Source organism: Sabulibacter ruber (genome assembly GCF_017355955.1).
GTDB lineage: Bacteria > Bacteroidota > Bacteroidia > Cytophagales > Hymenobacteraceae > Nibribacter > Nibribacter ruber_A.
The window spans coordinates 2,245,712-2,303,382 of sequence record NZ_JAFFID010000001.1 but is presented as its reverse complement, the minus strand read 5'-3'; the positions used below and the strand labels follow the sequence as shown (position 1 = coordinate 2,303,382).

The window sequence follows — 57,671 nt, the reverse complement described above, 5'->3', positions numbered from 1 at the left end:
GCTGGGTTTTCTTTGACAACAGCCAAACCCTCACCCCTGAAGAGACCGAACGCATTCTGCAACATGAACAGGTGCACATTGACCAGCGTCACACCCTGGATGTGTTGTTGGTTTCCCTGGCTGGTATTCTCTTCTGGTTTAATCCGCTGCTGGTGCTTTACAAAAGGGCAGTAGAGCAGACCCACGAGTTCATTGCCGATGCCCATGTGGCTAAGGCTTCTGGTACCTCGGCCTATTCCTCACTGCTGGTGAAACAGGTCTTACAAAGGGCAGATTTCCCCTTGGGTAGCTACTTCTTCCTCAATAAATCCCTCACCTTAACCAGAATCAAGATGATGAAAAAACTACACCAATCCCCCAGACTCAGCCGAATGCTCATGGCCATTCCGGTAGCAGGCTTACTGCTGGTTGCCGTTGCGGCCATGCGTCCGGCTCCAGTTCCTGAAAGCAACGGAGAAAAAACCACCAAGGTGCAGGACGGACCGGCCCAGTTTCCCGGCGGCCGCGAAGCCCTGAACGCCTACGTGAAAAATAATCTGGTACTGCCCCAAGTAGCTTTCCAGAAGAGAAAGAACCAGAATGACTTTGTGCAGGTGAAAGGCAGCATTGAGGTGGAAATAGGCCTGGATGGTACTCCAAGTTACGGCAAAAGCCTTGGGTTGGAGGTGCGCCCTAATGACCCAGAAGTGGTAGACGCTATTCATGCGCAATTTGCCCAATTGGTGAACCAGATGCCCAAATGGACCCCGGCCCAGAAAGATGGCAAAGCTGTTGTATCTAAAGAAACCATCTCGGTTTCCAGTGTAAGCGGAAACTTCCTAAGCTACGCTGAGTATCTGGAAGGCCGCCAGCAGAAAATATCCGTTACCACAGAGGCAGCTAAGGCCTTGGGGCCGGAAAACACCAAGTCTGGCAAGACTAATGTGTTGCCAAAAATCGTACTTTATCACTACCCTCCAACGCATAGGGCCGCCACTGCTGATCAAGAGGCCAAAGCTTCCGCCCACATAGTAATGCCGCAAAGAACCACGGCCACCGGCGAGAAAATTTATATGATTGCGGAAAAAATGCCCCAATTCCCGAGAGGAGAGCAGGCGTTGATAAAGTTCATAGCCAATAAGTTCAGGATTCCAGCTGTGGCCCAACGCTCCGAAATCGAAGGAACCATGATAGGCGCCTTTGTGGTGTCTGCCTCTGGTGAGGTGATACGGGTAGACGTGGTGCAAAGCTTATCGCCAAGCCTGGATCAGGAGTTGAAGAGAGTGCTTTCCGCATTGCCCAACTTTACCCCTGGCGAACTAGAGGGTAAGCGTGTGCCAGTACTCTATTTGGTTCCCTTTGAAATTGTGGCCCAGCGTGCAGAAAGTACCTCTTCTAAAGCTTCGGCCAGCAGCGCAGAAGCACCTAAACCTACCGCCGCGCCAGAGAAAGAAGCTGCCCCAGCCAAGGATAAGGATCTTGTGTTCATCGCCGTGGAGCAAATGCCCGAGTTCCCTGGTGGGGCAGTGGCCATGATGAAGTACTTAAAAGAGGATACTGCCTATCCCGAAGATGCCAAACAGGCCAATATCTCCGGCATGATGGTGGCTTCCTTTGTGATTAATCCGGAGGGGAAAGTAACCGATGTACAAGTAATAAAAAAGCTGCACCCCAGCCTGGACCAGGCCTTCGTGCAGTCGCTGCAGAAGATGCCCAATTGGAAACCAGGCATGCAGAACGGGAAAGCGGTATCGGTGAAATACACAATTCCTTACCGGGTGGTAAGCCCATCAAGTAAAAATACTTCGGCCCAAAAAGCCGATGAGGTAACCGTGGAGGGAAAACAAACCTCTGCCAGGCAAGGACACAAGAGTACCGCATCTTTGACTGAGGTAGTAGTAGCCGGAAAGCCAAGCCCGGCAAAACTACAACCCACTACTGCCCATCAAGATGAACGGGTATTCATCGCTGTTCAGGAAATGCCGGAGTTTCCGGGCGGGCAAGCGGCTATGTACAAGTATTTCGCAGAGCAGGTGGGGTATCCTGAGGATGCTAAAAAAGCAAAGATAGATGGTACGGTCATCGCTTCCTTTGTTATCACCGCCGAAGGTGATGTTACCAAGGTGGAGGTGCTACAAAAAGCCCACCCTTCCCTGGATCAGGAATTTGTGAAAGCCCTGCAGAAAATGCCTAAATGGAAGCCCGGCAGGCAGAACGGCAAAGCGGTGAATGTAAAGTACACCGTGCCTTTCCGGTTTATGGTGACAAACTGATCAGAGCCGTATTGCTGCCTGTTACCAAAAGAGCCCAGACCTGTTTCTGGGCTCTTTTGGTGAAAAGTGGTTTAAAATGGATCTAAGCTGCCTTGCAAACCAAGAGGTTAGCCACCTGACAGATGTAATCTCGTAAATCATATGTGCGTTAACTAGCATATAACGTGCTGTTTATGCAAATTGGCAGTAGTTATTAAAGCATTGTTAGATTCTAAAAGATAGATGACTATGAAAACGATTAAGTCTCTGGTTCTTCTTTTAGCACTGGTCCTGGGGTTTGAAGTACAGGCCCAAACCGCTGGCGCTGACCTCACCGAGTTCCTGGCCAAGTTCAAGACGTTTGAAGCGCAGCATTATCCCAAGCAGGAGTATGCAATGCCGGTTTACAAGCCCAAATCAGAAAAATCAGAGGGAATTCCCAATGCCTTGAAAGAAGGGCAGGGCTTCGCGATTGACCCTCAAACCAGGCTCCATTATTACCTGCAATTAGGGAAGGTGTACGATCCCGAGACCGGTTACAGCATTTCCTATGATCCCAAAGCCGAGTACCGGGTAGACGTAAATGCCGGCAAAGTTTTCAAGGGCGAAGTAGAGGTGAAACCAGAAAGACGCAAGCCAGTTTCAGGGAAGGATTCCTAAGCTTACCCTTACTGCCAAATCAATTCAAATACCTTAGGGCCAACCTGCAACGTGGTGTGCGTTTCGCCGGGCAGGCGCTTGACTACAATCTTTTTGGTGCGACTGGAAAGTTTCTGCTGACTCATGACCATGGTTTCAGACGCTTTCCGGAAGAGCACAATTCCGCCGTTCTCGCCAATAGCCGGCACCGACCTGGACCGGAAAGCAAACCGGTTGCCGTGAATCAGGAACGGAACCCTGATGGGAAGTTTCGCCGTGGCCTCCTGCACTAGCTCCAGCGCTTTGCCGGCGTCGGGTACGCCGTAGCCCACGTAATTATTCCCGAAGGGATACAAGTGGCCGCTCTTCCTGATAATCTCGGTGAGTTGTTGAGGCGTGAGCGACGGGTTTTCTTCCAGGAGGCAAGCCGCCAGTCCGGTAATGATGGGTGCCGAGAACGAGGTACCCGAGGCCGCAAAACACGCCACATCGGGTTTAAGGTAGGGCAGGAACTTTGGGCCGATGCTGCTGTAGCCCTGTTTGGTCCAGGTGGCGTAATCGGTGGCTCCTACGGTAAGCACGCCGGGCGCATCGGCGGGGGTATTGATGATTTGCCACTTCCTGGTACCGCCATCGTTCCCGGCAGCAATAATAAACATCATGCCTTTCTGTTCCACGGCCATCTGCACCGCTTTGGCAATAAAACTGCTGCCGTCCATCTGCTCTGGGGTGTAGTTCTCAGCGGGGTTGTCAAAGCCCGTGCCGTAGCCCAAAGACGAATTGATCAGGCGTACGCCCAGGCTGTCCATCCACTCCAGCGCCCGCACGAAGTACTCTTCCTCAATGCGTTCTTCGCGGGCGCCGTGGTCGGTGCGGGCCAGGTAGAACTCGGCTTCGGTGGCTAAGCCGCTCAGCACTTTCTCGTTTGGGTCTGAGCCACCCAGGCAAAGCAGCACATCGGTCCCGTGGGCATCCATGAGGCTTTCGCGCTTGTTGAAGGTTTGGCTCTGGGCAGGGTTCACAAAATCACGGTAGGCTTTCACGCGTCCGCTCTCAAAGATGGGCATCAGGCCGGGCTTCTTAGGGGCCTCAAAGAATCCCGCATCAATCACGCCCACTTTCACCCCTTGCCCGGTAAGGCCCGCCGCAAACAGAGGCTCGGGCTTGAGTTGGTTCAGGGCCTTGCTCATGTAGTGCACCTTGTAGGGAGTAGTACCACCGGTAGGTACCAGAAAGCCGGTAATGGGGCGTAGTTCCTGCACAAAGGAAGCCTGCCAGAGGGAATGCGCCTGGGCAGGGTTTGCGGTGACTGCGGCCGCATTGAGCCATTTGGAAACCGAGGTAACGGGAAGCCCCCGGCTTGTAAGACTATCCAGATAGGCCTGGTGAACGGGTTGGTCTGAGACCTGGGACAGCGGAAGTCTCTGGAGCTGGCGTTGCTGCAGGGTAGCCTCGCTTACCAGGGGGTGGGAGGCCGTGGCGGGTTTGTCTTTGAAGAGCACCCAATAGCGTTGCTGTGCCCTTGCCAGCGGGGAAAAAAGGCAAACTATAGCAAAGACACAGAAAAAAAATACTTTAGTACAAACCCCCACGTTCAATTCATTAAATGAAGGCTATATGCCTGCATATTACCGTTTAATGTCATACATTTAAGCTTCCAAACCCATCATTTTCGGGCTGTTTTAAGAGAAACAGGCCAGAAACACCAAAGCCAGTAGCCAGCAAGGTTACTACAACCTGTACCGCCATGAAATACGAGTCTATCGGGAAAGATCTTTATGTTCACAACCGCCAGAAGTTTATTTCTTACCTCAAGCCCCAGTCATTGGCCATCTTCCACTCCAATGACGTCATGCCCACCAACGCAGACGGTACCATGCCTTTCCGGCAGAACAACGATCTGCTATGGCTTAGCGGTATAGACCAGGAAGAAAGTATCCTTATTCTTTTCCCCGATGCCCGGGAGGAACGCCTCAGAGAGATGCTGTTCGTTCGCGAGACCAACGACCATATCCTTACCTGGGAGGGTTATAAGCTTACGAAAGAACAAGCCCGCGAAGTTTCAGGCATAGAGACCGTTTTCTGGACCCATGAGTTTGACAGCGTGCTCAACTCGCTCATGCCGTACACCGAGAACGTGTACCTCAACTCCAACGAGCACCTGCGCGCCGTGGTGGAGGTGGAAACCCGCGATGCCCGCTTCATCAAGAAGATGAAGGAGAAATACCCGCTGCACAACTACTGCCGCAGCACCCCGCACCTGCATTATTTGCGCTCCATCAAGCACCCGCGCGAGATTGAACTCATGCGCACCGCCTGTAACATCACGGAGAAAGCCTTTCGCCGCGTTCTCAAGTTTGTGAAACCCGGCGTGATGGAGTACGAGATTGAGGCCGAGATCAGCCATGAGTTCCTGCGCAATCGCTCCCGTGGCCCGGCCTATAGTTCTATCATCGCTTCCGGGGCCAATGCCTGCATTTTGCACTACGTAGACAACTTCCGGGAGTGCCAGGACGGCGATGTGCTGTTGCTGGATTTCGGGGCGGAGTACGCCAACTACGCCGCCGATTTAACCCGCTCCATTCCCGTGAACGGGAAATTCACCAAGCGCCAGGCCGATGTCTACAATGCCGTGCTCAACGTGATGAAAACCGCCAAGCAGATGCTGGTGCCCGGCAACACGCTGGACGAATACCACAAGTTTGTGGGCAAGGTGATGGAGAACGAGCTCATCAAGCTGGACCTGCTCTCTGAGGAAGAAGTCAACAACCAGAACCCGGCTCAGCCGCTGTACAAGAAATACTTCCCGCACGGCACCTCGCACTTCCTGGGCCTTGACGTGCACGACGTGGGCGACAAATACCGTCCGTTTGAAGAGGGCATGGTGTTCACCTGCGAGCCCGGCATCTACATCAGGGAAGAAGGATTGGGCATCAGGCTGGAGAACGACATCCTCATCACCCACAACGGTCCGGTTGACCTCATGGAAAACATTCCGCTGGAGCTGGAAGACATAGAGCGCGAAATGCGCGGTTAAGAAATACAGTGAAGTCAATGCGTTTCAGGACTGTTTTTCACGAAATAGCCCCGAAACGGTGTGTGCAGATATCAGAGAGAGTTATAAAGCAGTTTTAAAAGTGAGATTGAGTACAGTGAAACGAGTAGCAGGAATGAGCCGCATAGTGGCCTGTTTATGGGTGTTAGGAGCTTTTCTGCTGACCTCACCTGCCGCCGGGCAGGACACCGAAGCCCCGCTTCCCGTTGAGACGGAAGACCCCAACACCCGCCGGTTAAGCTTAGCCGAGGTCATCAAAATGGCCCGGGAGCAGTCGCCCAGTTATCAGCAGGCGCTCACGCAGTTGGAAAACCGTACGTGGCAATACCAGAACTACAAAAGCAATTACCTGCCGCAGTTAACGCTGAACGCTACCCTCCCGGACTATACCAAAAGTATTAACCCGGTTGTGCAAAATACCGGGAGCATAGAGTTTAGGAAACAGCACATCTCTACTTCTTACGCTGAGCTGGCCCTGAGCCAGAACATTGGGTTAACCGGAGGAGTGATTTCCATCAATACTAACCTGAAACGAATTGATGATTTTCTGCAGCCCGATACCATGGTTGGCCATTCCTATGCCTCAACTCCGGCGGTGATCACTTTAAGTCAACCGCTTTTCAGGCACAATGGCCTAAAATGGGATCGTAAAACGGAGCCGCTTCGGTTTGAGGAAGCCAAACGCAATTTCTGGGAAGAGATGGAGCGAATTGCCATCAGGGCATCGGACCTGTATTTCTCTCAGCTGCATAGCCAGATCAGCTATGACATTGCCCAGAAAAACGTGGCCAACAATGACACGCTTTTTAAAATAGCCCAGACGCGCTTCTACAATGCCAAAATAAGTGTGAATGAGCTTCTGCAGTTAGAGTTGAGTCTGCTCAACTCCAGGCAAAGTCTGGAACAGGCCAAGCTGGACATTGAGACCAGTACCATCCGCCTTAAATCTTACCTTGGTATCACCGATGATAGTCCCATCCGGTTGACTACTCCAGATGCCATTCCGCAGTTTGATGTGGATGAAACCGCTGCCTTGAAGTATGCCCATGACAACCGTTCCCGTATGATAGGGATTAAACGGGAAGAGATTGAGGCAGAACGAGGTTTAGATTGGGCAGAGAAAGACACAGGTTTAAATGCCAACTTGTTTCTTCAGTATGGTTTAGTGCAGCAGTCCACCGCCTTTTCCGAGACCTATCGTGATCCTTCGGAACAGCAGAGGGTAAGCATTGGCTTAAGTGTGCCCATCATGGACTGGGGCAGAACCAAGTCACGGGTTGGAACCGCGCGGGCGCATCTGAAATACGTGAAAGGTAACCTTGAGCAGCAAAGGGCCAGCTTTGACCAGGATGTGTATTTGCAGGTGAAACGCTTTAAGATGCTGCGCGAACAGATGAAAATTGCCCAGCAGGCCAATGGTCTGGCAGAGCGTAGGTACTTAGGAGCGAAAGACCGCTACCTGACCGGAAAGATAAGCTTATTGGAGCTCAACCAGGCCGCTACTGAAAGGGACTCTGCCCGCCGAAGCTACGTAAGCTCCCTCCGCAATTTCTGGGACGCCTACTACAACCTCAGGCTGCAAACCCTCTATGATTTTGAGACAAACCAGCCGCTCATTTTACCAATGCCTTTCTAAAGAATTCTTTAACAGTTTGGATAGACTTTACAGAAAACAGCCCTAAAACAGAAGAGCCCGCTGGTATCACCAGCGGGCTCTTCTGTTTTATTTTTGATAAAGAAATCCTGGTTACAGAGTGTAATATTCTGCGAGCCATTTCTTGGCAGCATCCGGGTTGTCAAAGGCTCTGGCTTCAAAATCTTTGAGCTCCTGCAGGAAAAGAGCGGCAGAAGATCCCCCAAAACTCTCGGGGTTGGCCAGCATGGCAAAGCGCTTCAAGCCTGCCTTGGCGGCGGCGGGAGCCCATTCGTTCAGCACCCAATCCATGGAGTGGTTCCAGGAGCCAATGATGAGGCGGGTATCGTTCAGGACGCAGTTGAAACCGGCATTGGCCAGCGCCTGGGTGTAAGCCTTGGCACCAGACTTTACATTTTCCTCCGTGAGATAGCCCATCCAGTTCACGTAAATAAACCGGTTGCGGGTGTCCTCTTCAATGGTAAGGTAAACTCGGCCAAAAGGGTTTACAAGCTCTTTGGTCATAGGTGGTGTAATGCTCTTTCTTCAACAAAGTGCCACATCATCTGGTGAATGGTGGCACATCTCTGTGGGTTTCAGGCCTGTTTTCTGGAAATCAGGCTGAAAAGGACTTCTGTGGGACTTATCCTTTGCTGGCTAACAGGTACAAGACCGCCATCCTGATGGCCACGCCATTCTCCACCTGGTCCAGGATGATGGAGTGGTGCGAGTCGGCGGCGTCTGAGGTAAGTTCCACCCCGCGGTTAATGGGGCCTGGGTGCATCAAGACGATCTCCTTATCCAGCTCATCCAGCATCTTTTTGTTGATCCCGAAGTAGAGGGCGTACTCGCGCAAAGATGGGAACAGCTTGCCGGTCTGGCGCTCCAGCTGGATGCGCAGCACGTTGGCCACATCGCACCATTGCAGGGCTTCGCGCACGTTCCAGAAAATCTTCACGCCTAAGTCACCAATGTGTTTGGGCAGCAGGGTAGGCGGTCCGCAAACAGCCACCTCGGCACCTTGCATCTGCAGCGCGAAAATGTTGGAAAGCGCCACGCGGGAGTGCGTGATGTCACCAATGATGGCGATTTTCTTGCCGGCCACCTCGCCCAGTTTCTCCCTAATGGAGAAAGAATCCAGCAGGGCCTGGGTGGGGTGCTCATGGGTGCCGTCGCCGGCGTTCACTATGTTGGCGTTGATCTTACGCGACAGGAAGTGCGGCGCGCCGGGGCTGCTGTGGCGCATCACAATCATATCTACCTTCATGGCCAGGATGTTGTTGACGGTGTCCAGCAGGGTTTCGCCCTTCTTCACGGAGCTGCCCGAGGCCGAGAAGTTGATCACATCCGCCGAAAGCCGCTTCTCTGCCAGCTCAAACGAGAGCCGGGTGCGGGTGGAGTTCTCAAAGAACACGTTGGCAATGGTGACATCGCGCAGCGAGGGTACTTTCTTGATAGGCCGGTTCAGCACTTCCTTGAACTGGTCAGCGGTTTCAAAGATAAGCTGGATGTCCTGCGGGGTAATCTCTTTGATACCCAGCAGGTGCCGGACGCTAAGCTGTTGCATGTGGTTGATCTTGGTCTGGAGTAAGAGTATGGAGCCAGATGACGTCTTCCGGAGAGTCATTGCCCTGCCAACGGACTTCTACCCGCTGGGAATGCAGAGAGTCTACGCGCTGGCCGGTGTAGGTGGCTTCAATGGGTAAATCGCGGGTGTACTGACGGTCAATGAGCACCAGCAGCTCTACCTGGGCCGGACGGCCGTAAGAAATCATGGCATCCAGGGCGGCCCGCACGGAGCGGCCGGTGTACAGCACATCGTCTACCAGAATCACGCGCTTGCCTTCCAGGGAGAAATCTACCTTGGTGGCGTTGGGGGCCAGCGGAGTAGCACGGCGGCGGAAGTCATCGCGGTGGAAGGTAATATCCAGGTATCCGGTCTGGACGGTGATGCCCAATATTTCCCGGAGGGTTTGCTGCAGGCGGTCGGCCACAAAGATGCCCCGGGGCTGCAGACCCAGAATAACAGAATCAGAAAAATCGCGGTGCGTCTCGATCAGTTGGTGCGCCAGGCGCCGGATCATGATCTGAAACAGTGCGTGCGGAACAATGAGGCGTTTGTGCATGGCCAGGTTTTGGGCAAATATAAAGACTTACCGGCAGCCGTGGCACTAAAAAAGAGAATTATCTGCTGGAAGCGAGTTGGTAAAACCCACGGGCAGGCGAAACCAGCGCCACTGATTTTACCTTCTTTTCTGCAAAACGCGGTAAAAACGCCCTGAATCCAAGAACAGCGTTTGGCACGCATTAGACGCAGAGCTAATTCTCTGAGAACCGGCCGTTATAGTGTTCTACTCAAACAGCATGTTCTGCAGGTAGAAAACGGTGCGCGCCTGGCCCGAGTTTGGTTTGATGCGCTGAAACCCGAAAGCCACAAAGTTGCTGCCGTAAAAATGGATAATTCCTTCTTCGTTGCTGGCCAGCATCTTTTCAGAGTCTTCCTGCAGTTTTACCTCCACTTTCTCTTCGTTAGACAAAGACACGTTTGGTTTCAGGGTTTTATGCCAGATGTACTCTTCGTCTGGGTACACCAGGGTGATGTTTCCGGATTCGCTCACGCCCGCCTCTACGGTGGGGGCCAGAACCGGGTAGGTGAGATTCTTCAGCTTGTAGGAGTTGTCCCAGAGCAGCTTGCCTTGTTTGTCAAAAACGCAGACAATGGCGTGGGTGAACCGGTAACCGTCAAAATTGGAGCGGGTGTCGCGCAGGTCTGGGTACCGGCCGTTGATGTAAGTGAATTGGTTGAGGGTATTGTTGCGGTACTGCGGATAGTAAATCTCGCCCACAATGGCGTAGCCCTGCGGATGCGGAATAACCGGGTGCAGCAGCATGCGGTAGCGCAGTACCAGCGGTTTGCCTTTGGCTTCCTGGCGGGCAAACTTCGCCTTCATGCGGCGCTCGGCGCGCGGTGACAGGTATTCAAAGAAGTGGCCCAGTTTGCTGAAATCATAGTACTGCAGGTTGCCGGAAAGGTCGCTGGTGAAAAGGCCTTTGGAGAAGATAGAGGTACGGTGGCCGTAGGTGCCAATGACCCTTTTGCTGAGCGTATCGCCGGGGGTGAGGCGGCCGCCCTGCAGGGTGTTGTCATTGCGCCAATCCATCTCGGGCTGGATGAAGTAGGTGCCAATCACATCGCCTTTGGTGTTCATGCGCTTGGTCTGCACCCGTGAACGCCAGCCGTTTGACTCAGCCACTACAAATTCCACGGCTTTGGTCAGCGTGTCTACCCTGAACTCGCCCAGGTCATCTTCCATCCCAAACACCGCGGGCAGAAGCTTGATTTCCTCTTCCCTGGGGTTAAGGTGCAGCATGTTCAGGTTTTGCCGGTCTAGCCCGCTTAGGAACACCTGCCCGTCAACGGCTGCCATTTCTTTGATGTTGATGTAGGAAGAAGGCAGGGTGTGCTCACTGGAGGTGCCTTTGCCGGTGGCGGAGTTCAGTTGGTAAAGCACCAACTTTTTGCTGGAGGCGGTGGAAAACAACAGATAGATATGCTTGCGGTCTGCCGTTATCAGCTCTAAGGTATGGTTTGCCTTGTGCTCATATTTTTCCTGCCAAACCTGTTTCAGCTCCCGGTTATACTTGGTTACAAGGAAATCATCGTTGCCAAACCAGGAGTTGTTTTTAGTGGAAACCACCAGAATAGACGTGTCTGGCAAGGCCTGCACGGTGTGGTCATCGTCAAAGGAGTTGCTTTCAAACTCTGCCCGGTAGGTTTGGGCAGGCGGCGCCGGCTTTTCCTTATCCTTGTTTTTCTGGCGCGCATGGGCAGAAAAAGTCCAGCTCCAGCAAAAAAGAAGGAGCAGGAACAGATAAGAAGTATTTCTGATCAATGTGATCATACGGTGTTTTTAAAAGAATTCAAGGAAACAATAAAAACGCCGGCTACCTACCTCAACGGGTCTGACCTGTTACTGGCCCAGGCTCAATAAGAGGTCAAACTCCTCGGGCTTTAACGGCATCACAGACAAACGGGATTGCCTCAGCAGCGCAATGTTCTGCAACCGCTCGTCTTTCTTGATTTGGTCAAGGGTAACCGGTTTGGCAAAGGCCTGCTCTGGCACCAACGTAACCGCCACCCATCTGGGATCGTCGGCGGTGGGGTCTGGGTAGGCTTCTTTGCTCACTTTTGCCACCCCAATGATGGCTTTTTCAGAGACGCTGTGGTAATACAACACGGGGTCTCCTTCTTTCATTTGCTGTAAATTGTTTCTGGCCTGAAAATTACGGACGCCATCCCAGGTGGTTTGTCCATCGCGCTGTAAATCAGACCAGGCGTACTTCTCAGGTTCAGTTTTAACGAGCCAGTAGTTCATAAGTAAGTAAAAGCAAGGGCGGGTCTAGAAGACGAATCCTTGCTCAGGTTAAAGATTAAAGGTTTCTAGTCAGAGGATGTTTTCCGGCGGATTTTGAGTTTTTCAGGTGAAACCGAAAGTACCTCAAGCTCCTCGGGTTTGTGTTTGGGATTGTCAAAGGTGATGCGCAGGAGATTTTTGCCTTTGCCTTCCCACTTGCCGGGCTGTTCTTCCAGTCCGTCGGTGGGGGCTATGCCGTAGCGCATGAACGAGCCGTCTGGCTGCAGCATGAAACCGGTGCGCCCGCGCGAGGGCGGGAAATCAAAGGTATTGGGCCGGTACGTCCTGACATCGGCAGAGTCTTCTTCGTGCGAATGCAACCAGGTTTGGCCGTACACGGCGGCGGGTAAGTCAGTACCCTCGCCGCATTTGGCGCCCATCAAGACCAGTACCACCAAGCCCAACAAAAAGAATTGTTTCATGTGTGTATTGGCTTGCCCATGCATTCACCCACCAGCAAACCAGCCACAATATACAAAAAAATGCATCCCTTTGCCCGCTGCTCCGGCTACGTTTTATGGCTGTTTTACCTAAAACGATTGAAAAACGCAGACATTGCTTGGGTAAATGTGCAAGGGCCGGCAGAACACAAGCCTCATAACTGAGCCTGAACTTACGTATCTTTGTTCACCACTTTTTGACAAACCCAACCCTGTGGAGAATAAAGAACTCATCCGTATGTTCCGGCTGACGGCTTCCCTGATGGAGCTGCACGACGAGAACCCGTTCAAGATAAAATCATACACCAACGCCGTGATGGTGCTGGAACGCCTGGAGTCGCCCATCCACCAGATGGACCAAAGCCAGTTAGAGAAGCTGGATGGCATTGGCAAGGGCATGGCCGCCAAGATCATGGAAGCCATCCAGACCGGTACCCACGCCGACTTGGCCCGCCTCCTGGAAACCACCCCTGAGGGCGTGGTGCAGATGCTCAACATCAAAGGCATTGGCCCCAAGAAGATCAAAACCATCTGGAAAGACCTGGGCGTGGATACCATTGAAGGGCTGCGCGAGGCCTGCGAGAAAAACGAGGTGTCTAAGCTGAAAGGCTTCGGGGCGAAAACCCAGGAGACCATTTTACAGGGCCTGCAGTACACCGAGGCCAACAAAGGCAAGGTGCTCTGGGCCGAGGCAGAACCCCTGGCGCTGGAATTGCTCTCTTTCCTGAAAAACAGGCCAGAAACCACCGCCGCCGAGATTGTGGGCGAGATCCGCCGCAACATGGAGACCGTGGAAACTTTGCAGTTCCTGCTGAGTTTGAACGATGATGCCATTTGGCCCAACTTCCTGACCGAACTGCCGGGTATCTCGCCGCAGGAATCGGTTTCCGGGCCGTTTGTGTGGCGCGGACTGGTAGACACAACCGGTCTGAAGGTAGAAGTGCGCCTGGTGCCGGAGCGCCGCTTCGCCAACCAGGTGCTGCTGTACTCGGCTAATCCGCACTGGCTCACCCAACCCCTGAACGACAGCGGCGACACGCTCATGGCCGAAGCCTACGGGGAACCTGCCGCGTCTGAGGAAGAGATTTTCCAACGGGTAAAATTGCCGTACATCGCGCCGGAACTGCGCGAAAGCCTGCGCGTGCTGGAACTGGCCCGGGAAAACAAATTGCCCACGCTCCTCACCGATGCAGACCTGAAAGGCACCGTGCACAACCACAGCACCTACTCAGACGGCGCGCATACCCTGGAGCAGATGGCGGTGCACTGCCAGCAACTGGGCTACCAATACCTGGGCATCTGCGACCACTCCAAATCGGCGTACTATGCCAACGGATTGAACGAATTCCGGATCAAGGAACAGCACAAAGAAATTGACCACCTGAACCAACAGCTGGGACCGTTCCGCATCTTCAAAGGCATTGAGTCTGATATCCTTTCCGATGGCTCGCTGGACTATGACAATGACGTGCTGGCTTCCTTTGACTTCATTGTGGCCTCTATCCACAGCAACCTGAAAATGGATATGGTGAAAGCCACTGACCGCTTGCTCACGGCCATCCAGAACCCGTACACCACCATGCTGGGGCACCCTACCGGCCGACTACTGTTGCGCCGCGAAGGCTACCCTATTGACCACAAAGCCGTGATTGACGCCTGCGCCGCAAACCAGGTGATCATAGAAATCAATGCCAACCCGTGGCGCCTGGACCTGGATTGGCGCTGGGTAGAATACGCCCTCAGCCAGAACGTGCTCCTGAGCATCAACCCCGATGCCCACAGCATGCGCGGCTACGAAGACATGCGCTACGGCGTGCTGGTAGGCCGCAAAGGCGGCTTAACCCCAGAAATGACCTTCAACGCGAAGACCCGGGAAGAAGTAGCCACGTATTTTGAGGAACGTAAGCGGGCGAAGGGGATTTAGATTTACCTCAAATACTTTACCTACGGCATGATCTTCTTTGATTACATTCTACGTGTCAATTTCTGGATTTACATACTGTCTTTCTTTGTCTCGTTTCTTTTAGGGGCAGGAATGATAGTGTCAGGAATCAAAAGTGTGGGGGATTTTATTCAGGTATTTAAGGACAAGTTTATTAGAATAAGTTTTTCTGCTACGGTTCTTTCTGGTCTGATTTTGTTTGTAGGAGGTTTTGCATTCGAAAAGTTGGCTCAGGCACAAGTCGCTTCTAAACTAAAGAGGTTTAATGAGCAGAGAGATGCTCTATATGTAGAGGGGCAAAAAATTATTCATCCTATGCCATTGATTCAGGTGCTACAAGATTTTAAATCTATCCCAACAAATCACACCACCGGCATTGATCATAAAAGAGTAGAGGTACTTATCAATAATGAGTTGCTTCAATTAGTAGTAGCTAGAGACAGCAAAGACAGTACTGTGTATTGGGTTGACTATCCTGCGTATAAGCAGTTTGGAGGTAAGATAAGGAGCGAAGGCACTCCTTATCTTTTTGATTTGAAACAAAATCACTGATGTATATCTGGCTTAATGTATATAGCTTATGCCCCAGTCTAATCTATCACCCCGCATCAGGTCTTTCAAGGAGTTCTATCCGTTCTACCTTTCAGAACACCAGAACACCACCAGCCGCGTGCTACATTTCACAGGGACCTGGTTGTTGCTTTTGCTCATGATCGTGGCATTTGCTTTTGGGCAATATGGTTGGTTGTGGTGGCTGCCGGTGATTGGCTACGGTTTTGCGTGGGTGGGGCACTTCTTCTTTGAGAAAAACAAACCCGCCACTTTCAAATACCCGCTCTACAGCCTGGCCTCAGACTTTGTGCTGTTCTTCCAGTTGCTCACTGGCAAGCAGAAGTTTAAAGTGAAGTAACTCAACCTCTCATCTGTCATCTTGGAAAGATCATGTGAACAAACTAGACAGGCTTCGCATAAACGCCAGAACAGTTGGCCCACAAGATCCTTTCAGGATGACATAAGAGGGTAGAGGGCTTTGGGGTGGTTGACCTCTGTAGCCAGTTCCTGTTTTTTTAAAAATCCGTTTCCAGCTTCTTTTCCGGAAAACAAGCCTGAAACGGCAGCAAAGCCTATTATTTGCGTCTTTGCCTTGGAAGGTTGGTTGCTTCTTTTGAACCTGTCACCTGCTTCTTCTCGGGTACTGCGCCGGTAGCGTTTTTCAAAGCAGTTCCGCCTTTCACGTACGTAAACTCCAGTAAGGAACCTTTGTATTGGCTGCCTTTAGGGTCCTCGCCCGATGGCCCGGAAGTCACCGAGGAACTGTCTACCACCGCGTACAGCTTTTTGCCGTCTGGGGAGATAGCCAGGTCACGGTAGCGGGTCTGCTTCTTGTAGAAGTAGGAAAGCGTATCGCCGGTGGTGCCGGTGCCGTTGGCGTTCAGTTTCACCCGTACCAGTTTCCCGGTTTTGAGCATGGGAACAAGCAGGGAGTTCTGCCAGCCCGGTATGGCCGAGGAAGTGTACACGGCAATGCTGCTGGGCGCATCAGAGGTCCACTCAGGCGAGGCTTTTTCATCGTTCCGGGATTGCGTCATGACATTCCGGATAAAGGCGTTGGAATTGGGATAGAAGCTGAGAATAGGGTCCCGGTAGAGTTCTTTCCCGATAGCTTTCGCGTTATCGTTTTCGCTCTGGATGGTGGGGTAAGTTGTGTTCCACTCACCGGGCAGTTGGGTGTGGCTGCTCACGCCCGCCGCCAGGCCATTGTAATTGTTGTCATTGTAGCCAATCACCAACGGGTGTCCGTAATTTTTGCCCCGTTCAATGATGTTGATCTCGTCATCAGAGAAAGGACCGTGCTCGCTGGAGTAGATCCGGCCGGTGCCGCCTATCACGGCATAGGCCAAGCCTTGGGCATTCCGGTGGCCGGTACTCCAGACGGCGCTCTGCCGCTGGGTTGAAGTGAACGGATTATCATTCGGAATCCAGCGGTCAAAGGGACCTTTATCGGCATCTGGCTCCAGGTTGAAGCGCAGCACTTTGCCTTCATAGCTGCTGGTCAGTTGCGCCCGGTTAGGTCGGCCCACGTTGTGGAACTGTCCCGCACCCATGTCGCCCACGGTGTAGAACAGGAAGTCTTTGCCGTTCACCGGGGCAATGAGCAAGCGGCCGGAGTTGTGGTCATTGCTGCCCGGGATGCTGTCACAGAGCACCATAGGATTGGCTAGTTTCTGGGATTTCGGCTCATAATCATAGCGCACCACGCGCATGGTGTAATGGCAGCCGCCAAAGTTGGGATCACAGCCATCGCCCGGTTTGTTTGCCCCGGCAAAGCGGTACGCATACGCCAGGTACACATACGGTTTGCCCGTGAGGAGCTGCGGGTGCAGCGCCATGCCCATGAGCCCGCCCTGCGGCCAGGATTTGCCGCCGTCTATAGAGTCTGAAACCTTGTCATAGCGCGGAAACTGGCGGACATTGTTCAGGTCCAGGACAACCGTTTGGGCTCCGGTGGTGGGATGGATGCGGCTCACGCGGTAGCCTTTCGCCTCGGTAACCCAAAGGTGGTTGTCGGGGCCGTAGGTCACTTCCCACGGATCGCTGAGTTTGTCTTTCACCACCCGCACGGTGAACACCTCGCCATTAGGGCCGGTTAAGTTCTGGGCCGAGGTTGGGGTATGGAAACAGGAAATCAGCAGGGCAACAGAAAGCAGAAGGTAAACGCGTATCATGAGGGAGTAAGCTAAGTCTAACGTATGGTCACAGACTCTTTAAACCCCTGCGGCTGCTAATTGGTTGTTCTTGATTGGGTTACCAGCCGCAAAACCCGTATTTATCCTTTCTGCCGGAATTGCTCCGGGGTGTTTCCGGTGTGTTTTTTGAAAAATCGGCTGAAATAGGAATTGTCCTCAAAGCCCAGGGCATGGGCCACCTGCGCAATGTTGAGGTGCGGCGAGTGGGTAAGCAAACGTCTGGCTTCCAGCACCAGCCGTTCCTGCAGAAGATCAGAAGTGGTCTTGCGCAGGTTCTGTTTGCACAGCTCGTTCAGGTACTTGGCGGAAAGGTGCAGGGCATCGGCGTAGAATTTGACCGATTGATGCTCCAGGTAATGTTTTTCTACCAGGCTCTCCAGCTGGTATAGTTGAAACGGCCAGGTGTTTTCTTCCGGGGCGATGGGTGCTTTGGGGTACAGCCTGGCCAACTGGATCAAAAGCAGTTCCAGGTAGGCACGGAGAGCCTGGGACTGGAAGGCGGCGGCGGTAGTGTATTCCCTTTGCATCTGCTGCAGGAGCTGTTCTACGGGTGGCAGCGTATCTGGGGAGGCGTACAGAACCGGCGGGTGCTGCCACGTCTGAAAATACGGAAACTGCCGCAACGGATCTGTTTCGCGGCCGGCACGGTAAAACTCAGAGGAAAAGAACAGCAGGGTTCCCTGGGTATCATCGGTGAGGTTCCAGGCGTGTACCTGACCGGGCGTGAGAAAGAAGACACTGCCCGGTTGCACTGCGTACTCTGTGAAATCAATGGTATGGGTGCCCTGACCGGCTTTCACGTACAGCAACAAATAGAAATCATGCTTGTGGGGTGCCTGCACAAAGGCGTGGGTTTTCCGGTGCGCCTGCAGGTCGGCCACGTGGATGCCCCGCGAGAGGGGGCGGGCGGTGGTGAAATCGGGGATGGAGTAAACGGGAAGTTTTTCGGGCATAGCCAAGCGCTACTCGCGTGCTGGTTCTGCCCGAAATTGCAAAAAATAGCGTTAAAACGATAAGAAGTTAATGTCCCCTTACGTGCGGGGTAGCAGCGGCCATGGGGTCATAGCTAATGAAGATATTGATCCAGATAGCCCTTGACAGCTTGAAAATGGCTGGCAAGAACAAGACCAGCGCCAATACCAGCGCCCCCACAAACATCCAAGTAGTGATTTCCTCCGAGAAGATCATCATCAAGGCCACAATAGCCAGCGTGGGACCGGTAGTTAAGGCGTAGCTCACAAACATGGCACCGTAGTAATAGCCGGGCTCTGGCTCATATAACTGCTTGCACACGGGGCAACACTCTTTCATTTGGGAGAAATTGCGCCAGCTCAGCAGGCTGTTGTTTTCAAACATGTTTCCCTCATGGCACCGAGGGCATTTGAGTTTGAATATGCTGTATAGTTTAGATCCTTTTCCTAACATCGCTTCCTGCAAATTGTATACTACAAAGGTACGTACATTGCAGAAGCAAGGATAGGACAAAAGGCGGTTGTTCCGGTGATTTTTACCGGTTCAGGTGCTTGGCGCAGATGCTTGCAGGGGCTGTGGACGCTACAAGGGGGTTTTAAGAAATGGCTAACCCGTTTGCCGATTTAGTGTTCTCATCAACAATCTGAATTACGCTTGATCAGCAGACTCCCCCTTTGAAGGGGGATGTTTACATCTACTTCCCTTATTCCTGCCATGGTTCAAGTCTGTGACTTGGACCTACCATGGTCTGAAGTTTGCAACTTCAGTGAGGCGCTAGCTTCAAATTTACTCTTGCCCTTCTATGGCGCGGAAGTTACTTCCGTGCCTTTCTTTTTTTAATGCTGCTTTTCTAGCCATTTGCCGTCTTCGCCGTTGTTGGTGTTCTCACCAACAACCCAATCTGCTCCTCAAGCCGCTACTTCCTACTTCCTTCCTTCTAACTTTTGGGTTGCAGCTGCGCTCTGCGGGCGTTTGTCACTTTTCTCCTTGATGAGAAAAGTAACCAAAAGAATCAAGAAGCCTCAAACTCGCTGACGCTCAAACAGTGAGGCTTCATTTCGGTACCACCCGGCACCGTCCTCTGTTTCATAGGGAGCGTAGGCCATTGCGGCTTCAGACGCCACTGCTTGCCCCAGAGCCCCTGTTGGGTTACGCAGGCGCCCAACAGGGGCTCTGGGGCATTCAAGTATTTACTGATTGTGCCGTTGCAATGCCTTCATCGTCCTGCGGACGGTAGTGAGTTGATTACTTACTAACTCGGTTCTCTTCGTCTGAGGTGCCGGTACGGCGGTTGCGGGCGGTTTTAAGTTTGCTGTTCCCGAACTTATAGTCGAAGGAGAGATTCAGGCGGCGGCTTTCCCATTCGTTTTGCCAGTACATGTTCACGTTGTTGTATTTTAAATAGGCTCTGAAACGGGCGGTGTCAAAGATGTCGTTCAGTTTCACGCTGAGGGTGGCGCGGCCGTCCAGGAAGGTTTTCTTGCCGCCGATGCTCATGAGGTAAGAAGCCTTGTTCCGGAAGAGGCCTGATACTGAGGGAGAGCTGTAGTAGGCGGAGTATTGCAGGCTGAAGTTTTTAGGCAGGGTGAAGTTGTGGTCGGTGCTGAAGTCCCAGGAGAACTGTTCCCGGTTGTACTGCTCGCCTTGCACGGGAGTGCTCACTTTGTTCAGGTTGCCCTGTACCTGCACGTTGGCGCTCCACCATTTCTTAACCGGTAGGGTGCCGCCGCTGCTGAAACTCAGGGAACGGGCCCGGCTCAGGTTCTGCGGGGTGCTGATGCTTTCCTTGGTTTCATCGTTCTGGCTCACCACTTCCATCACAAAATCATTCTGCTGCAGGTAGCTGACGCTCAGCAACTGGAAGTTCTTGAACGTGTAGTTGAACACCAGCGAGTTGGAGAACGACGGCTGCAGAAACGGATTACCCATGATGCCCATGTACGGGTCTGAATAGAACGTAAACGGGTTCAGGCTCCGGTAATTGGGCCTACTGATGCGGCGGCTGTAGGAGGTAGAGAATTGGTGGTCTTCACTAGGCGTATAGCCCACGAACAGGCTGGGGAACAGCTCCCAGTAATTGCGGTTCACTACGTTTTCCATGGTCAAAGAATTGCCTTTGGAGATAGTTTGCTCGGCCCGCAAGCCGCCTTTCAGGTTAAGCTGTTTGCTTACTTTTTTGCTCAGGCTGATGTACCCCGCGTTGATGTTCTCGTCATACAGAAAGTGGTTGGTGCGCCGGGCATCGTTTCGCCACTGGTTTTCCAATAATCGTTCAAATCTGATGTCTGAATCATTCTGTACCCAGCTGCTTTTCCAGCCGGTTTCGGCTTTCCAGTTGTTGCCCAGCGGGTGCAAGTAATCAACTTTGAGGGCGTAGATCTTGATAGCGGCATCTGAGACACTGCGCAGGTTCTCCAGGGCATTTCCTTCGGCCACGGCTGCGCCGAAGAACTGGTTCGTGAAGGCTTCATCGGCGCCGTTGCGGTACCGCACGTAGTCGGCGTCAAAGGTGAGGGAGCGGCCGGTGGTGTCTATGTCAAACTTGTAGTTCAGGTTAAGGCTGTAGTTGTTGGAAACCACATCGCGCGGGTTGTGCATCTGCACATTGCCAATGGGGTTGCCCGGTATGTCATAGTTCACCGAGTTGCTGGTGGTCAGAACATCCTGCGGCGAGGTGTAGCCCTTCAGCATCAAGCCCACGGTGTGCTGTTTATTGATGAAGAGATCGCCGCCGGCTACTACGTTCACGCTCTTGATGATGGGGTGCCAATAGTTCACCGATCGGTAGAGGCTGTCTCTGATGGTGCGCTCCATGGTGAGGCGGTTGTAAGAGTTGCTGTGGCTGGTGTTCACGCGGGTGTAAAAACTCACCTTGCCCAGGTTGTAGTTCAGGTTAAGGCCCACCCAGGCTTTCTCATAGGTGCCGTAACCGGTACCCGCACTCAGGGTGCCGTTCATGCCCTTGGCCAGGTCGCGCTTGATCTGCAGGTTGATGATGCCCGCGGTGCCCGCCGCATCATAAGATGCCGGCGGATTGGCGATCAGCTCTACTTTGCTCAACGCCGAGGCGGGCAGAGATCTGAGGTAATTGCTCAGCTCAGCGCCGCTCATGTAGGTCATCTTGCCGTTGATCATCACGTTCACGCTGCCGCTGCCCCGGTACAGGATGTTGTCGTCTTTGTCAATGCGCACGCCGGGAGCGTTCTTCAGGATCTCCAGCGCGTTCTCGCCGGCGGTGTTCAGTTTCTCCACGTTCATAATGATTCTATCGGCCTGCTGTTCCAGCAAGGGGCGTTGGCCCTGCACCACTACTTCCTTGAGCGCGGTGGCTTTTTCAGAGGCCTGCAGCCTAGGCACCTGCACCGGCTGTCCGTTGACCTCAAAGGGCTGGCTCAGGGCCGTAGTATAGTCAATGCGGGTGGCTTTGATGAGGTATCGGCCGGAGGGCACTTTCTCAAACGAGTAGGCCCCGGCCTCATCGCCCATCTGCGAGTTGACCAGCGCCGAGTCGGGCAGGTGCACCAGCAGAATGGTGGCAAAGCTTACTGGTTTCTGGGTTTTGGAATCTTGCACGGTGCCTTTGACTGAGGCGCTGGTTTGGGCCCAGCAGGCAAGGGTAGACAGCAGAAAGGTGATAGCAAAAGCGAAAGGGTAGTATAGGTTTTTCATGCGGCAGGGGTTTGAATTATGGATGAACCAAAGGTGCCGAGGGTTGCCTGCACTCGAAAAAAAATGATCCCAAGCCTGTGGAATTTTATCCCAATCGCGGTTTAGAGCTTGATTTCAGGAAAATAGGCTTGAAACCGGGGTTGGTATCAGGAAAGCGGGGGTTGGGATAAAAAAATCGGGGGAGTGGGGCCGGTTGGTTAGTTTTGAGGTATGAGGAATAGAAAAATGGTTCTTTACCACGTGCTGGCGTGGTCGCTGTACATCGGCTACAGTTTGTTAGAGGATTACATCATGTCGCCCAAGCCGTTTACGTGGTACCGGTTGCTTTACCTCACGTACTTCATCAGCCTGGCCCTTACCTTTTACTTCTGCTATTCTTTTGTGTACCCGCGGTTCCTGAAGCGCGAAAAAGTGCTCCAATTGGTGCTTTGCCTCCTCTTTGCGCCGTTTCTGTTCACGTTTACCCGCTATTTTCTGGAGGAAATGATGTATCCGTTTCTGTTCGGGTTCAGGAATTATGGCGTGAATACCACCTTCACGTATTACCTCACCGACAACCTTTTCCGGGCTTTTCCCATGATGGCCATCAGTGCAGTGGTCTGGAACGTGCAGGATGCCTTCCAGAAAGAAAAAGAATACAAAACCCTGCGTGCCGAGAAAACCCAGGCCGAACTGGCCTTCCTGAAATCGCAGGTGAATCCGCATTTCCTCTACAACACGCTCAATTACCTGTACGCACAGGCTTATCCCGTGTCTGAGAAACTGGCCGATGCCATTCTCAAGCTTTCTGACATGATGCGCTACATGCTCCACGACAGCCCCGACGGCAAGGTGGAACTGCAGAAAGAGGTGGAGTACCTGCGTAGTTTCATAGACATTTTCCGGCTCCGGTTCGAGGACCGTTTCTTCGTGGATTTCAACCTGGAGGGGCAGGTAAACGGCCAGCGCATCAGCTCCCTGGTCCTGATTCCGTTTGTGGAGAATGCCTTCAAGCACGGCGTGGCCGACGACCCTGCTTCACCCATCAAAATAGACCTGAAAGCCACCGGGCAGGACCTGTTCTTCACGGTCACCAACCGCATCCACCAGAGCCAGAAAGACCAGACCACGGGCATCGGTCTGACTAACATCCGCCGCAGGCTGGAACTTCTGTACCCAGACCGGCACAAACTCACCGTGCAGAACGATGGCTCAGTACACCAGGCATCGCTGAAACTGAGAAATCTCTGATAAGCTGTTTAGAAGCTGCTTTCAGGAAAATGGTCCCAAAACAGCCCAACGTATTCCCCGTTCCCTTATCTTCCATTCCTAATTCCCAATTCTTAATTCCTAAGTAATATGATTCGGTGTATTTGCGTGGATGACGAGGCGTACGCGTCAACGTTGCTGAAGGCTTACATAGAGAAGATTCCGTTCCTGGAGTTTGCTGGCAGTACCACCAGTCCTATTGAGGCCTTGGGTTGGGTAGCCGAAAACCGCGCCGATCTGGTGTTCCTGGACATCCAGATGCCCGAACTTACCGGCCTCCAGGTCCTGAAACTCTGCGGCAACAAATGCAAGGTCATTCTCACCACCGCTTACCCCGAGTATGCCCTGGAAGGCTACGAGCACGACGTGGTGGATTACCTGCTCAAGCCCATCGCGTTTGACCGATTCCTGAAAGCCGTGCAGAAAGCCCAGACCCTCCTGCAACCCACACCGACTGTTGCTTCCATGCCAGCACCATCGGCCGCAGTTCCGTCGGTTCCAGCCCCCCCGGAATATATGTTTGTGAAAGGCGAAAGCAAGAACAAGTTCCTGCGCATCAACTACGCCGATATTCTGTTCATTGAGGGCCTCAAGAACTACGTGTCGCTGTATCTGCCGAAGCAACGGGTAGTCACCTACCAGACCCTGCGAGATCTGGAGGAACAGCTTCCCCAACCACCGTTTTACCGCGTGCACAAGTCCTACATCATCTCCATTGACAAGGTGAACATGGTTGACGGCCACACGCTCTACATCCAGGACAAATCCATTCCCATAGGCGAGACCTACCGCGAAGGCTTCTTCAAACTGATCAGGGAAAAGGAGCAGGGCTGAAAAAAGAATTGGGGCTGTTTTCTGGAAAACAGCCCCGAAATAGATGGTTTTTTAGTGTTTGATTACTGCCCTCTGGATTACCGTGCCCTGGTCTGTTTGCAAGGCAAACAAGTAAAAACCATCGGCCAGGTTCTGAACATCAAGAGCCCAGCCATTCGCCAGCTTCTGAGGACGGAGAGAGGCCACCAGACCACCCACTGCGTTGAACGCCTGTACGGTAGTAAGTTTTCCAGAAGCTGGTAATTGCACCATCAGCACGCCGGAGGCCGGGTTGGGATAAAAGCTGATTTGTTGCCGGATATCTTCAGCGGCGCTGGTCAATTGAGTAACACTCACTTCATTGGAGGCCACGCTTTTCCCGCCTGCGGGCTCATTGAAATCGGCATACATGCGGTAGCTGTATTTCTGGGTGAGGTCAAGTCCCTGCCCGTTGTTATTGTCCACATAAGAAGTGGCGGTAGCAGGCACGTTGCCTACTAGCGTATACCCCGCCGAGGCCGGAATACCTGCATCGCAGGCTTTGGGCGCGAAACCAGAGGGATTTACTTTCCGGTAGATATAGATCCTGCGTGCATTGGTGCAGCCATAACTTTCCCAGGTGAGTTGAATGCTGTTGCCGTTCTGAGGCGTAGCCGAGACTAGTACCGGAGGTGGTCCCAGAACCGTAATGCGCCAAGGCTGCAAGTTGACCAATTTGATTGTTCCTGGCATGGACTGATCTTCCGCGCTGAGCAGCACCTGATACGGCTCACGGCGCACCTCCTGGCAACTGGTCTGCCAATTGAAGATATGGGCATTGTCATTGTGCTTGGAGAAAGTAGCAGCTGGAAACATGTTGCCAAAGGCAGTAATCACGACACGATCCCCGTCTGGATCTATAGCCCTAACGGTATCCCGCAGCAAGGTGCCGGCTACAATACAGGTATCTTTGGGGGCAAGGAGCACCGGAGGTCTGTTAGGGCTTTCCCGTACAAAGATTTGCATGTCACGGGTCACCTGTCCTATGAGGCGGCCATGTCGCCATTCCTCTACCACAAAAGCCATGTTGAACTCCCCTAACACCCCAGGAGTGTTCCAGGTCAATTGGCCGGTGTAACGGTTTAGTGTTAATCCCGCAGGATCAGGAGGAAGATTTACTCCCAGGTAATTCTCCAGCCCACGGTATCCCGGAGCCGTTATGCCAAGCGGATTTCCGCAGGCATCAAAGCCATTTGCCACTTTAGGCCCTACCAATTTATAAGACAGACTATCACCGTCTGCGTCATACGCGGAGGGATTATGCTCAAAGATCTGATTGCGGATAGCAATATCAACCGGGTTGTACTGCAGAACGGGCGAACGATTGATGCCCTGTAAAGGATCTACGGTGAGCGTACTCTGCAGGAAGAACGTCTGCTGCACGGAAGAGGAAATGTTCACCACGCCTCCGTTCCGGTTCTCGCCCGCAAAAGCCACGGTAAAGGTACCCGGCCCGGAGTACGTGTGCTCAAACCGGTAAATATTCACAAAAGTACTGTTCTGGCTATTGGAGAGGAGCGTTCTTGACTCCCGGGCAACCGTTTGGCTGGTGCAGTCTCCAAAAAAGAGCGTTGCCTCCAGGTCTTCAAAGGGAGGTGGAGCCACACTGTACGTCACTAAGGTGAAGAAATATTTCAATGGGTTGCGGGCAGCGGTAGTGTCGCTTTTGTACAGAATCTGCCCTGCTCTTAAGTGAGTGGCCTGCGTGTTGGTACCAGAAAGATAAATAAGGAAAAACAGGGAAAGCAGAAGGAAGGGTTTAGCTTTAATAGGAAGTAAAGGTTTTTGCATAAGGAAGGCACAGGCCCAAGTTGAATATGGTATATAGTAGTAGCAGGATATTTTTCTGTTAATAATAATACAATTTTCTGATACTCTCTTTTGGGCTGGACTATTCTAAGCAAGAATTAGAAGTTGATGCTCAGCACAGGGTGGTTTTAATAAAAAACCGAGGTTAAAAAGCTTCTTTGATTTTCAGAATAAACAGAAAATCAATTCAGGAATTAGATGGTGTTTCCTTAGGTGAGGTAAAAATGCTGGCTAGTAACATCTATTGGCATCTGAACTATTCTGTCTTCCCCAACCAGATATGAATCATAAGTCTTCTTTGAATTACGCTAAAGAGAGAAGAGAATGGTAAAAAGAAACGGGGCTGTTTTCTAGAAAACAGCCCCGTTTCAGGATTTCAACTTTAATGCTTCACCACCACCCTCTGCACCAGCGGGCCTTGGTCGGTCTGCAGGTTGAGCAGGTAGAAGCCGTCGGGTAAATGGCGCACGTCCAGCACCCAGCCCTCCGCGGATTTCTGGGGAAGGAGCGAAGTCACCTGCTTACCCACCGAGTTAAAGGCTTGGGCTGCTCTCACCTTAACAGCGGCAGGCGCTTTCACCGAAAGAACGCCACTGGCCGGATTGGGATAGAAACTGATTTGCTGTTTCCATTCTTCAGAGATGCCAGTTACCGTAGAAGGATCTTCCTGCGCAAAGAGAAGCATATCTCTGATCATGGTACCAATAAGACGACCCTTGCGCCATTCTTCCACCTTGATGGCAATATTGTAAGTTCCCTGCAAACTGGGTGAGTTCCAGGTCAGGAGGCCGGTGTCCCTGTTCAAATTTACTCCTGCCGGAGCCGAGGGGTCTTGCCTACCAAGGAAATTCTCTAATCCGCTGAAGCCCGGAGCCGCTATTCCCAAAGGGTTTCCACAGGCATTAGTCCCGTTAGGGGCAAGAGGAGTGATCAGCTTGAAAGAGAGGCTATCGCCGTCTGCATCAATGGCGCCGGAGTTGTGCGTAAAAACCCTATTTCGGGCGGGAACATCAACGGGTACGTGCTGAAAAATGGGGGAACGGTTTGGGTTCAGGAAAGGATCAACGGTGATGGTGCTCTGTAGAAAAAAGTCTGGTTTAAGGGACGAAGAAATATTCACAATGCCGCCTTGGCTCCCTACCGTATGGGTAACGGCGTATGTGCCAGCTCCAGCAAAGGTGTGCTCAAACCTGTAGACATTCATAAATACCTGCCCATTCGGGAGCAAAGTTCTTGATTCCCGGGGGACTCTCTGGCTGGTGCAGTCTCCAAAATGAAGTGTTGCCTCCAGATCTTCAAAAGGCGGCGGAGCCACGCTGTACGTCACCAGGGTGAAAAAGAACCTTAAAGGGTTACGGGCTGCCGTGGTGTCGCTTTTGTAGTAAATATTTCCTGCTCTGATATGGGATGCCTGCGAGGAAAAGCAAACAGCAAACAAAAGCACGAGGGGCAGAACCAAGACTTTGATTTTTCTGAGTGGTAGGGGGAGGTTCATACTTTACAGGATAGAAGGCGTTACTGATATATTTAATTTTTAATTCAATATGAAAGGTAAGTAAGTTACTAAATACTACGAAATTAAGGGCCTTTCTGATATATTAAAATCATAATATAAGAAAGGTTAATTCATCGGTTGCATTCCTTTGGATTATGAGCCGCCAATAGAAAACAAGCGAAATCTTTTATCTTGCTTTCTGTTTTAGGCCTACTTCTCTGAAACCGGGTCAGAAACAGAAAACTACCAAACATGCTCATCTTTTTCGTTCTTCTGTACCTGGTCCTCAACGTGCTGCTTGGGCTCTGGGCGGCCCGCCGGGTGCACAATACCTCAGATTTCATGCTCGCCGGAAGGGCCTTGCCGCTGCCCATGGCCACGGCCGTGGTGTTTGCCACTTGGTTCGGGTCCGAGACCATATTGGGGGCCTCGGCAGAGGTGGCCGAAGATGGTTTAATAGGCATGGTGGAAGATCCTTTGGGCGCGGCGCTGTGCCTGGTACTGGTGGGGTTGTTCTTCGCCAGGAAGCTGTACCGCATGAACCTGCTCACCTTCGGGGATTTTTACCGCGTCAAGTTTGGGCGCACCACCGAGATCATCGCCTCGTTCTGCCTGGTCATCTCCTATTTTGGCTGGGTGGCGGCGCAGATGGTGGCCTTGGGCATTTCGTTTAACCTGCTGCTGGGCATCACGCTGGTACAGGGCATTTTGATAGGGAGTTTTCTGGTGGTGCTCTACACTTACTTCGGTGGCATGTGGAGCGTGTCTGTCACCGATTATCTGCAAACCATCATGATCATCCTGGGGCTAGTGATTGTGACCTGGTGGGTCATACGCGAGAAACCCTTTTCAGAAGTGACCGCCACACTTCCCCCTGATTTTTACAGAATCACGCCTAAATCAGGTACTTCGTTCTCCGGTTGGCTCAACTATCTGGCGCTTTGGATGACCATCGGGCTGGGCTCTATTCCACAGCAGGATGTGTTCCAGCGGGTCATGTCGTCTAAATCCGAAAAGGTAGCCATCAACGCTTCTTTGCTGGCCGCCTTGCTATACGTGACAGTGGCCCTGCTACCCTTGATTCTGGCGCTGTATGCCAAGGTGCTGCACCCGCATCTGCTGAATAACGACGCCCAGATGCTGGTGCCCAGCCTCATCTTAGGCTCCAGCCCCATGATCATCAAAGTGCTGTTCTTCGGGGCACTGATCTCGGCCATCATCAGTACCGCCAGCGGCGCCATTCTTGCCCCGGCCTCCATCCTGAGCGAGAACCTGCTACGTCCTTTCTTCAAAGACATCACCGATAAAAAACTACTGGCCTTGTCCAGAGGCAGCGTCTTGATTGTGTCGGTGATTTCGCTGGGCTTTGCCTTGTCCCGCAACAACATCCATGAACTGGTGAGCGAGTCCTCGGCGCTGAGTCTGGTGAGTCTGCTGGTGCCCCTGGTGGCCGGCATCTATCTGAAGAAAGCCTCGGCCACGGCTGCCATTCTGTCCATGGTGGTGGGCATGGGGGCCTGGCTTTTCTGCCGGATAGCGGGCACTGAGGTGGAGCCGATGTGGTACGGTCTGGCCGGGAGCGTTCTGGGCTATGTGCTAGGCGGGCTGCTGCGCAAAGAAATGGTCCAGGAACCCGAAGAAAAGCCGGTGCATTTTTAAGCCGATTTCCTCTAAAAGAGTCTAAAAACAATGAGGATTTGGCCGGCCGTTTTTCATCGGAAGCTTCCGCGGAAATGCGGTTATCCAAAAGATTGATATATTGGCAGGAAGCTGAACTCCCCTAAAATCTGTGATATCTATGCGCCCACGTACCTGTTCCCTGCCCAAGCTTTTCATGGTCTTATGTTGCCTTTCGTTTTTCTTCCTCGGGGAAGTCCAAGCCCAGGGCTTTCTGCGGGCCGAGGGGAAACAGATTGTGAACGGACAGAACCAGCCGGTCATCCTGCGCGGTATGGGGCTGGGCGGTTGGATGCTGCAGGAAGGCTACATGCTCAGAACCGCCGAATTTGCCGGTCAGCAGCACCGCATCAAGGCAAAGATGGAGGAACTGATAGGGCAGGAGCGCACGCAGGAGTTCTACAATGCCTGGCTGCAGAACCACACCCGCAAGATCGATATTGATTCCATGGCCGCCTGGGGCTTCAACTCCGTGCGCCTGCCCATGCACTTCAACCTGTACACTTTGCCCGTGGAGCAGGAGCCGGTGGCGGGGCAGAACACCTGGCTGGAGAAAGGTTTTCAGATGACCGATAGCCTCCTGCAGTGGTGCAAAGCCAACCGCATGTACCTCATCCTGGACCTGCACGCCGCGCCCGGCGGACAAGGCAACGACAACAACATCTCGGACCGCGATCCCGCCAAACCCTCTTTGTGGGACAGCGAGGCGAACAAGCAGAAAACCATCGCACTGTGGCGCAAACTGGCCGAGCGTTACAAAGACGATCCCTGGATAGGCGCCTACGACATCATCAACGAGCCCAACTGGGGTTTCCAGAGCAAAGAAGACAAAAACGGCTGCGCCGAAAAAGACAACGCCCCGCTGCGCCAGCTGATGGTGGATATCACCAAGGCCATCCGGGAAGTAGACCAAAGGCACCTGATTTTCATTGAAGGCAACTGCTGGGGCAATAACTACAACGGCGTAATGCCGGTCTGGGACAAGAACATGGGCCTCAGCTTTCACAAATACTGGAACTACAACGACCTGAACGCCATCAAAGGATGGCTGGACTTGCGCGACCAACACAATGTGCCCATCTGGCTGGGCGAGACCGGCGAGAACTCCAACGTGTGGTTCCGGCAGGCCATTGAATTGGTGGAAGGGCAGGGCATTGGGTGGGCCTGGTGGCCGCTCAAGAAACTGGGTTTCAACAACCCATTAGAAGTGCCCATGACGCCCGGCTACCAGAAACTGCTGACCTACTGGCAAGGCAAAGGCCCCAAGCCATCGGCAGATGAAGCCTACGCTGCCTTGATGGAACTAACCGAGAACCTGAAACTGGAGAATAACCTCTACCACCATGATGTGGTGGATGCCATGTTCCGCCAAGTGAAATCAACTGAAACGGTTCCGTTCGGGAACTACAGTTTCATTAAGAAACTGACCATCCCCGCCGTGAACTATGACCTCGGCCGGAACGGCTTCGCGTACCTGGACAAAGACACCGCAAACTACTACATCTCCATCGGCGGACCCCGTACCCCCTGGAACCGCGGCACCACCTACCGCAACGACGGCGTAGACATCGCGCAAGACAGCGTTTCGGGGAAGTTTTTCGTGAATCACATAGAAACCGGCGAGTGGCTGCAGTACACCACCGCCTTCGAGGAAAACAAAGCGATTGCGGGCACGCTTAAGCTGTTGGTCGCCTCTGATACCAACACAAGTAAACTTACCCTCACCGTGAACGGTGACGTGGTGAAAGCCGGCATGGGTGTGCCCAACACCGGCGGTCCTAAGAAATGGAAATCCGTTACGCTAAAAAATATTCCGCTTAAACCCGGTAAGAACGTTTTCAGGCTAATAGCCGAGCAAGGCGGTTTTCAGCTGCAGTCTTTGGAGATTAGCGTAAAGTAAGATCGTCTGTTTTAGGCTTGTTTTCTGGACATGAGACAAAAACAGAATTGTAGCGGCGTAACAGTGTTACGCCGTGGCTCCTCACCGCAGTACCGGGCCTGTTCTTGATGAACCCGTCTTTGCCCTTATGTTCCAGCTTTGCAAGCAGATGAGTTCCAGGTGTGAGGTGTTTCTGTTTCATAGGACCACGGCGTAACAGTGTTACGCCGCTACAGTTGGCTAAAAAAAACTCACAGGTTTTGAAAACCTGTGAGGTCTACTGCGCTTTCAACAAAAACGTACCGAAGGAATTAGGCTAACAACTCTGCGATTGCCTTATCTACTTTCTCGAACTGGAAGCCGTTAAGCACCTCTTCCATCAAGCCTTTGATCTGCTCAGTGCACAAGTTGCCAATGCTGCCTTCATGCGTGTGGTTCAGCGTTTCTGGCCGTTCAAATTCTCCTTTTTCAATAGCCAAACCTACATTCTTGTACGCATCCCTGAACGGCATGCCGCTCAACACTTGATTGTTCACTACTTCCACACTGAAGAGGTACTGGTATTTCTCATCTTTCAGGATGTCTTCGTTTAGCTTTAAGTGCGGGAGCATGAAGGTCATCATCTCCAGGCAATTCCGAATTTCGCCAAAAGCAGGGAAGAAGCTTTCTTTGAGCAACTGCAATTCGCGGTGGTAGCCGGAGGGCAGGTTGCCAAGCAGCATCTGAATCTCGGTGGGCAGGGCTTGCAGGCGGTTGCATTTGCCGCGCATGATTTCAAACACATCGGGGTTCTTTTTGTGCGGCATGATGCTGGAGCCAGTGGTCAGTTCATCGGGCAGGGTCACGAAGGCGAAGTTCTGGCTCATGTACAGGCAAACGTCCATGGCCATGCGGCCCACAGTACTGGCAATGGAAGCCAGACCCATGCTCACGCTGCGCTCTGTCTTGCCGCGGCCCATCTGCGCGTACACCACGTTGTAATTCAGTGCCTCAAAGCCCAGCAAGTCTGTGGTCATCTGGCGGTTGAGCGGGAAGGAGCTACCGTACCCAGCCGCCGAGCCCAGTGGGTTCTTGTTGCTAATTTTATAGGCCGCTTGCAAGAGTTGCAGGTCATCTACCAAACTCTCCGCGTACGCGCCAAACCAAAGTCCGAACGAAGACGGCATCGCCACTTGCAGGTGCGTGTAGCCAGGCAGTAGAATGTGCTTGTTCTTCTCACTCAGCTCCTGCAAGGTGTTGAACAGCGTGTGCACGGCTTCAACTGTCTCCCGGATTTCATGGCGGATGAATAACTTCAAATCCAGCAGCACCTGGTCGTTGCGGGAACGGCCGCTGTGAATCTTCTTGCCTGCCTCGCCTAACCGACGGGTCAAAAGCAGTTCTACTTGTGAGTGCACATCTTCTACCCCGGGCTCTATCTCAAACTCACCGCGTTCAATGCTCTTGTAAATCTCCTTCAGTTCGCGCTGCACGGCGGTCAGGTCTTCCGGTTCCATCAACCCGATGCTCTCCAGCATACGCGTGTGCGCCAGCGAGCCTAGCACATCAAAGGGAGCTAATTGTAAGTCCATTTCGGCGTCTTTGCCCACGGTGAACTTTTCTACATTCTGCGCGACGGAGGTTTCTTTCTGCCAGAGTTTCATGCTAAGCGGTAATAACAGGAGTCAATAATTGTATGTAAAGGGCAATGCCCTCTTCTAATTCTGAAAGGTAAATGTATTCATCGGCGGTATGCGAACGTGCAGAGTCACCGGGACCCACCTTCACCGACGGGATATTCAACAGCGCTTGGTCAGACGTGGTAGGGGAGCCGTACAGGTTCCTTCCCAGCTTTATCCCCGATTGCACAATAGGATGGTTCTGGTCAATAGACGAGGGCCGCAAGCGGGTAGACCGTGGTATCACCTCGCTTTTCACATGCTCCCGAATGATGCTCAGCACTTCCTCAGGTTGGTAGATATCTGTCATACGTACATCTACCGTGAATTTGCATTGATCCGGCACTACGTTGTGCTGTGAGCCTGCCTGAATGATGGTTACGCTCATTTTGATTGGCCCCAAGAAGCTAGACTCCTTCGGAAAACGGAACGTGCGGAACCACTCTATATCAGGTAGCGCCTCGTAGATAGCGTTTACGCCTTCCTCGCGAGCAGCATGGCCACCTTGTCCGTGGGCCACGCAATCCAACACCATCAAACCTTTTTCAGCTACGGCCAGGTGCATCTGGGTAGGTTCACCCACAATAGCAAACTCAACCGCGCCCAACTCCGGGTACACCAGTTCAATGCCTTTTCTACCCGAGATTTCTTCCTCAGCCGTTGCAGCCAGCACCAGGTTATAGGTCAAATCCTGCCGCTCATAAAAGTGCAGGAACGTAGCGATGAGTGACACCAGGCAACCACCAGCGTCGTTACTGCCCAAGCCAATGAGTTTGCCGTCTTGGACCGTAGGCGTGAACGGGTCAGACGTCCAGCTGGGGTGCGGCTTCACGGTGTCATGGTGCGAGTTCAACAGGACCGTAGGCAAAGCCGGACTGTAGTGTTTGTTAAACGCCCAGACGTTGTTCTCCTTGCGGTGAATCTCTACGCCTCTGGCCTGCAAAAACTGAGCAATCGCCTCCGCCGTTCCTGCCTCTTCACGGCTAAACGACTGAATGGAAATCAACTGCTGCAACAGGCTTAAAGCGTCTTGGTATAAGGTGTTGTTCATTTAAGGGTTACGCTACTAGATAGTCCCCCTTTAAAGGGGGTAGGAGGATGTTTACATCTGCTGATTCTGGCTTACTTTTGAAAATTAAGCGAGAATCAGCAATGCTTGGAGACAAGGCAGTGCCTGGTCTCTACTTTTCATCTGTATACAACTTCTCCGCTTTCTGCGCTGAGGTTCGGATGCCTTTAATCATAGCAGAGCTGAAGCCGTTATGTTCCATCTCGTTCAGACCGGCAATGGTACAGCCTTTGGGTGAGGTTACTTTGTCAATCTCATTCTCTGGGTGACTACCGAAGTGCAGCAACAGCGAAGCGGCACCTTTGGCAGTTTGCGCCGCCATGCGCAATGCATCGCCCGCGTGAAACCCAATCTCGGTGCCGCCTTGGGCCGCTGCCCGGATAGAGCGTAAAAAGAAGGCGATGCCGCAGGCCACCAGCGCCGTAGCCGAGGACATGAGCTCTTCCTCAATCTCCACCGTTTCACCCACGGCGGAGAAGATTTCCTTCACCAGTTTGATGTTTTCAGGGGAGGCATTTTTGCTGGTGATACACGTCATGGACTCCCGGATGGCGATGGCGGTGTTGGGCATGGCACGCACTACTTCCACCACTTTGCCCAAGCGGGTGATGATATCAGTCACGGCCACACCAGTCACGATGGAGATGAACAGATGGCGGCTCGGGTCGATGCTTTCAGAGATGTTGTCCAGCACGCTGTCCAGTTGCTGCGGCAGGATGCTCAGGACCACAATATCTGCATCGGCTACGGCCAAGGCGTTATTGCTGGAGGCGCGGTAGCCCTGTTCCACCATCGGGTCCAGCAGTTTGGTGTTGCGGCGGGTGAGGGTGATGTCCTCGGCGCGGTATTTCCCGGAGGCCACCATGCCTTTGGCCAGCGCGATGCCCATGTTGCCACCGCCCAGAATGGCTATTTTCTTGTACTGTTCACTCATGTCTCTTTAGGTTGCAGCCGGCGCACCGGCTTCGGTACAAAAGTTCTCCTGCAAGAAAGCTAATTTGCTGTTTCCTCAAATCGTTTTGGCTTGTTTTCTGAAAATCAGGCTGAAAAAGGATTTGGCGCAGACGCTTGCAGGTCCTTGCGCACGCTACGAGGTCTTTGGAGCAGGCGTCTGCAGCGTGGTGTTTGGCTAAACCTGTGAGGTTTCCAAAACCTCACAGGTTTTTGCATTTAATGCCTGTTTTCTGAAAATTGGGTCGAAAACGCAGTACTTAGCATTAATGCTGATTTACTTGACCTCGTAGTGTGCATAGCTCCTACGAGTGTCTACAGCATGATCCTCGTTCCCGCCTTTTCACCTGCTGCTATTCCCTTGATTTCCGCCGCATCTCCAATAATGACCGCTTTCACGCCCTGCTGAAGCGCGGCAAACGCATTATCCAGCTTGGGCAGCATCCCCGCGAAAATGGCACCTTGCTCTTTCAGTTCAGCATAATACTGTGGCTGCAGATGGTGAATCACGCTGGTTTCATCCTCTACATCTAGCAGCACGCCTTTCTTCTCGAAACAGTAAATCAGGTTCACCTCAAACTGGTGGCTCAGCGCTACGGCCAAAGTAGAGGCGATGGTATCAGCGTTGGTGTTGAGTAGGCTGCCCTGGCCGTCATGCGTGAGCGCCGCGAAAACCGGAGTCAAGCCCTGCTCGGCCAAAGAGGCCAGGAACGTCACGTTCACCTGTTCAGGGCTTTCCACATCGCCTACAAAGCCGTAATCAATGTCTTTCACCAGGCGTTTACGGGCCGGAATAACATTGGCATCAGCACCTGTCAGGCCGAGTGAATTACAGCCGCGGGCCTGCAGTTGCGCCACCAGGTTTTTGTTTAGTAACCCGCCATAGACCATGGTCACCACGCGCAGGGTATCAGCATCGGTAATGCGGCGACCGTTCACCATGTTGGGTTCAATGCCCAACTGTTTGCTCAGTTCCGAAGCAATTTTCCCGCCGCCGTGCACCAGCACTTTAGGCCCCTTAATGGCGGCAAAATCAGTGAGGAACTGCTCTAGTTGCGCTGGGTTGTCCAGCACATTTCCCCCTATTTTGATGACGTTGATTTTGGTAGACACTAGATGTTAGACGTTATAAGCTCAATTTAAGCTATGGCGCGGAAGTTACTTCCGTGCCTTGCTCTACTTTATATAGGTTAGTTAGTCACGGAAGTAGCTTTCGTTCCTTTGTAAAGCATAGTAATTTTCTCCTTGGCCTGTCCCCTGACAGGCCAAGCCTACTGCGGTGGCTATAGATACCCTTCGGTCTGTCAGGGGACAGATTCCCTACTTTGTCATCCTGAAAGGATCTTGTAAGCAAGCTAGAAATGTGTTGCTCAAGCAATACTACCGTTCGCAACCAAGTCCTTTCCAAGATGACAAAAAATAAGAAGTCTTTTCAGCAATGCGTGCGGACACGAGCGGGACGCTCGCGCCAGCGAGAGAGGACTGAATCCTATTCGATACTTTCAAGCAAACGTTTCAAGACTACTTGGGCAGCAAACTCGCGGTTGGCGGCGGTGTTCACCACTAATGAATTTGGACCGTCCAGAATTTCATCGCTCAGCTCCACGTTGCGACGAACCGGCAGGCAGTGCATCACTTTGGCGTTGTTGGTGTTGGCCAAGTGCTGATTGGTAAGCATCCAGCTGGCATCTTGCGTGAGCACCTCACCATAGTTGGGCTGGTAAGTAGACCAGTTCTTCACGTAGATGAAATCGGCACCTTCTAGGGCTTCCTGCTGGTTGTAGGTGATGGTAGCGCCGTTAGTGAACTGCGGGTCCAGTTCGTAGCCCTCGGGGTGGGTGATCACAAAGTCTACATCCGCGGCACACATCCACTCGGCAAAAGAGTTCGGTACTGCCTGTGGAAGCGCTTTCACGTGCGGAGCCCAGGTCAGAACCACCTTTGGGCGCCGGCCTTGAGGCGCATGTTCCGTAATGGTAATAAGATCTGCGAGGCTTTGCAGCGGGTGCCGGGTGGCAGATTCTAAACTCACGAAGGGCACGTTGGCGTACTGGATGAACTTCTTCAGGATCTCCTCGGAATAGTCTTCTTCCACGTTTTGCAGTTTAGGGAAAGAGCGCATGCCCAGCACATCACAGTACTGGCCCATTACGGCTGCTGCGTCTTTGATGTGCTCTACAGTGGTGCCGTTCATGATAGCGCCATCCTGCGTTTCCAGTGCCCAACCTTCCTGCCCCATGTTCATGACCATCACGTTCATGCCCAGACTCTGCGCGGCTTTCTGCGTGCTGAGGCGCGTCCGTAAACTAGGATTCAGGAAGATAAGGCCAAGAGTTTTACGCTTGCCCAGGCTCTCAAAAGCGTAGGGGTTTTGCTTCAGTTGAAGGGCTTCCTGTACCAGCCCATTTATATCTTCTACGTCGTGAACGGAAGTGAATTGCTTCATTTTTATATGGATGTTAGACGCTAGATATTAGATGTTAGACTTATATAATCTTTGTCTAGCATCTAATATCCAACATCTAGTGTCTATTCATTAACTAATATTAACTAACGCAGCAAAGGCATCTAAGAATCTATCCAGCTCGGCTTGCGTCACATTCAATGCAGGCAAAATACGGATGGTGTTTTTGTTAGAGGCAGAGCCGGTAAAGATACGGTATTCATCCAGCAGGGCTTTGCGGAGAGGAGCGCAAGGATTTTCTAGCTCAATACCCACCATTAGGCCCTGGCCGCGAACTTCACGCACCCCTGGTAAGGCTTTGGCTTTCTCCATGAGATAATCGCCCATTTTAGCAGCGTTCTCAATCAGGTTCTCCTGCTCCATTACTTCCAACACCGCTGAAGCAGCAACGCAAGCCAGGTAATTGCCCCCGAAAGTAGTACCCAGCATTCCTTGCTTAGCCGGAATTTCAGGGGAAATCAACACACCTCCTACCGGAAAACCATTGCCCATACCTTTGGCAACCGTAATCAAATCCGGACGGATACCGGCATGCTGATGCGAGAAGAACTTACCAGAGCGCCCGTAACCAGACTGGACCTCATCAAGGATAAGCAGAGCTCCGTGTTTTTTGGCTAGTTTTTCCAAATCCTGTAAAAACTGAGTATCCGGAACTACTACACCGCCTACTCCTTGTATTCCTTCAATGATAATAGCTGCTACTTCATTGGTAGCAAGCGCTTCTTCTACAGCAGCAGAATCATTGAACGGCAGGAATAGGATATTGTCCGTCTCGTTCACCGGAGCTACAATGCTTGGATCATCTGTAGCGGCCACGGCAGCAGAGGTACGTCCGTGGAAAGATTTGCGGAAGGAGATTACTTTTTTGCGGCCAGTATGGAAAGAGGCAAGTTTAAGCGCATTCTCGTTGGCCTCGGCACCAGAGTTCACCAGGAAGAATTGGTAATCATCGTAGCCGCTGAGCTTACCCAACTTATCTGCCAGTTCCTGCTGTTGCGGAATCTTTACAGAGTTAGAGTAAAAGCCCATGTTGTTCAGCTGCTCGGTTAAGCGCTTCACATAATGCGGGTGGCTGTGGCCAATGGAAATAACGGCATGGCCTCCATATAAATCAAGGTATTCGGTACCGTTCTCATCCCACAGCTTAGAGCCGAGGGCCTTCACGGGCGTTATATCAAAAAGGGGGTAAACGTCGAAAAGATTCATTTTGAAGATGTAAGATTCAAGACGTAAGACATCAGACTCCAATTTCTGTTTTGGGCCTGTTTTTCTGAAAACAGCCTGAAAACGGCTGTCATACTTCTACTCGCTGGTTAGAACTTATAGCTCGTGTTCACTAGATAACGTTTATTTCTATTGTCATCCTGAAAGGACCTTGTGGGTAAGCTAGAGCAGCGATGGAGTAAACACTCTTACTATGCGCTCACAAGATTCTTTCAGAATGACATGAATTATTAGCAACGCACGAAGCTCGCGCCAGCAAAGCGGTTCTAAAACCCGATGGCTTTCAACTGCAAGCCAGCCCTTTCGTCCAACCCGAATAGCAGGTTCATGTTCTGCACGGCCTGGCCGGAGGCACCTTTCAGCAGGTTATCAATCATGCTGGTAATTACCAATTGGTCGTCGTGTTTCTCTATATATAATAGACACTTGTTGGTGTTCACAACCTGTTTCAGATCTGGGTTCTTAGACGTGATGAGGGTGTAAGGGTGGCCCACATAGAACTGCCTGTACAATTGCTGCGCTTCTTCCAGGCTCAGGTCTGAGCGGAGGTAAGTAGTGCACATAATGCCCCGGCTGAAATTACCCCTATAAGGCACAAACCTTATCGCAGGTTGTGCATCCGCTTGCAGCGATTGTAGGCTCTCGGTTATCTCATGCAGGTGCTGGTGCCCGAATACTTTGTAGCTGGAGATATTGTTGTTGCGCCAGCTGAAGTGCGAGGTCTCGGCCAGTTTCTGCCCTGCGCCGGTAGAACCGGTGATGCCGCTTACGTGTACCTCTTCTGGCAAAGAACCATTCTGAGCGAGCGGGAGCAAGGCTAACTGAATTGCCGTGGCAAAGCAACCTGGGTTAGCCACGTTAGCCGCAGTTTTAATCTCCTCACGGTTCAGTTCAGGTAGGCCGTACACAAATTGGCGGTTACCCAAAGAAGACTTCTCCGTTAACCTAAAATCCTGGCTCAGGTCAATAATCTTTACCTCGTCTGGAATTGAATTAGTCTCCAAAAACTTCTTTGCATCGCCGTGGCCTACGCAGAGGAAGAGAACGTCTACCTCGGTACCTAGTTGGTTGGTGAAGACCAGATCCGTATCGCCCAACAGATCTGTATGCGTATCTGTTACTGGTTTGCCAGCTTGGCTATTGCTGTGCACAAAGGCTATCTGTACCTGCGGGTGGTGCACCAGCAGGCGCAGCAGCTCACCACCGGTGTAGCCCGCTCCGCCTACTATGCCCACTTTTATGAGATTACTCTGCGCCATCTTCGCCGTTGATTAAGCGGTACATCATGGTCTGGTTCCCGAAAATCTTGGAGAAGCCTTTCACGTCTTCGCCCGTCCAGGCGTTGTTCATCTCGCCATAAGACCCGAATTTGGACGACATCAAATCATGCTCTGACTCAATACCTTCTACCTGGAAACGGTACGGGGCCAACCATACGTGTACTTTTCCGGTCACGGTTTTCTGCGTGTCGGTCAGAAACGTCTCGATATTGCGCATGGTAGGGTCCAGGAACTGACCTTCGTGCATCCAGTTACCGTACCAGGTAGCCAAGCTGTCTTTCCAGTACAATTGCCATTTGGTAAGCGTGTGTTTCTCCAGGGCATGGTGCGCTTTGATGATGACCATCGGCGCAGCCGCCTCAAAACCCACACGGCCTTTAATCCCGATGATAGTATCACCCACGTGAATGTCTCTGCCAATGGCAAAACCTCCGGCAATTTCCTGTAGCTTCTGGATGACATGCACCGGGTTGTCGAATAGTTCATCGTTCAATCCCACCGGCTCACCGTTTTTGAAGTGCAGCGTGATGCGCTCCGGCGTTTCTTTAGAAAGCTGAGTAGGGTAGGCAGATTCTGGCAGCGCCTGGTGCGACGTCAAGGTCTCTTTACCACCTACAGAAGTACCCCAGATACCCTTGTTGATAGAGTACTGCGCCTTCTGGAAGTCCATCTCCACGCCGCGCTCTTTCAGGTAAGCAATCTCCTCCTCGCGCGACAGTTTCAGGTCACGGATGGGGGTAATCACCTGCACATTGGGCACCAGAATATTGAACACCATGTCGAACCGTACCTGGTCGTTGCCCGCGCCGGTGCTACCGTGTGCAACCGCTTCGGCACCAATCTCCTGGGAATATTTAGCAATGGCTACCGCCTGTGAGATGCGCTCGGCACTCACCGACAAGGGGTAGGTATTGTTTTTCAGCACGTTCCCGAAAATCAGGTACTTCAAGCAATACTGGTAGTAGTTATCGGTTTCGTCTAAGGTTACGTGGTGGGTCACACCCAGATTCTCCGCCCTTCGGGCAATCTCCGCTAACTCCTCTTCAGAGAAGCCGCCGGTATTCACGATGGCCGAATAGATTTCATAACCTTGTTCCAGTAGGTACTTCACACAGAAAGATGTGTCTAAGCCGCCACTGAACGCGAGAACTACTTTTTTCATTTTATTGAGTGATTGATAGATTGAATGATTGAGTGAATGTTTTTAGTGAGTGATTGAGGGATTGAATGAATGAGAAAATTATTCTCTCAATCATTCAATCTATCAATCACTCATTGTCCGCCTTTGGCGGAACAAACAGCATGGCCGTGCAGAGGCAGTTGCTGCGGTTTTTGGCTGTAAGAATGTCAAAGTTCACGCAGCTGCGGCAGCCTTTCCAGAACTCCTCGTCCTTGGTAAGTTCAGAGTAGGTTACCGGGCGGTAGCCCAGGTCTGAGTTGATTTTCATGACTGCCAGCGCCGTGGTCAATCCGAAGATTTTGGCGTGCGGGTACTTGGTGCGCGACAACTCGAATACCTTCTGCTTGATGCGCTTGGCCAGTCCGCTTTTACGCAGATGCGGCGATACAATCAGGCCTGAGTTGGCCACGTACTCGCCGTGGCTCCACGTTTCAATGTAGCAGAACCCAGCCCAGTTGCCTTCTCCGTCAAACGCGATCACGGCTTTGCCTTCCCGCATCTTCTGGGCCACGTAGTCTGGGGAACGCTTCGCGATACCGGTGCCACGGGCTTTCGCCGAGGACTCCATTTCATCACAAATCTGCTGCGCAAAGGGGGTGTGCTCTTCTGTAGCAACCACTACAGTGAAAGCATTTTGAGAAGTTTCCATGGAAACGGGTGCAATAGGCTGCAACTCTACAGCCGAAGCGTATGTACGCATCGCTATATGTTTGAAAAAATTAAAAAAGAAATAGAGGGTCTGTTACCAGCCTAAAAGGTGGTATACACGGATGCATCCGGTTTAGTTGTAGATCACAACCTGAGCCGGTGGCCTAGCGCCTGGATCGGGTAAGGTAAATGGGTTCACAAAAAACTGTTCTGGGAAGAACAGAAAAAAGCGCACTCCTGAAAACGGAGCGTTTTACCGTTGCCATAACAACTGATAAAAGCGACTTTTTATTCATTGACTTAGAAGGATATCGAAAAACTGGTAAGACTTCTACTGTGAGTCTCTCCACAAAGGTTTCGCATAAAAAATGAAAATACCAACGGATTGGTTCATTTTTTACTGATAATTGATTTTAAAAGTAAAGCCTTTGAGGAAAAAATGCCCTCTCTGCCTGTTCTCTGCTGATTTTGAATGTGTTTGTGACTGGTTCTAAATTAGTTTCTGAAGAATATCGCGAGAACGGTATGTTGGATTCTAGACTTCTGATGCCGTGGAGACAAGGCAGTGCCTTGTCTCTTCAAGGGTTTCGGCGCAATCTGAAGAAAACAGAATGAAAACCATCGCTGGCGCGAGCGTCCCGCTCGTGTCCGCACGCATTGCTGAGGAGTTTACAGTTTAGCGGTCGTAGTCACAGTCTCTATTCCACTCTCTTTGTCATCTTGGAAAGATCTTGTGGGCGAACTAGTAAGACGCTGAATAAACGACTCTACCGTTTGGTCACAAGATCCTTTCAGGATGACAGAGAGGGGGAAATTATGTGCTCAGCATACTCCAAGGCGACTTTTACTATGGCGCGGAAGTTACTTCCGTGACTTGCGATTAAAAGGCACGGAAGTAAATCCGCGCCATAGAGGTTTCAGCAAAATAGAGAGATCAGCAATAGGTGCGGACACAAGCGGGACGCTCGCGCCAGCGAAAATGAGACAGCCTGAAAAGAAAAAGAGCCGGGAAGTGTTTCCCGGCTCTTTTGTTGAAATCTGGTCCTAAATAGGATTTAGTGGGTATGACCATGACAACCGCAGGACTCCCCGGCGATGCCGTAGAAGCGGGTGTTCAGGTCTTCGTGCCAGTCAAAGGTGCTGGTGTTGTTGTCCCAGTAGAACTTACCCATGGGCTTGTTGTAGTTGCCTACCTCATTGAGGGTTTCGGCATCGTACAGGCGGCCGTTCACCATGGTGTAGCGCACGCTCTCGGAGTTCTGAATGTTTTCCAGCGGGTTTTTGTCCAACACAATCAAATCGGCGAGTTTGCCTTGCTCCAGGGAGCCCAGTTCCTGGTCCATACCTAGGTAGTGCGCGCCGTTGATGGTGGCGGCTTGCAGGGCTTCCAGATTGGACATGCCGCCTTGCTGCAGCATCCAGAGTTCCCAATGGGCACCCAAACCCTGCAACTGTCCGTGGGCGCCCAGGTTTACTTTCACGCCTTTGTCAGAGAGGGCTTTCAGGGTACGGGACGTGGCGATGTAGCCGTCGTTGTATTCCTCATCAGGCACCAAGGTCACGCGGCGGGAACGGCCGTCAATCACGGCTCTTGGCGTGAAGCGCAGGAGACGGTCTTTGGCCCACACGTTGGTTTTCTGATACCAATAGTACTCGCCGGAATTTCCGCCGTAGTTCACAATGAGGGTAGGGGTGTAGCCGGTTTTGCTGGCTGACCAGAGTTGAACCACATCACTGTACACCGGCGCTACCGGTATGTTATGCTCAATGCCGGTGTGGCCATCCAGAATCATGGTCATGTTGTGGAAGAAAGTAGAACCACCCTCGGGTACCACCGACATGTCTAATTCACGAGCGGCTTGGATGATTTGCTGGCGTTGCTCCCGGCGCGGCTGGTTGTAGCTTTTCACCGAGAACGCGCCTACGGCTTTCAGGCGGCGCAGGTGCGAACGGGCATCGTCCAGGCTGTTCACCACGGCCTTGAAGTTGCCATCGGCACCGTACAGGATGGTACCCGTAGAGTAAATGCGCGGACCTACCATGTGGCCGGCTTTCACCATTTCGCTCTGGCTGTACACCATCTCGGTGCTGGAAGACGGGTCGTGGGTGGTGGTTACCCCGTAGGCCAGATTGGCCAAGTAGGACCATTGCTTTTTCGGGGTCATGCCCAAACGGAACGTACCCAAGTGCGCGTGCACATCTACCAGACCCGGCATAATGGTTTTGCCTTGCGCATCAATCACTTTTGCACCGGCGGGAACCTGAACCGAGCCCGCTGGACCAACGGCCAAAATGCGGTTCCCGTCCACTACCAGCGTACCGTTCTCAATCACCTCGTTGCCTTTCATGGTGATGATGCGGGCGTTGGTAAAGGCTACTTTGCCCTGCGGTACATCAGTGTTGAGTTGCAGGCCTACTTTGATGCCGACTGTATCAATGGGCGGAATATTGGCTACGGCCCCGTCTACAAACTTGAAGCGGTTTTTCAGGTCATTGGTGAAGTATTCCTCGCCCAGCATCCAGTGCAGTTTCTTGCTGTCGGCGGACCAATGCACGCTGGTGCCGGCATCGCGGGTTACGCGCGCTACTGGCACCGATTTGGTATCAGCACCTAACTCAAGGCCTCTCCCGGCGGCCGGGAACGGCGCGATGTACACGTTGAACAGCTCGGTCCAGGCTACCCACTGGTTATCGGGGCTGGGCACAAACTGGTTCGCGTACTTGGAAGTGAAGTGCGTCTGCACGTCTTTGCCGTTCAGGTCGGCGCTTCTGAACGCCACGCCATCGCCCTCGCCGGCCATGAAGAAAATGCGTGAACCATCGCGGTTGAAGCTAGGCGATACGCCTTGTTTCTGTACCAAGGTAGCCGTTCCGCCTTTAACCGGAATCACGTAAATGCCCGGGTCTTTGGCGAAGGTATAGCCTTGGTGGTCATTGCCGCGGTCTTTCTGGAACACAATCTGCTTGCCATCTGGCGAGAAAGCCGGGTTGGTGAAGAAGCCTTTCTCCTGCGTGATTTTGCGCGGTTTTTTAGAATTCAGGGCCAAAACGTACAGCGCGCCGTGCTTGTCATCGTCCCAGGTGCTGTACACGATTTCCTTGCCGTTCGGGCTGAAAGCGGGATAGAACTCAAAGTCGGTGCCGTTGGTGAGGCGCTCGGGTTTGCCGTTGGGCAGCTGTTTTTTCCAGAGATACCCGGCTGCGTTGAACACCAGCGTTTTGCCATCCGGTGAGGTCACCGCGTTGCGAATCATTCTGGAGGTGAACTGCTTGGGGGCAACTTCCTCGGGCTTGGCAATGTGCCGCACAGCCTCGGCCAGGGAGTGCTGCGCCGAAGCGGTAAACGGAATCTCCTTGGCGTTGGCTTTGGCCACGTCTACGTTCCAGAGTTTGCCCTTGGCCCACACAATAATGTTCTTGCCGTCTGGCATGAAATCAAAGTTGGGGTACACGCCAAAAATGGCCCAGGCTTCCTGCTGGTCTTTGCTCAGTTGGTCATACACGGGGCGCTCCTCGCCGGTGGCCAGGTTGTGCACGTAGAGCACGGTTTTGGTGCGTACGCGGCGCACGAAGGCCAGGGTCTTGCCATCCGGCGAAAGGGTAGGGCGCATGGCGCTGCCGTTTCCGCCAATGATGTTCTCAATCTCGCCGGTCTGGCGGTTCACCCGCCGGATAATGTAAATCTGCCCGTTGGGGTCTTTGTTGTACTCAAAGGTGGTGCCGCCGCTCATGTCCTCGGCAAAGTACACGTACTTACCATCCGGCGACACAAAGGGCTCGCCCACGTCTTGCTGCTCGTTTTTGCGCTTGGTGAGCTGCATGCCTGTACCGCCGCTGAAGTGGTACTGCCAAATCTCACCGGCCCCCAAAGAGCGTTTCTCGGTGAAGTGCTTGCGGGCGATGATGTACTGACCATCTGGCGTCCAGACGGCATTGTTGAGCAGGCGGAAGTTCTCTTTGGTGATGGCTTTGGGGTTGGCGCCGTTCGTGTCCATGACCCAGATGTTGTCGCCGCCTTCTTTGTCTGAGGTGAAGGAGATTTTCTTGCCATCGGGGCTGAAACGGGGCTGTACCTCGTAAGCTGGTCCGCCAGAGAGCAACGTGGCCTGACCACCCGAGATAGGCAGTTTGTAGATGTCGCCCAGCAAGTCGAAGACAATTTCTTTGCCGTCTGGGCTTACGTCCAGGTTCATCCAGGTGCCTTCAGAAACAGCGATGTTGATTTGTTTGGTAGGTCCGTGCTGTTCGGTCACAGACCATTTCTTTTTGTCTTCCTGCCCCTGCGCCATGACCGAGAAGCCATACGCTACAGAGAGGAAAAGAAGAAAGGGTTTACGCATTGTTTGTTTTTGATGTGTTTTCCAAAAATAGGCAGAAAAAAGGACTGCTTCAGCAAAACGAACGAAAGTTGGTTTTCTGCTGCATCATGGTACTAGAAGCGACACAAAATCAGGCAAGTATCTGGTTTCTTTATAAGACTATTCTTTGGGAGAAAGATCCTTGCCACCCCCTTGCCGGCTTCTTTTGCCTGAGGTATTTTGGGCTTGATTTCATTAAAACACACCGAAAACAAAATTGAGCCTTGGCTGTACTTTCTTGTTGCGCTCAAAAACGAAAGCCCCGGCTGTTTAGAGTAACCGGGGCTTTGGTCAAGCAATTGATTGGGTAGGTCAACCCTTAGTCCACATCCCAGAAGACTCTGGTGGTAACCACATCTCCGCCAATGGCAGCAGCGGCGGCGGAGTAATTGGCGTTGTTCAGGTTTTGTTCCGTGGCCGGATACGGGAACCGAACCGGAATCTCAGACTGTGCCAGTTCTGGGGCCTCTAACTGCGGATAGTCTAAGCGTCGCCACTCTTTCCAGCCTTCCACGGGTTGATCATGCAGGGCAATCCATTTCTGCATACCTATGCTTTGCCGCCAGTTGGCCGTGTTGAGCGCTACGTCTGATCTCTGTAAATAGGCGGTGGCTTCCTGCTGGGTACCGCCCCAGTCATTCACAATGGAAGAAGTGATGGCGGCGGTATAGTGTTCCTGGGCAGTGCCTGGTACGGTGAAGCCTCGTAAGGCGGCCTCGGCCAGCAGGAACTCTACCTCGGTGTAAGACAGCAAGACTCCTGGTCTATCTGGCTCCCGGATCAGGTCGCTGGGTTGGGCCACTTCTGTGTAGTTATTCAGGTCTCCGTAAATACCACCCACGTATTCTCCTTCATTTTCTCCTTCGGGGGCTGGTCTGAAAAACTCGTCCAGGCGGGGATCTTCCATTTCCAGCAGCACGTCAATGAAGGTGTTGGCGGCCACGTTGTCGTCGCGTTGCCGTAACTCGTCATAAACGGGGTTGGCGGTAGGTACGTTAGGCGTGTAGACCAATTTGGCGTCATCTGCACTGGAGGTAAATACATGAGGCGCTGCGGCTTCTACCACCGTTCTGGCTCTGGTTTCATTTACATCGGCAATGGTAATACCCAATCTAAGTTTAAGGGAGTTCGCAAACTTGAACCATTGCTCTAAGTCTCCCCCGTAATAGAGGTCTCCATCGCCTAGGCCGTCGCTATCTATGTTCTGGCTAATGCTGGCAATAGCGGCATCTAACCGGGTGAGCAGGTCATTGTAAATGGCCACGTCATCGTCATAAGCGGGTTGTACGTTGTTGATGTCCAGAGCCTGGGAGTAGGGAATGTCACCGTAGGTGTTCACCAGCACAGACCAGGCATATACTTCCAGAACCTCAATACACGCCAACTGACTGGCTTTCAGGTCGGCTGCCAGTAAATTGTTTGCTGTAATAAGGTTTCTGGCTTCCCGTAAATCGGCCAACACGTCGCGGTACAGGATGGTCCAGAAGAACCGGTTGATCTCGCGGGTATTGATGTTGTACTGGCTCTCATCTGGGTACTGGGCCGCAGCCCAATGCTGCACATAGTACCGGAACACATTTGTGTTATAGTCTGGGGTGGTAATAACGTTAGATAAGTTAAACTGAGCATTGCTCACCAGGGTAACAGGCGGTACATCGGTCGCCCGTTTGGGGTCCAAATTATAATCGTCGTCCAGGTCGTTCACACAAGAAGCTGCCAGGAACAAAGACGCTATGCTATATAAAAGTATCTTTTTCATCGTCTTCTTCATTAAAATTGGAATCTTAAGTTAAAGCCCACGTTACGAGCGGTTGGGTAGGCACCGCTCAGGTAACCCTGGCCTAAGTTACCGGCCCCAAAGCCCGCTTCAGGATCTGAGTAAGGCACATCTTTGTCAATGATCCAGAGGTTACGGCCTACTACAGAAACATCAATGCCTTTGAAGACTTTCAGTTTGGAGATAAGCCGCTGGGGTAGGGTGTAAGTCAGGGAGGCTTCCCGCAGTTTCACGAAACCAGCCCCATATACATGGAATTCATTTGGCGTATAGTAGCCTAGCACCCCTTCGGTGTTTTCTACTCTAATGTCATTAGGCGATCCGTCTTCCTTCACACCCGGCAAGATGATACCTCCCCCTTGCGCAATAGGCAACCGCGAAGGATTGCCCAGGTCATTCAGACCGGCAGTTTCAGGATAGAGCCCGGTCCCGAATCCGTAATAGGTATCCAGGTTGAATAGTTCGCCTCCTTTGCGGATGTCAATGAGGAAGTACAAGGAGAGTCCTTTAAAGGAAAGAGTGTTGGAGATACCACCCTGCCAGTCTGGGTTAGGGTTGGCGATTTCCTTGGTAGGATCAGAGAGCATATATGCCCCGGTTTCATCTACTATCCGGCCACCATTTTCATGCAGCACAAAACCTTGGGCCCGCAGAATTCCAAAGGGCCGACCTATGGCAGCATTGGAAGTGACTCCGCTTTGGTAGTTAGCTAAAATCATGTTTTCGCCTTCGGCTAGCGCAATTACCTCGTTGCGGTTAAGGGTCCAGTTCAGATTCAGGTTCCAGGAGAAGATATCATTTTTGATGGGTTGGAACCGCAGGGCCGTCTCAATACCGCGGTTTTCCACTTCGCCGGCATTCACATATTTATAGGAATACCCGGTGGCTGCAGACACAGATACCGGCAAGATCTGGTTAATGGTGTTGGACTTGTACACCGTTACCTCAAAACCTAACCGGTTGTCCAGGAAAGCCGTTTCAAGCCCGATTTCTGAACTTTTGGTTCTTTCTGGTTTCAGGTCTGGGTTGTAGCGGGTGCCGGGTACGGAGTACAATGGAATACCCCCAAAGGTGCCGATAGGCGCGTCAATTTCCTCGTCCTGCTTGTTGTAGTAACGGTCTGTGGCCGCAAACGGCGCATCGTTGCCTACCTCGGCGTAGTTACCCCGCAGTTTAGCATAAGATAACCAGTCTTGTTTGAGCACCTCAGAGAACACAAAGCTCAACGCCACCGATGGATAGAAATAGGAGTTATTGCCTCTGGGTAGGGTGGAAGATTGGTCTCTCCGGGCAGATAAATCCAGGAAAACCATTTCTTTATACCCCAGGGTAGCATTGGCGAAAACGCCATCTACGGCCCGTCTCAGCTCGCTCTCAATGGGAGGTGACAACAGGTTTAGTGAGTTGGAAAGCGCATACAACCGGGGCACCACTAAGCCACCGCTGGTAGTTGCCCTAATGGAGTTCAGCCGAGATCTTCTAATGTTCAGACCCACTAAGCCTCGGATGTTGAAGTCTTCGGTGAAGTTGCGGTCAAAGTTCGCGAACAGGTCAAGGTTGAACTCCCTGAAAGTTCTGTTGAAGCGGGTGTAGTTGGGGTCCTGGTCGTTGGTGGTACTTCCTATGGCAAACCGTTCTTCCTGCAGTTCATCATAGGTGTCCAGGGAAACACGGCCGGTTAAATCCAGCCAATCGGTGAACTTGTAATTGGCGGCCACATTCCCAAACGTGCGGTAGCGTTCATCGCTCTCAAAGTTTTCATACCGGCTCCAGTACACGTTGTCATGGTAGGCGGCAGTGAGGTTGCTGGGGCTTCTCCAGTTCCAGGTGATGTTTTGCCGGTTCCGGAAATAGGCTTCTTCCTGCTCTTTCAGGTCAACGTTGGTCTGGAACCATTGCCGGAACCCCAGCATAGGGTTAATAGAACTGTACCCTGAGCCGTAGCGGCCCAAGCCTTCCTGTTGGGTGAAGTTCACGCTGGCGCTGGTGGAGAGCTTGTCTGTAAGGTTGAGAGAACCCGCAAAGTTGACCATGTTCTTGGTGATCTTACTGTTGGGCAAAATGCCCTTGTCTTCGTTGCGGAAGTAGCCCAGTTTGAAGTTAGCCTTTTCATTACCCCCGTCAATGGTGATACTGTTGTTGTAAGACACAGAGGTTTCAAAGAAGTATTCTGGTCCGTGCTCACCGGCTACCCACGGGCGAGGCTTTCTGTAGTTAGGCGAGGCTGGGTCAAAGGCATCCCATTGGTACACCAGCACGTTAGGATCAAAGGGGAAACCGTAAGAGGCGTCATCTCCCATGCGTACCACGTTATCCAGGTTGCCGTCTCCGTCCACATCATACCTTAACCAAGCCGCACCATAACCGGCTCCGTATTCCTTTTGATATTCCGGGAAGGTCTCTTTGTCAATGAAGCCCAGGGTAAGGCCGTTGTTGAGGGTAACCCCCAGGCCGCGCCTACCTTTTTTGGTAGTGATCAAGATAACCCCATTGGCTGCGCGAGAACCGTACAGCGCCGTGGCGGCAGCACCTTTCAGCACGCTCATGGATTCAATATCATCTGGGTTGATGTCCGCGGCAGGGTTACCGTAGTCAAAACCACCCCGGCCGGTAGTCTGGTTGTAAGTGTTGGAAACATCATTGCTGATAGGTACGCCGTCTACCACAAACAATGCCTGGTTGTTCCCTGTAAGGGATTTGGTACCCCTGATGACCACGTTGGAAGATCCGCCAAGGGTATTGGTCTGGGTTACGGTGAGGCCCGCTACTTTCCCAGACAGGGAGTTGATCATGTTGGGGTTACGGGCAGCCGTTACCGTAGAGCCTTCCAGCTGGGTAGCGGCGTAGGGGAGGGAGTTGCGGCTTCTTTCCACACCTAGTGCGGTCACCACCACTTCATTCAGTTGGGTGGCATCAGAAGTGAGCGCTACGTTAATGGTGGTAGCACCATTCAAAGCCCGCTCTATTGGGTTATACCCAATAAAACTGAAAACAAGGGTTGCATTGGGGTTGGGCACTGTAATAGAATAAGTGCCCGATACACTGGAGGAGGTTCCTACTTGCGTGCCTTTTACTACAATAGAGACACCTGGTAGAGGACTGCCATCATCTGCGGAGGTCACCGTACCGGAAACGGTAACGGCCTGTGCCCATACCTGGCTCATAAAGCAGGTAAGAACCAGCATGGTTAGAAGTAAACGTTTTTTCATGGGTACTAAGAGGTTTTGTTAGCATTGTGGTATGTGTATTTGAATTTGAAGGGACTTGAACCGGAAACAGTTAGGCGCAGCTAACCGATGAGAAGGGCTGATAGATGATTACTATAAATATAAATATAAATCTATATCCCTCTTCATAAAACTAGAGATTTATTTAACCAGCTAAAGGTTGCACGTGTGGATAAATAAAGTAAAACTTATATAAGAATAATTTTATCTAATCTTAACAATTGTTTGTGCTGCTACTTGATAATCAGCTAATTCTGAGTGAATGGTTAAGAAGTGAGTTTCAGGTTGCTTTTTGAAATTTCAGGCTAAAAGCAGTATGCTCGGATGCCATGAAACAAGAAGCTTGGTTAAAACTTTAACAATAATGTTTTGCATTATGCTATAACCTTTTTGCTCAAAGTCAGTTTATAGGAGTACAGAGCTATCTATGTAATATATAGGCGATTACCTACCAGTAGGTATCCATAAATAAAGACTAAGCCAACATTTCTTAAAGGTGATCCACAGGCGACAGGGAGAGGAAACGAGATAGATAGCCATCCAAGACAGCACATGACATTCAGGTGATTTCTAGACCTGCTACCCCAAGGCGGCCCTAGAATTCTGTGAGAATTATTTTGATTAAGACCAAAGGTAAGAGCCACTTGCTATTTGTTTGTGCCTGTTTCCGGTCTGTTTTGAGAAAAGATTAAGTAAACGATACTACTCAATTGAGCCTGCTTCTGCTCCCTTCAGTACAGCAGGTTTGGTTCTTAAAAGGTTTGAATTAGAACTCCCCGTCATATTCTGACCCTGTGCCCGTGGCAATAGTCCACAAGTTTCAGATCCCGGTAAAGCAAGAGTAAGGTAATAACTGTAACGGGAGCATAACGCCTGTGCACTCTCCCATTCCACAAGTATAGCCGGTACCCTTGCTTTGGTAAGCTTCAGTGTATCATTTCAAACATTTCCTATGAAGAAGATTCTACTAATCAAATTCATGTTAATGTTCTGTTTGCTTAGCCAGGTTTGGGCCCAAACAAGAACTGTAACAGGAAAAGTGACATCTCCGGCTGGTGAGGCTATGCCAGGTGTCACCGTACAATTAAAAGGAACCGCCACCGCTGTACCAACTGACGCAGGTGGTAATTACTCCATCCAGATACCCTCAGCGGGCGGAACGCTGGTGTTTACCTACATTGGGTATCTTAACCGAGAGGTAGAGATTGGAAACCAAAGCACCATAAATGTCACACTAGCCGAAGATGCCAAGCAACTAGGTGAAGTAGTAGTAACGGCGGTGGGTATAGAGCGGCAAAGAAGGGAAGTAAACTATGCGGTACAGGATGTAAAGGGAGAGCAGCTCGCCCAGAAGTCTGAGCCCAACGTGGTGAACGCCCTTCAGGGAAAGGTGGCCGGGGTAGAAATCATCTCCTCCAGCGGGATGCCGGGGTCCGGGTCCCAGATCTTTATCAGAGGGCTTTCTTCGGCTACCGGTAATAACCAGCCGCTGTTTGTGGTAGATGGGGTGCCCATCAGTAACAACACCACCTATTCTTCTAGCCCAACGGTGGGGGGAGCAGCTTACTCAAACCGCGCACTGGATATTCACCCCAATGACATTGAGTCTATGACTGTGTTGAAAGGGCCAGCCGCAGCTGCCTTGTACGGCGCCCGGGCCAGTAACGGGGCTGTTATCATCACCACTAAACGGGGCCGGGCAGGCGATGTGGAAATAACCGTAACCTCTTCCTACAACATCCAGGAAGTGTATGGGCTACCCAAGTACCAGAATGAGTACGGCCAGGGAATTAACGGCCGCTACAACTCCGCTTCTACAGACAGTTGGGGGCCGCGTTTCGGTACACCGGGCCTTGACTCCGTGCCCAATGTGAGCGGGAATCCTATGACCAGGCTCGCTTACCAGGCTTACCCAGACAACGTGAAGGATTTCTTCCAGACCGGGCGCATCTGGGATAACGGGGTAACGCTCTCCAGCGGAAACGAGAAGATGCGGTACATCTTCAGTGCCAACACCACCAACCAGGAAGGTATCATCCCTAATAGTGGCTTAGACAGGTATACGTTGCGGGCGGCAGGGAACGCCACCCTGGGGCACGGCTTCTCCGTGGATGCCTCGGTGCTGTATGCAAAAACCAACCAGGAAGGCTCCTTGCAGGGAAACTCCGGTTCCAGCCCCTGGTTTACGTTGCCTTTCATACCCCGTAGCTTTGACATCCAGAATGTTCCCTATAAACTTAGGGCAGGGGTTCAGGCACCTACCTTGTTTACCGAGCTGAACCGTGATAACCCTATGTGGAGCGTCAATGAGTCGTTTTATGAGAGTGAGGTGAATCGGTCTATTGTGAGTGCCACTTTTAACTACAACCCAGAATTCTTTAAAGATTTCACGGCTACCTACCGGATTGGCTTGGATCAGTATTCTGATGATCGGTTGCAGGCATACGGGTATGGTTCCTACAATTCTAACGGTAACACGGCCACTAACCGGCGCGGCTCCCAGCTTTATGATGATATTGGCTTTCAGTCCATCAACCATGATTTGTTTGGGGTGTACCAGAAAGACATTACCCCTGACTTCAATGTCAGGGCTCTGGTAGGAACCCAGGTGAACATGGTGGAGACAAGGCAGAATACCATTAGGGCAGAGGATTTGGTGGTACCTGAGTTTTACAACCTGGCCAACCACCTGCCTACCACTACCTTCACCACCAACTATAACACCGAAAGGCGTTTAGTGGGCGTTTACGGGCAATTAGGGTTAAACTACAAAAACTGGTTGTTTACGGAGTTTACCGCCAGAAATGACTGGTCCTCTACTTTGCCCACCGCCAATAACAGCTATTTCTATCCATCGGTCAGCGTGGGGTTTGTTTTCACTGATGCGCTGGGCTTGAGTAACAATATCCTGAGCTATGGAAAGCTGCGGGCCAGTTACGCCATGGTGGGCAATGACACTAACCCTTACCTTACCAGTACCTATTATGTGACCCAATCCTTTGGTAACAACGTGGCGGGCCTTACTTTTCCTTTCAACGGTTCAGTTCTGGCCTTCACCCGAAATGACCGGCGAGGAAACATGAACTTAAAGCCGGAAAACAAAAAGTCCTATGAAATAGGGGCGGAGTTTACTTTCTATAATGGAAGGGGTGCGTTGGATGTGAATTACTTCAACAACAGTACTAAAGATCAGATTCTGAACCTGACCGTACCAGGTTCTACCGGATTTCTCACCTATACCACCAATGCCGGGAGAATTGACAATAAAGGATGGGAAATTGCGGCATCGGCTACCCCCATCCAGTTTGAAGAGGGGTTCAGGTGGGATGTGAGCGCCAACTTCACTAAACTGGAGACAGAGGTAGTGGAACTTGCCCCTGGGCTGGATCAATTCACCCTCACCACCGGGTACATAGACCCTACATCAGGAAGCAGTGGGAGCGGGTTTACCGGGTTAAGCCCGTTGTTGCAGCCAGGGCAACCCTTCGGGGTTCTACAAGGGACTACCTTTAGAAGAACCCCGGAAGGACAGTTGATCATAAACCCTACCAACGGCTTGCCTGTGGTGGACCCCAATCCGCAGATCATCGGTGATCCCAATGCCGATTGGTGGGGCAGTTTATCAAACACAATCTCCTTCAAAGGTTTTAGCTTGAGTGCTCTGGTGCAGTACGTGCATGGAGGGGACTTTTACTCACGGCAAGCCCAGATTGCCCGTTTAAGAGGCGTTTTGGAGGAAACTGCCGAAAACCGCGAACAGCCCTATATGTTTGAGGGAGTACTGGCTAATGAGGCGGGCGAAGCCACCACTACGCCCAACAACATCCAGATTACGGCGCAGCAGTACTGGACGCACTTCAATAACGCCTCAGAGTTCGCGGTGTTTGATGCCTCGGTGCTGAGGTTGCGCGAAGTAAGCCTTGGGTACACCCTGCCCACCAGTATTCTGGCCAGAACTCCCTTCAAGGGCATCAATTTGTCAGTGACCGGGCGCAACCTACTTTTCTACGCACCCAACCTTCGGCACGCTGACCCTGAGTCAAACCAGCTTGGTTCCAATACCAGGGGCTTTGAATTTAACTCACCGCCCTCTGTTCGCAACTATGGATTGAATCTTCGCTTCACCTTCTAACCCTTCAGAAAACTTTGTCATGAAAAGATTTATACGAGTATCAAAGATCATGCTGGTGGCAATAGGTTTGGCGGTGGTTAGTTCCTGCGATGATTTCCTGGATGTCAACACCAACCCGAACAACTTGCCTACTTCTGGGGTGCAGTACATCTTGCCGGGGGCTGAGTTGGGGGTAGGGTTTGTGATGGGCAATACCGTTCAGTTGGTAAGTTCTCTGTGGATGCAGCAGATGGCAGGCACTGGTACACAGTCAGACCCCTATGACCGGTACAACATTGGCCCGGCTGACCTGAATAATGAATGGAACACCATCTATGCGAATCTTCTGGATGATCTCCGCCAGATCAGGGTGCAGGGTAGGGAAGAGGGTAACTTTGTCCATGCCGGGATGGCAGGGGTTCTGGAAGCCTATGTTTGGACGGTGACTACGGATATTTGGGGGGATGTGCCTTTTCAGCAGGCGCTTGCCTTTGATGAAGCACCCAATCCCCAATATGATCCGCAGCAGGAGATCTACCCTAGTATCATTACCATACTGGATGAAGCAATTGCTGACCTGAACAAGACAAACGTACTTGCTACTCCTGCGGGTGATCTCATTTATGGAGAAAGTACGCCAATGAGTACTACCATAGATAAATGGACTAGGGTAGCCAACTCCATCAAACTAAAAATTTACCTTCAGAGCCGGAAGAAAGATCCTTCCACAGCTACTGCCCGCATAAATGAACTCATTGCCCAAAATAAGTTCATCACCTCCAACGCAGATAACTTCAACGTGCCTTTCTTTTCTTCATCTGGGGCTCAGAATCCTTTGTATATGTACAATCATTTGACTCGCCCCAATGACATGATTGTGAGTACGCGGTTTCTGGATTCTATGCAGGTGCTGAACGATCCTCGGTTGCCCACAATCATCACCCAAACAGGGGGGAACTATGTGAGCTATGACAACGGAGTCCATACGGTGCAGAACTTCACGTCCGCAAACAGGTCTAGGTGGGGCTTGTACATTATAGGAAGAGGCCAGACGGCCAACAACGGAACCGTAAACGTAGGGTCTCCTAATGATCAGGCACCCATGCGCCTGATTACAGCATCCTTGGTGTACTATTGGTTGGCGGAGGCTGCGCTTACCCTGGGCACCACCGGAGATCCGGCTGCCCTTTACCAGCAGGCGCTGGAGGCTAACTTTTCTGACATCTCCACTTTCCTGGGGCCTACCTATACTCCGGCCAACTTCAGCGCTAATGCCACTACTTATATCAACTCCAGGGTGGCGGCCTTTACTGCAAACCCCACTGCAGAAGGTAAGCTGAACGTGCTCATACGTGACAAATGGGTTTCTTCTGCCGGAAATGCCTACGAAGCCTATAATGACTACCGCCGCACAGGCTATCCGCAATTAGCGTTGCCGCAGAATGCTTTGGCAGGGGTGAACCGCATCCCAACCAGGTGGCCTTATGTGCAAAACGAAATCCAGGCTAACCGCGAGAATGTGCCGTTGAGGGATTATCCGGCGGGCTTCCTGGTTCCTGTTTGGTGGATGGAGTAGTTAATGAACGTAATGATAAAAAATATGAAAATGAAGAAGCTATACCTGAGCCTCTTGAGCCTAACGCTTGTGGCTTTAAGTGCATGTGAGAACGATGACTACGATGGGTTGACGGATCCCGATCCTATTCCGGCTGCGGCCATCACCTTTCCGCAGTCGGTAGAGTCTAACGGGGTGGCCCGGATGGAAGACAACGCCTACATCATCAAGCAGAACTCCATTGCGGCGGGGCAGGTATTGGTGCAGATAAAGGTGCCTGAAGGCCGCACTATTCAGGAACTGACCAGGGTAACGGGGCAACGTTATAGAAATGGAACCCCTACGCCGCCAAACTATAGCCCTGCCCCTCCTTCGGCAGCAGCCAGCCTGGCTCCTAATACAACTATCACCCGGAACACGGCCGGCAATCTGCCCACCACCCTAACAGGCGCTCCCGGAAACATAGTGACTTATACCATATCTACGACTGAACCACCGGCAGTACTCACCGATGCCGAAATGCCGACCTTCGCCGTGGGAGATGTGATTCGGTTATTTTTCAGGGTGATGGTAGATAATTCTACTCAAGAGCAAAGGGCCATTGAGGTGCGGGTGTATATTACTGGGTGAAGCAGGTAACGCGATCTGATAAACAATGGCTTTGCTGAATTATGAGCCTTTTGTGATCACTCCTTGTTTGGAAGTCTGTTTTCCGGCTCTTTTCTCAGAATTGGTCCTAAAACATAGATAATTTTCTGTTTACTAGGATTAGGATAATGGTGAAACAAAAAAGCCCTTCCGCTAAACGGAAGGGCTTTTTTGTTTTAATTAAGCTAAGTACTATTCTCTATCTGCTTCAAAGGTCCATTTCTCATGGAAGAAGGTACGGTCTACACCACCCTGTACCATGATATAGCTTACCTCTAAAGTTTTAGTTTGTCCATCAGCGGAAACAGTAAATTTGTTTACACCGGTAGGATCAAGTTTGGCAGCTCTACCACTAGCGTTAGTGCCTTGGCCATAGTAATTGGTAACGCTTACCACATTGCCAGCGTCATCCATGGTGAACATTGGGGCAAAATTTCCATAATAGGAGTTAGACCCATTGCTCTTAATTGGGTGACCTTCCAATCCACCTAAGTAGGTATAGGTGAACATTTTTACGGTATTAGCATTTACAGTCACCAAGTCAGCATCTAATGGATAGAAACCAGTGATGGTAGCATTAACCGCATCAACCATAGGTTTAGTGGCAGTTACAGTATAGTTACCGTCATATTTGTTTTTAGCTGCAAGGCCAAAGATAGCAGTGCCAAAGTTACCGCTAACAGTAGCCTGCTGAGAAGTTAGCTTTAAGGGTAAACCGTATCTCTTGGTTAAGTCAAAGTTGGCAGTGTTCACTTTGATCACCAAGTCAGCACGACGCTCTCCTTTTTTAATAGTAACCTGAGATGGAATGCTGAATA

At 51.8% G+C, this 57,671-nt stretch carries 39 protein-coding genes and 1 pseudogene (2 of these 40 running past the window's edge); 14 read left to right on the top strand and 26 right to left on the bottom strand.

Features of this window, described 5'->3' with window-relative positions; genetic code table 11:
- Together JT719_RS09365 and JT719_RS09360 are read left to right on the top strand one after the other, a co-directional pair.
- Nucleotides 1-2,252: the 3' portion of a M56 family metallopeptidase gene (locus JT719_RS09365; RefSeq protein WP_207432707.1), read on the top strand. The gene continues 463 nt to the left of window position 1, outside the view; 2,252 of the gene's 2,715 nt are visible here — the last part of the coding sequence; the start codon falls outside the window, past its left edge; its stop codon occupies nt 2,250-2,252.
- A gap of 228 nt (nt 2,253-2,480) precedes the next feature.
- Entirely contained in the window at nt 2,481-2,891 is a 411-nt protein-coding gene (locus JT719_RS09360; RefSeq protein ID WP_207432705.1) for a hypothetical protein, read from the top strand.
- An 8-nt stretch (nt 2,892-2,899) separates the two neighbouring features.
- Here JT719_RS09360 and JT719_RS09355 read toward each other — a convergent pair whose 3' ends face one another.
- A complete protein-coding gene (locus JT719_RS09355; RefSeq protein WP_207432704.1) occupies nt 2,900-4,372 on the bottom strand; it encodes a S8 family serine peptidase in 1,473 nt (490 codons plus the stop codon).
- A gap of 245 nt (nt 4,373-4,617) precedes the next feature.
- Between JT719_RS09355 and JT719_RS09350 the strand changes: the two genes are divergently transcribed.
- Entirely contained in the window at nt 4,618-5,907 is a 1,290-nt protein-coding gene (locus JT719_RS09350; RefSeq protein WP_207432702.1) for an aminopeptidase P family protein, read from the top strand.
- A 133-nt stretch (nt 5,908-6,040) separates the two neighbouring features.
- Nucleotides 6,041-7,561: a TolC family protein gene (locus JT719_RS09345; RefSeq protein WP_207432701.1), complete on the top strand. Its 1,521-nt coding sequence runs from the start codon at nt 6,041-6,043 to the stop codon at nt 7,559-7,561.
- A 111-nt stretch (nt 7,562-7,672) separates the two neighbouring features.
- Here the strand turns inward: JT719_RS09345 and JT719_RS09340 are convergent, their stop codons facing one another.
- The 6 genes from JT719_RS09340 to JT719_RS09315 all read right to left on the bottom strand — a co-directional run bounded on the left by JT719_RS09340 (nt 7,673) and on the right by JT719_RS09315 (nt 12,395).
- Nucleotides 7,673-8,083, bottom strand: a complete 411-nt coding sequence (locus JT719_RS09340; RefSeq protein ID WP_207432699.1) for an STAS/SEC14 domain-containing protein — start codon at nt 8,081-8,083, stop codon at nt 7,673-7,675.
- Nucleotides 8,084-8,201: 118 nt separating this feature from the next.
- A complete protein-coding gene (locus tag JT719_RS09335; protein WP_207432697.1) occupies nt 8,202-9,125 on the bottom strand; it encodes an aspartate carbamoyltransferase catalytic subunit in 924 nt (307 codons plus the stop codon).
- Nucleotides 9,112-9,684, bottom strand: coding sequence for a bifunctional pyr operon transcriptional regulator/uracil phosphoribosyltransferase PyrR (gene pyrR, locus JT719_RS09330; protein ID WP_207432695.1), 573 nt, complete (start codon nt 9,682-9,684; stop codon nt 9,112-9,114). The genes JT719_RS09335 and pyrR overlap by 14 nt, the downstream gene beginning before the upstream one ends.
- Before the next feature lie 225 nt (nt 9,685-9,909).
- Nucleotides 9,910-11,460, bottom strand: coding sequence for a hypothetical protein (locus JT719_RS09325; RefSeq protein WP_207432693.1), 1,551 nt, complete (start codon nt 11,458-11,460; stop codon nt 9,910-9,912).
- A 69-nt stretch (nt 11,461-11,529) separates the two neighbouring features.
- Nucleotides 11,530-11,934: an EVE domain-containing protein gene (locus JT719_RS09320; RefSeq protein ID WP_207432690.1), complete on the bottom strand. Its 405-nt coding sequence runs from the start codon at nt 11,932-11,934 to the stop codon at nt 11,530-11,532.
- Nucleotides 11,935-11,999: 65 nt separating this feature from the next.
- Nucleotides 12,000-12,395, bottom strand: a complete 396-nt coding sequence (locus tag JT719_RS09315) for a hypothetical protein (protein ID WP_242693116.1) — start codon at nt 12,393-12,395, stop codon at nt 12,000-12,002.
- Between the two features lie 232 nt (nt 12,396-12,627).
- Between JT719_RS09315 and polX the strand changes: the two genes are divergently transcribed.
- From polX to JT719_RS09300, 3 genes are read left to right on the top strand one after another with little or no spacing between them, the layout of a single operon-like run.
- Nucleotides 12,628-14,337: a DNA polymerase/3'-5' exonuclease PolX gene (gene polX, locus JT719_RS09310; RefSeq protein ID WP_207432688.1), complete on the top strand. Its 1,710-nt coding sequence runs from the start codon at nt 12,628-12,630 to the stop codon at nt 14,335-14,337.
- Nucleotides 14,338-14,364: 27 nt separating this feature from the next.
- On the top strand, nt 14,365-14,907 hold the full coding sequence (locus JT719_RS09305) for a hypothetical protein (RefSeq protein ID WP_207432685.1): 543 nt from the start codon (nt 14,365-14,367) through the stop codon (nt 14,905-14,907).
- 28 nt (nt 14,908-14,935) lie between these two features.
- Complete coding sequence (locus JT719_RS09300) at nt 14,936-15,265, top strand: Mpo1-like protein (RefSeq protein WP_207432683.1); 330 nt, start codon at nt 14,936-14,938, stop codon at nt 15,263-15,265.
- Nucleotides 15,266-15,482: 217 nt separating this feature from the next.
- On the opposite strand, the gene JT719_RS09295 is transcribed toward JT719_RS09300, so the two are convergent.
- The 4 genes from JT719_RS09295 to JT719_RS09280 all read right to left on the bottom strand — a co-directional run bounded on the left by JT719_RS09295 (nt 15,483) and on the right by JT719_RS09280 (nt 21,743).
- Nucleotides 15,483-17,081 (bottom strand): PQQ-dependent sugar dehydrogenase, encoded by a 1,599-nt coding sequence (locus JT719_RS09295; protein WP_207432681.1) that lies wholly within the window; start codon nt 17,079-17,081, stop codon nt 15,483-15,485.
- 101 nt (nt 17,082-17,182) lie between these two features.
- The gene (locus tag JT719_RS09290; protein ID WP_207432679.1) at nt 17,183-18,055 is read right to left on the bottom strand and encodes a helix-turn-helix domain-containing protein; all 873 of its coding nucleotides are present in this window, start codon (nt 18,053-18,055) and stop codon (nt 17,183-17,185) included.
- Between the two features lie 67 nt (nt 18,056-18,122).
- On the bottom strand, nt 18,123-18,458 hold the full coding sequence (locus JT719_RS09285) for a DUF983 domain-containing protein (RefSeq protein ID WP_207432676.1): 336 nt from the start codon (nt 18,456-18,458) through the stop codon (nt 18,123-18,125).
- Between the two features lie 861 nt (nt 18,459-19,319).
- Nucleotides 19,320-21,743, bottom strand: a complete 2,424-nt coding sequence (locus JT719_RS09280) for a TonB-dependent receptor (RefSeq protein ID WP_207432674.1) — start codon at nt 21,741-21,743, stop codon at nt 19,320-19,322.
- A 210-nt stretch (nt 21,744-21,953) separates the two neighbouring features.
- Here JT719_RS09280 and JT719_RS09275 point away from each other — a divergent pair, with 210 nt between their 5' ends.
- Complete coding sequence (locus JT719_RS09275; protein ID WP_207432672.1) at nt 21,954-22,973, top strand: sensor histidine kinase; 1,020 nt, start codon at nt 21,954-21,956, stop codon at nt 22,971-22,973.
- Nucleotides 22,974-23,081: 108 nt separating this feature from the next.
- Complete coding sequence (locus JT719_RS09270) at nt 23,082-23,825, top strand: LytR/AlgR family response regulator transcription factor (protein WP_207432670.1); 744 nt, start codon at nt 23,082-23,084, stop codon at nt 23,823-23,825.
- A 51-nt stretch (nt 23,826-23,876) separates the two neighbouring features.
- Here JT719_RS09270 and JT719_RS09265 read toward each other — a convergent pair whose 3' ends face one another.
- Together JT719_RS09265 and JT719_RS09260 are read right to left on the bottom strand one after the other, a co-directional pair.
- Nucleotides 23,877-25,634, bottom strand: a complete 1,758-nt coding sequence (locus tag JT719_RS09265; RefSeq protein ID WP_207432668.1) for a T9SS type A sorting domain-containing protein — start codon at nt 25,632-25,634, stop codon at nt 23,877-23,879.
- 400 nt (nt 25,635-26,034) lie between these two features.
- Nucleotides 26,035-27,147: a T9SS type A sorting domain-containing protein gene (locus tag JT719_RS09260; RefSeq protein WP_207432666.1), complete on the bottom strand. Its 1,113-nt coding sequence runs from the start codon at nt 27,145-27,147 to the stop codon at nt 26,035-26,037.
- A gap of 252 nt (nt 27,148-27,399) precedes the next feature.
- Here JT719_RS09260 and JT719_RS09255 point away from each other — a divergent pair, with 252 nt between their 5' ends.
- Nucleotides 27,400-28,806 (top strand): high affinity choline transporter 1, encoded by a 1,407-nt coding sequence (locus JT719_RS09255; protein ID WP_207432664.1) that lies wholly within the window; start codon nt 27,400-27,402, stop codon nt 28,804-28,806.
- Nucleotides 28,807-28,945: 139 nt separating this feature from the next.
- Nucleotides 28,946-30,724, top strand: coding sequence for a cellulase family glycosylhydrolase (locus JT719_RS09250; RefSeq protein WP_242693115.1), 1,779 nt, complete (start codon nt 28,946-28,948; stop codon nt 30,722-30,724).
- Nucleotides 30,725-31,014: 290 nt separating this feature from the next.
- Here the strand turns inward: JT719_RS09250 and argH are convergent, their stop codons facing one another.
- The 12 genes and pseudogenes from argH to JT719_RS09190 form a co-directional block, all read right to left on the bottom strand.
- The gene (gene argH / locus JT719_RS09245) at nt 31,015-32,346 is read right to left on the bottom strand and encodes an argininosuccinate lyase (protein ID WP_207432662.1); all 1,332 of its coding nucleotides are present in this window, start codon (nt 32,344-32,346) and stop codon (nt 31,015-31,017) included.
- Between the two features lies 1 nt (nt 32,347).
- The gene (locus JT719_RS09240; RefSeq protein WP_207432661.1) at nt 32,348-33,412 is read right to left on the bottom strand and encodes a M20 family metallo-hydrolase; all 1,065 of its coding nucleotides are present in this window, start codon (nt 33,410-33,412) and stop codon (nt 32,348-32,350) included.
- Between the two features lie 130 nt (nt 33,413-33,542).
- Complete coding sequence (proC, locus tag JT719_RS09235) at nt 33,543-34,364, bottom strand: pyrroline-5-carboxylate reductase (RefSeq protein ID WP_207432660.1); 822 nt, start codon at nt 34,362-34,364, stop codon at nt 33,543-33,545.
- Between the two features lie 332 nt (nt 34,365-34,696).
- A complete protein-coding gene (gene argB, locus JT719_RS09230; RefSeq protein WP_207432659.1) occupies nt 34,697-35,494 on the bottom strand; it encodes an acetylglutamate kinase in 798 nt (265 codons plus the stop codon).
- A gap of 376 nt (nt 35,495-35,870) precedes the next feature.
- The gene (locus JT719_RS09225) at nt 35,871-36,827 is read right to left on the bottom strand and encodes a Rossmann-fold NAD(P)-binding domain-containing protein (protein WP_207432658.1); all 957 of its coding nucleotides are present in this window, start codon (nt 36,825-36,827) and stop codon (nt 35,871-35,873) included.
- Nucleotides 36,828-36,917: 90 nt separating this feature from the next.
- Entirely contained in the window at nt 36,918-38,051 is a 1,134-nt protein-coding gene (locus tag JT719_RS09220) for an aspartate aminotransferase family protein (protein ID WP_207432657.1), read from the bottom strand.
- 284 nt (nt 38,052-38,335) lie between these two features.
- Complete coding sequence (argC, locus tag JT719_RS09215; protein ID WP_207432656.1) at nt 38,336-39,328, bottom strand: N-acetyl-gamma-glutamyl-phosphate reductase; 993 nt, start codon at nt 39,326-39,328, stop codon at nt 38,336-38,338.
- A complete protein-coding gene (gene argG, locus JT719_RS09210) occupies nt 39,315-40,511 on the bottom strand; it encodes an argininosuccinate synthase (RefSeq protein WP_207432654.1) in 1,197 nt (398 codons plus the stop codon). Before argG ends, argC begins: the two co-directional genes overlap by 14 nt.
- Nucleotides 40,512-40,632: 121 nt before the next feature.
- Nucleotides 40,633-41,178: pseudogene (locus JT719_RS09205) on the bottom strand (GNAT family N-acetyltransferase); the annotation flags it as partial.
- Nucleotides 41,179-42,232: 1,054 nt separating this feature from the next.
- Nucleotides 42,233-45,517, bottom strand: a complete 3,285-nt coding sequence (locus tag JT719_RS09200; protein WP_242693114.1) for an amidohydrolase family protein — start codon at nt 45,515-45,517, stop codon at nt 42,233-42,235.
- A 337-nt stretch (nt 45,518-45,854) separates the two neighbouring features.
- Nucleotides 45,855-47,294, bottom strand: a complete 1,440-nt coding sequence (locus JT719_RS09195) for a SusD/RagB family nutrient-binding outer membrane lipoprotein (RefSeq protein WP_207432652.1) — start codon at nt 47,292-47,294, stop codon at nt 45,855-45,857.
- A gap of 11 nt (nt 47,295-47,305) precedes the next feature.
- A complete protein-coding gene (locus JT719_RS09190) occupies nt 47,306-50,521 on the bottom strand; it encodes a SusC/RagA family TonB-linked outer membrane protein (RefSeq protein WP_207432651.1) in 3,216 nt (1,071 codons plus the stop codon).
- A gap of 970 nt (nt 50,522-51,491) precedes the next feature.
- On the opposite strand from JT719_RS09190, the gene JT719_RS09185 reads away from it, so the two are divergent.
- Genes JT719_RS09185 through JT719_RS09175 form a run of 3 tightly spaced genes read left to right on the top strand, consistent with a single transcriptional unit; the run spans nt 51,492 to nt 56,835 of the window.
- Nucleotides 51,492-54,671, top strand: coding sequence for a SusC/RagA family TonB-linked outer membrane protein (locus JT719_RS09185; protein WP_207432650.1), 3,180 nt, complete (start codon nt 51,492-51,494; stop codon nt 54,669-54,671).
- Between the two features lie 19 nt (nt 54,672-54,690).
- Complete coding sequence (locus JT719_RS09180; protein WP_207432649.1) at nt 54,691-56,226, top strand: SusD/RagB family nutrient-binding outer membrane lipoprotein; 1,536 nt, start codon at nt 54,691-54,693, stop codon at nt 56,224-56,226.
- Nucleotides 56,227-56,256: 30 nt separating this feature from the next.
- Nucleotides 56,257-56,835: a hypothetical protein gene (locus tag JT719_RS09175; protein WP_207432648.1), complete on the top strand. Its 579-nt coding sequence runs from the start codon at nt 56,257-56,259 to the stop codon at nt 56,833-56,835.
- Between the two features lie 210 nt (nt 56,836-57,045).
- Here JT719_RS09175 and JT719_RS09170 read toward each other — a convergent pair whose 3' ends face one another.
- Nucleotides 57,046-57,671, bottom strand: partial view of a DUF1735 domain-containing protein gene (locus JT719_RS09170; protein WP_207432647.1) — the 3' portion only. Its footprint extends 427 nt past the window's final position; the window shows 626 of its 1,053 coding nt (coding positions 428-1,053); the start codon falls outside the window, past its right edge; the stop codon is at nt 57,046-57,048.

Coding starts and splice junctions, on each gene's coding strand:
- JT719_RS09360 (WP_207432705.1), top strand. CDS start 2,481: ATGAAAACGATTAAGTCTCTGGTTCTTCTTTTAGCACTGGTCCTGGGG.
- JT719_RS09350 (WP_207432702.1), top strand. CDS start 4,618: ATGAAATACGAGTCTATCGGGAAAGATCTTTATGTTCACAACCGCCAG.
- JT719_RS09345 (WP_207432701.1), top strand. CDS start 6,041: ATGAGCCGCATAGTGGCCTGTTTATGGGTGTTAGGAGCTTTTCTGCTG.
- JT719_RS09340 (WP_207432699.1), bottom strand. CDS start 8,083: ATGACCAAAGAGCTTGTAAACCCTTTTGGCCGAGTTTACCTTACCATT.
- JT719_RS09335 (WP_207432697.1), bottom strand. CDS start 9,125: ATGCAACAGCTTAGCGTCCGGCACCTGCTGGGTATCAAAGAGATTACC.
- pyrR (WP_207432695.1), bottom strand. CDS start 9,684: ATGCACAAACGCCTCATTGTTCCGCACGCACTGTTTCAGATCATGATC.
- JT719_RS09325 (WP_207432693.1), bottom strand. CDS start 11,460: ATGATCACATTGATCAGAAATACTTCTTATCTGTTCCTGCTCCTTCTT.
- JT719_RS09320 (WP_207432690.1), bottom strand. CDS start 11,934: ATGAACTACTGGCTCGTTAAAACTGAACCTGAGAAGTACGCCTGGTCT.
- JT719_RS09315 (WP_242693116.1), bottom strand. CDS start 12,395: ATGAAACAATTCTTTTTGTTGGGCTTGGTGGTACTGGTCTTGATGGGC.
- JT719_RS09305 (WP_207432685.1), top strand. CDS start 14,365: ATGATCTTCTTTGATTACATTCTACGTGTCAATTTCTGGATTTACATA.
- JT719_RS09300 (WP_207432683.1), top strand. CDS start 14,936: ATGCCCCAGTCTAATCTATCACCCCGCATCAGGTCTTTCAAGGAGTTC.
- JT719_RS09295 (WP_207432681.1), bottom strand. CDS start 17,081: ATGATACGCGTTTACCTTCTGCTTTCTGTTGCCCTGCTGATTTCCTGT.
- JT719_RS09290 (WP_207432679.1), bottom strand. CDS start 18,055: ATGCCCGAAAAACTTCCCGTTTACTCCATCCCCGATTTCACCACCGCC.
- JT719_RS09285 (WP_207432676.1), bottom strand. CDS start 18,458: ATGTTTGAAAACAACAGCCTGCTGAGCTGGCGCAATTTCTCCCAAATG.
- JT719_RS09280 (WP_207432674.1), bottom strand. CDS start 21,743: ATGAAAAACCTATACTACCCTTTCGCTTTTGCTATCACCTTTCTGCTG.
- JT719_RS09275 (WP_207432672.1), top strand. CDS start 21,954: ATGAGGAATAGAAAAATGGTTCTTTACCACGTGCTGGCGTGGTCGCTG.
- JT719_RS09270 (WP_207432670.1), top strand. CDS start 23,082: ATGATTCGGTGTATTTGCGTGGATGACGAGGCGTACGCGTCAACGTTG.
- JT719_RS09265 (WP_207432668.1), bottom strand. CDS start 25,634: ATGCAAAAACCTTTACTTCCTATTAAAGCTAAACCCTTCCTTCTGCTT.
- JT719_RS09260 (WP_207432666.1), bottom strand. CDS start 27,147: ATGAACCTCCCCCTACCACTCAGAAAAATCAAAGTCTTGGTTCTGCCC.
- JT719_RS09255 (WP_207432664.1), top strand. CDS start 27,400: ATGCTCATCTTTTTCGTTCTTCTGTACCTGGTCCTCAACGTGCTGCTT.
- JT719_RS09250 (WP_242693115.1), top strand. CDS start 28,946: ATGCGCCCACGTACCTGTTCCCTGCCCAAGCTTTTCATGGTCTTATGT.
- argH (WP_207432662.1), bottom strand. CDS start 32,346: ATGAAACTCTGGCAGAAAGAAACCTCCGTCGCGCAGAATGTAGAAAAG.
- JT719_RS09240 (WP_207432661.1), bottom strand. CDS start 33,412: ATGAACAACACCTTATACCAAGACGCTTTAAGCCTGTTGCAGCAGTTG.
- proC (WP_207432660.1), bottom strand. CDS start 34,364: ATGAGTGAACAGTACAAGAAAATAGCCATTCTGGGCGGTGGCAACATG.
- JT719_RS09225 (WP_207432658.1), bottom strand. CDS start 36,827: ATGAAGCAATTCACTTCCGTTCACGACGTAGAAGATATAAATGGGCTG.
- JT719_RS09220 (WP_207432657.1), bottom strand. CDS start 38,051: ATGAATCTTTTCGACGTTTACCCCCTTTTTGATATAACGCCCGTGAAG.
- argC (WP_207432656.1), bottom strand. CDS start 39,328: ATGGCGCAGAGTAATCTCATAAAAGTGGGCATAGTAGGCGGAGCGGGC.
- argG (WP_207432654.1), bottom strand. CDS start 40,511: ATGAAAAAAGTAGTTCTCGCGTTCAGTGGCGGCTTAGACACATCTTTC.
- JT719_RS09200 (WP_242693114.1), bottom strand. CDS start 45,517: ATGCGTAAACCCTTTCTTCTTTTCCTCTCTGTAGCGTATGGCTTCTCG.
- JT719_RS09195 (WP_207432652.1), bottom strand. CDS start 47,294: ATGAAAAAGATACTTTTATATAGCATAGCGTCTTTGTTCCTGGCAGCT.
- JT719_RS09190 (WP_207432651.1), bottom strand. CDS start 50,521: ATGAAAAAACGTTTACTTCTAACCATGCTGGTTCTTACCTGCTTTATG.
- JT719_RS09185 (WP_207432650.1), top strand. CDS start 51,492: ATGAAGAAGATTCTACTAATCAAATTCATGTTAATGTTCTGTTTGCTT.
- JT719_RS09180 (WP_207432649.1), top strand. CDS start 54,691: ATGAAAAGATTTATACGAGTATCAAAGATCATGCTGGTGGCAATAGGT.
- JT719_RS09175 (WP_207432648.1), top strand. CDS start 56,257: ATGAAGAAGCTATACCTGAGCCTCTTGAGCCTAACGCTTGTGGCTTTA.